Annotated in this window: 56 protein-coding genes and 1 pseudogene (2 of these 57 only partly in view); 42 read left to right on the forward strand and 15 right to left on the reverse strand. The window is 38.9% G+C overall.

Annotation, left to right across the window (positions count from 1 at the left end; all coding sequences use genetic code 11):
- The 6 genes in view from tssH to RMA94_RS11175 are tightly spaced (at most 22 nt apart) and all read left to right on the forward strand, a layout consistent with a single transcriptional unit that may run on beyond the window.
- A protein-coding gene (gene tssH / locus RMA94_RS11150; protein WP_078224492.1) for a type VI secretion system ATPase TssH crosses the window boundary here: on the forward strand, positions 1 to 1613 show its 3' portion. Its footprint begins 1069 nt before the window's first position; only the last 1613 of its 2682 coding nucleotides appear in the window; its start codon lies off the left edge, out of view; its stop codon occupies positions 1611 to 1613.
- 22 nt (positions 1614 to 1635) lie between these two features.
- A complete protein-coding gene (gene tssA / locus RMA94_RS11155; RefSeq protein ID WP_069140256.1) occupies positions 1636 to 2730 on the forward strand; it encodes a type VI secretion system protein TssA in 1095 nt (364 codons plus the stop codon).
- A gap of 16 nt (positions 2731 to 2746) precedes the next feature.
- Complete coding sequence (gene tssK, locus RMA94_RS11160; protein WP_005076735.1) at positions 2747 to 4111, forward strand: type VI secretion system baseplate subunit TssK; 1365 nt, start codon at positions 2747 to 2749, stop codon at positions 4109 to 4111.
- A gap of 17 nt (positions 4112 to 4128) precedes the next feature.
- Positions 4129 to 4935 (forward strand): type IVB secretion system protein IcmH/DotU, encoded by an 807-nt coding sequence (gene icmH, locus RMA94_RS11165; RefSeq protein ID WP_002114531.1) that lies wholly within the window; start codon positions 4129 to 4131, stop codon positions 4933 to 4935.
- 12 nt (positions 4936 to 4947) lie between these two features.
- Positions 4948 to 5568, forward strand: a complete 621-nt coding sequence (locus tag RMA94_RS11170) for a hypothetical protein (protein WP_033850359.1) — start codon at positions 4948 to 4950, stop codon at positions 5566 to 5568.
- Between the two features lie 7 nt (positions 5569 to 5575).
- Positions 5576 to 6529, forward strand: coding sequence for a M15 family metallopeptidase (locus RMA94_RS11175; protein WP_311082916.1), 954 nt, complete (start codon positions 5576 to 5578; stop codon positions 6527 to 6529).
- On the opposite strand, the gene RMA94_RS11180 is transcribed toward RMA94_RS11175, so the two are convergent.
- Positions 6526 to 7383 carry a LysR family transcriptional regulator gene (locus RMA94_RS11180; protein WP_311082918.1) on the reverse strand — a complete coding sequence of 286 codons (858 nt, stop codon included), beginning with the start codon at positions 7381 to 7383 and terminating at the stop codon, positions 6526 to 6528. The two genes, RMA94_RS11175 and RMA94_RS11180, sit on opposite strands and share 4 nt — an antisense overlap.
- A gap of 147 nt (positions 7384 to 7530) precedes the next feature.
- On the opposite strand from RMA94_RS11180, the gene RMA94_RS11185 reads away from it, so the two are divergent.
- From RMA94_RS11185 to RMA94_RS11200, 4 genes are all read left to right on the forward strand, one after another.
- Complete coding sequence (locus tag RMA94_RS11185; RefSeq protein WP_311082920.1) at positions 7531 to 8199, forward strand: ankyrin repeat domain-containing protein; 669 nt, start codon at positions 7531 to 7533, stop codon at positions 8197 to 8199.
- A gap of 16 nt (positions 8200 to 8215) precedes the next feature.
- Positions 8216 to 8698 (forward strand): nucleoside deaminase, encoded by a 483-nt coding sequence (locus RMA94_RS11190; RefSeq protein ID WP_161281987.1) that lies wholly within the window; start codon positions 8216 to 8218, stop codon positions 8696 to 8698.
- The gene (locus RMA94_RS11195) at positions 8698 to 9879 is read left to right on the forward strand and encodes a cyanate transporter (protein WP_311082923.1); all 1182 of its coding nucleotides are present in this window, start codon (positions 8698 to 8700) and stop codon (positions 9877 to 9879) included. Before RMA94_RS11190 ends, RMA94_RS11195 begins: the two co-directional genes overlap by 1 nt.
- A gap of 129 nt (positions 9880 to 10008) precedes the next feature.
- The gene (locus tag RMA94_RS11200; protein ID WP_311082924.1) at positions 10009 to 11166 is read left to right on the forward strand and encodes a DNA glycosylase AlkZ-like family protein; all 1158 of its coding nucleotides are present in this window, start codon (positions 10009 to 10011) and stop codon (positions 11164 to 11166) included.
- 38 nt (positions 11167 to 11204) lie between these two features.
- Here RMA94_RS11200 and RMA94_RS11205 read toward each other — a convergent pair whose 3' ends face one another.
- The gene (locus tag RMA94_RS11205) at positions 11205 to 11660 is read right to left on the reverse strand and encodes a GNAT family N-acetyltransferase (RefSeq protein ID WP_126645993.1); all 456 of its coding nucleotides are present in this window, start codon (positions 11658 to 11660) and stop codon (positions 11205 to 11207) included.
- Positions 11661 to 11772: 112 nt separating this feature from the next.
- Between RMA94_RS11205 and RMA94_RS11210 the strand changes: the two genes are divergently transcribed.
- Positions 11773 to 13251 (forward strand): PLP-dependent aminotransferase family protein, encoded by a 1479-nt coding sequence (locus RMA94_RS11210; protein ID WP_311082927.1) that lies wholly within the window; start codon positions 11773 to 11775, stop codon positions 13249 to 13251.
- A gap of 277 nt (positions 13252 to 13528) precedes the next feature.
- Here RMA94_RS11210 and RMA94_RS11215 read toward each other — a convergent pair whose 3' ends face one another.
- Positions 13529 to 14188: an epoxyqueuosine reductase QueH gene (locus RMA94_RS11215; RefSeq protein WP_198307629.1), complete on the reverse strand. Its 660-nt coding sequence runs from the start codon at positions 14186 to 14188 to the stop codon at positions 13529 to 13531.
- Positions 14189 to 14626: 438 nt separating this feature from the next.
- Here RMA94_RS11215 and RMA94_RS11220 point away from each other — a divergent pair, with 438 nt between their 5' ends.
- From RMA94_RS11220 to RMA94_RS11230, 3 genes are all read left to right on the forward strand, one after another.
- Complete coding sequence (locus tag RMA94_RS11220) at positions 14627 to 14920, forward strand: hypothetical protein (protein ID WP_005304072.1); 294 nt, start codon at positions 14627 to 14629, stop codon at positions 14918 to 14920.
- 198 nt (positions 14921 to 15118) lie between these two features.
- Positions 15119 to 15586 (forward strand): redox-sensitive transcriptional activator SoxR, encoded by a 468-nt coding sequence (gene soxR, locus RMA94_RS11225; protein WP_081399172.1) that lies wholly within the window; start codon positions 15119 to 15121, stop codon positions 15584 to 15586.
- 158 nt (positions 15587 to 15744) lie between these two features.
- On the forward strand, positions 15745 to 16179 hold the full coding sequence (locus RMA94_RS11230; protein WP_013198272.1) for an I78 family peptidase inhibitor: 435 nt from the start codon (positions 15745 to 15747) through the stop codon (positions 16177 to 16179).
- Between the two features lie 75 nt (positions 16180 to 16254).
- On the opposite strand, the gene RMA94_RS11235 is transcribed toward RMA94_RS11230, so the two are convergent.
- Positions 16255 to 16878 carry a hypothetical protein gene (locus tag RMA94_RS11235; protein ID WP_311082938.1) on the reverse strand — a complete coding sequence of 208 codons (624 nt, stop codon included), beginning with the start codon at positions 16876 to 16878 and terminating at the stop codon, positions 16255 to 16257.
- Positions 16879 to 17420: 542 nt separating this feature from the next.
- On the opposite strand from RMA94_RS11235, the gene RMA94_RS11240 reads away from it, so the two are divergent.
- Positions 17421 to 18356, forward strand: coding sequence for a dihydrodipicolinate synthase family protein (locus tag RMA94_RS11240; RefSeq protein ID WP_013198270.1), 936 nt, complete (start codon positions 17421 to 17423; stop codon positions 18354 to 18356).
- Between the two features lie 56 nt (positions 18357 to 18412).
- Here the strand turns inward: RMA94_RS11240 and RMA94_RS11245 are convergent, their stop codons facing one another.
- Entirely contained in the window at positions 18413 to 19318 is a 906-nt protein-coding gene (locus RMA94_RS11245; protein WP_013198269.1) for a DMT family transporter, read from the reverse strand.
- A 421-nt stretch (positions 19319 to 19739) separates the two neighbouring features.
- Here RMA94_RS11245 and RMA94_RS11250 point away from each other — a divergent pair, with 421 nt between their 5' ends.
- The 6 genes from RMA94_RS11250 to RMA94_RS11275 all read left to right on the forward strand — a co-directional run bounded on the left by RMA94_RS11250 (position 19740) and on the right by RMA94_RS11275 (position 24925).
- Entirely contained in the window at positions 19740 to 20423 is a 684-nt protein-coding gene (locus RMA94_RS11250) for a GntR family transcriptional regulator (RefSeq protein ID WP_311082939.1), read from the forward strand.
- 179 nt (positions 20424 to 20602) lie between these two features.
- The gene (locus RMA94_RS11255) at positions 20603 to 21535 is read left to right on the forward strand and encodes a 4-hydroxyproline epimerase (protein WP_192833584.1); all 933 of its coding nucleotides are present in this window, start codon (positions 20603 to 20605) and stop codon (positions 21533 to 21535) included.
- Positions 21532 to 22635 (forward strand): FAD-dependent oxidoreductase, encoded by a 1104-nt coding sequence (locus RMA94_RS11260; RefSeq protein ID WP_311082941.1) that lies wholly within the window; start codon positions 21532 to 21534, stop codon positions 22633 to 22635. The genes RMA94_RS11255 and RMA94_RS11260 overlap by 4 nt, the downstream gene beginning before the upstream one ends.
- Complete coding sequence (locus tag RMA94_RS11265) at positions 22636 to 22866, forward strand: (2Fe-2S)-binding protein (RefSeq protein WP_311082943.1); 231 nt, start codon at positions 22636 to 22638, stop codon at positions 22864 to 22866. It begins immediately after the preceding gene.
- Positions 22866 to 24128: an FAD/NAD(P)-binding oxidoreductase gene (locus RMA94_RS11270; protein ID WP_311082944.1), complete on the forward strand. Its 1263-nt coding sequence runs from the start codon at positions 22866 to 22868 to the stop codon at positions 24126 to 24128. Before RMA94_RS11265 ends, RMA94_RS11270 begins: the two co-directional genes overlap by 1 nt.
- A 44-nt stretch (positions 24129 to 24172) precedes the next feature.
- Complete coding sequence (locus RMA94_RS11275; RefSeq protein ID WP_311082946.1) at positions 24173 to 24925, forward strand: AraC family transcriptional regulator; 753 nt, start codon at positions 24173 to 24175, stop codon at positions 24923 to 24925.
- A 67-nt stretch (positions 24926 to 24992) separates the two neighbouring features.
- Here RMA94_RS11275 and abaF read toward each other — a convergent pair whose 3' ends face one another.
- The 3 genes from abaF to RMA94_RS11290 all read right to left on the reverse strand — a co-directional run bounded on the left by abaF (position 24993) and on the right by RMA94_RS11290 (position 29748).
- Positions 24993 to 26282, reverse strand: coding sequence for a fosfomycin efflux MFS transporter AbaF (gene abaF / locus RMA94_RS11280; RefSeq protein WP_005304099.1), 1290 nt, complete (start codon positions 26280 to 26282; stop codon positions 24993 to 24995).
- A gap of 161 nt (positions 26283 to 26443) precedes the next feature.
- On the reverse strand, positions 26444 to 28024 hold the full coding sequence (locus RMA94_RS11285; protein ID WP_130172857.1) for an aldehyde dehydrogenase (NADP(+)): 1581 nt from the start codon (positions 28022 to 28024) through the stop codon (positions 26444 to 26446).
- Positions 28025 to 28176: 152 nt separating this feature from the next.
- On the reverse strand, positions 28177 to 29748 hold the full coding sequence (locus RMA94_RS11290; RefSeq protein WP_311082949.1) for an APC family permease: 1572 nt from the start codon (positions 29746 to 29748) through the stop codon (positions 28177 to 28179).
- 449 nt (positions 29749 to 30197) lie between these two features.
- Here RMA94_RS11290 and RMA94_RS11295 point away from each other — a divergent pair, with 449 nt between their 5' ends.
- The gene (locus RMA94_RS11295; protein WP_311082951.1) at positions 30198 to 31577 is read left to right on the forward strand and encodes an L-serine ammonia-lyase; all 1380 of its coding nucleotides are present in this window, start codon (positions 30198 to 30200) and stop codon (positions 31575 to 31577) included.
- 43 nt (positions 31578 to 31620) lie between these two features.
- Here RMA94_RS11295 and paaZ read toward each other — a convergent pair whose 3' ends face one another.
- Entirely contained in the window at positions 31621 to 33723 is a 2103-nt protein-coding gene (gene paaZ / locus RMA94_RS11300) for a phenylacetic acid degradation bifunctional protein PaaZ (RefSeq protein WP_311082953.1), read from the reverse strand.
- 265 nt (positions 33724 to 33988) lie between these two features.
- On the opposite strand from paaZ, the gene paaA reads away from it, so the two are divergent.
- The 13 genes from paaA to RMA94_RS11365 all read left to right on the forward strand — a co-directional run bounded on the left by paaA (position 33989) and on the right by RMA94_RS11365 (position 45357).
- Complete coding sequence (gene paaA / locus RMA94_RS11305; RefSeq protein ID WP_000431128.1) at positions 33989 to 34927, forward strand: 1,2-phenylacetyl-CoA epoxidase subunit PaaA; 939 nt, start codon at positions 33989 to 33991, stop codon at positions 34925 to 34927.
- A gap of 32 nt (positions 34928 to 34959) precedes the next feature.
- A complete protein-coding gene (paaB, locus tag RMA94_RS11310; RefSeq protein WP_000389648.1) occupies positions 34960 to 35250 on the forward strand; it encodes a 1,2-phenylacetyl-CoA epoxidase subunit PaaB in 291 nt (96 codons plus the stop codon).
- A 12-nt stretch (positions 35251 to 35262) separates the two neighbouring features.
- A complete protein-coding gene (gene paaC / locus RMA94_RS11315; RefSeq protein ID WP_167563802.1) occupies positions 35263 to 36018 on the forward strand; it encodes a 1,2-phenylacetyl-CoA epoxidase subunit PaaC in 756 nt (251 codons plus the stop codon).
- 16 nt (positions 36019 to 36034) lie between these two features.
- Positions 36035 to 36535 (forward strand): 1,2-phenylacetyl-CoA epoxidase subunit PaaD, encoded by a 501-nt coding sequence (gene paaD, locus RMA94_RS11320; protein ID WP_001177938.1) that lies wholly within the window; start codon positions 36035 to 36037, stop codon positions 36533 to 36535.
- A 23-nt stretch (positions 36536 to 36558) separates the two neighbouring features.
- Entirely contained in the window at positions 36559 to 37620 is a 1062-nt protein-coding gene (paaE, locus tag RMA94_RS11325; protein ID WP_005070007.1) for a 1,2-phenylacetyl-CoA epoxidase subunit PaaE, read from the forward strand.
- Between the two features lie 8 nt (positions 37621 to 37628).
- The gene (locus RMA94_RS11330; protein ID WP_167563801.1) at positions 37629 to 38402 is read left to right on the forward strand and encodes an enoyl-CoA hydratase-related protein; all 774 of its coding nucleotides are present in this window, start codon (positions 37629 to 37631) and stop codon (positions 38400 to 38402) included.
- The gene (paaG, locus tag RMA94_RS11335; RefSeq protein WP_005132368.1) at positions 38402 to 39193 is read left to right on the forward strand and encodes a 2-(1,2-epoxy-1,2-dihydrophenyl)acetyl-CoA isomerase PaaG; all 792 of its coding nucleotides are present in this window, start codon (positions 38402 to 38404) and stop codon (positions 39191 to 39193) included. Before RMA94_RS11330 ends, paaG begins: the two co-directional genes overlap by 1 nt.
- Positions 39194 to 39195: 2 nt before the next feature.
- Entirely contained in the window at positions 39196 to 40734 is a 1539-nt protein-coding gene (locus RMA94_RS11340; protein WP_311082956.1) for a 3-hydroxyacyl-CoA dehydrogenase, read from the forward strand.
- Between the two features lie 12 nt (positions 40735 to 40746).
- On the forward strand, positions 40747 to 41955 hold the full coding sequence (gene pcaF, locus RMA94_RS11345; protein ID WP_161281999.1) for a 3-oxoadipyl-CoA thiolase: 1209 nt from the start codon (positions 40747 to 40749) through the stop codon (positions 41953 to 41955).
- 40 nt (positions 41956 to 41995) lie between these two features.
- Positions 41996 to 43285 carry a phenylacetate--CoA ligase PaaK gene (gene paaK / locus RMA94_RS11350; protein ID WP_119685994.1) on the forward strand — a complete coding sequence of 430 codons (1290 nt, stop codon included), beginning with the start codon at positions 41996 to 41998 and terminating at the stop codon, positions 43283 to 43285.
- A gap of 53 nt (positions 43286 to 43338) precedes the next feature.
- Positions 43339 to 44304, forward strand: coding sequence for a phenylacetic acid degradation operon negative regulatory protein PaaX (paaX, locus tag RMA94_RS11355; RefSeq protein ID WP_000062822.1), 966 nt, complete (start codon positions 43339 to 43341; stop codon positions 44302 to 44304).
- A complete protein-coding gene (locus RMA94_RS11360; RefSeq protein WP_311082958.1) occupies positions 44291 to 44896 on the forward strand; it encodes a DapH/DapD/GlmU-related protein in 606 nt (201 codons plus the stop codon). Before paaX ends, RMA94_RS11360 begins: the two co-directional genes overlap by 14 nt.
- Before the next feature lie 77 nt (positions 44897 to 44973).
- Positions 44974 to 45357 (forward strand): PaaI family thioesterase, encoded by a 384-nt coding sequence (locus RMA94_RS11365; RefSeq protein ID WP_311082959.1) that lies wholly within the window; start codon positions 44974 to 44976, stop codon positions 45355 to 45357.
- A 189-nt stretch (positions 45358 to 45546) separates the two neighbouring features.
- On the opposite strand, the gene RMA94_RS11370 is transcribed toward RMA94_RS11365, so the two are convergent.
- From RMA94_RS11370 to RMA94_RS11385, 4 genes and pseudogenes are all read right to left on the reverse strand, one after another.
- Positions 45547 to 45981, reverse strand: a complete 435-nt coding sequence (locus RMA94_RS11370; protein WP_311082960.1) for a hypothetical protein — start codon at positions 45979 to 45981, stop codon at positions 45547 to 45549.
- A gap of 1151 nt (positions 45982 to 47132) precedes the next feature.
- A pseudogene (locus RMA94_RS11375) lies at positions 47133 to 47429 on the reverse strand (PAAR domain-containing protein); the annotation flags it as partial.
- Positions 47422 to 47874 carry a PAAR domain-containing protein gene (locus RMA94_RS11380; RefSeq protein WP_130172846.1) on the reverse strand — a complete coding sequence of 151 codons (453 nt, stop codon included), beginning with the start codon at positions 47872 to 47874 and terminating at the stop codon, positions 47422 to 47424. The gene RMA94_RS11380 and the pseudogene RMA94_RS11375, both read right to left, overlap by 8 nt.
- A gap of 219 nt (positions 47875 to 48093) precedes the next feature.
- Positions 48094 to 50589, reverse strand: a complete 2496-nt coding sequence (locus RMA94_RS11385) for a hypothetical protein (protein ID WP_311082961.1) — start codon at positions 50587 to 50589, stop codon at positions 48094 to 48096.
- A gap of 732 nt (positions 50590 to 51321) precedes the next feature.
- On the opposite strand from RMA94_RS11385, the gene RMA94_RS11390 reads away from it, so the two are divergent.
- Both RMA94_RS11390 and RMA94_RS11395 read left to right on the forward strand, forming a co-directional pair.
- Positions 51322 to 51876 (forward strand): TetR/AcrR family transcriptional regulator, encoded by a 555-nt coding sequence (locus RMA94_RS11390; protein ID WP_311082962.1) that lies wholly within the window; start codon positions 51322 to 51324, stop codon positions 51874 to 51876.
- Positions 51877 to 51983: 107 nt separating this feature from the next.
- Positions 51984 to 52628, forward strand: coding sequence for a glutathione S-transferase (locus tag RMA94_RS11395; RefSeq protein ID WP_311082963.1), 645 nt, complete (start codon positions 51984 to 51986; stop codon positions 52626 to 52628).
- A gap of 67 nt (positions 52629 to 52695) precedes the next feature.
- Here RMA94_RS11395 and RMA94_RS11400 read toward each other — a convergent pair whose 3' ends face one another.
- A complete protein-coding gene (locus RMA94_RS11400) occupies positions 52696 to 52980 on the reverse strand; it encodes a DUF1330 domain-containing protein (RefSeq protein WP_001277471.1) in 285 nt (94 codons plus the stop codon).
- A gap of 62 nt (positions 52981 to 53042) precedes the next feature.
- Entirely contained in the window at positions 53043 to 53705 is a 663-nt protein-coding gene (locus tag RMA94_RS11405; protein WP_039765564.1) for a GntR family transcriptional regulator, read from the reverse strand.
- Between the two features lie 152 nt (positions 53706 to 53857).
- Between RMA94_RS11405 and RMA94_RS11410 the strand changes: the two genes are divergently transcribed.
- The 5 genes in view from RMA94_RS11410 to tgnC are tightly spaced (at most 30 nt apart) and all read left to right on the forward strand, a layout consistent with a single transcriptional unit that may run on beyond the window.
- Positions 53858 to 54460, forward strand: a complete 603-nt coding sequence (locus RMA94_RS11410; protein WP_311082966.1) for an amino acid synthesis family protein — start codon at positions 53858 to 53860, stop codon at positions 54458 to 54460.
- Positions 54429 to 55220 (forward strand): alpha/beta fold hydrolase, encoded by a 792-nt coding sequence (locus RMA94_RS11415; protein ID WP_017385537.1) that lies wholly within the window; start codon positions 54429 to 54431, stop codon positions 55218 to 55220. Before RMA94_RS11410 ends, RMA94_RS11415 begins: the two co-directional genes overlap by 32 nt.
- 30 nt (positions 55221 to 55250) lie before the next feature.
- Positions 55251 to 56183, forward strand: coding sequence for a flavin-dependent trigonelline monooxygenase reductase component (tgnA, locus tag RMA94_RS11420; RefSeq protein ID WP_017399193.1), 933 nt, complete (start codon positions 55251 to 55253; stop codon positions 56181 to 56183).
- A 2-nt stretch (positions 56184 to 56185) separates the two neighbouring features.
- Complete coding sequence (gene tgnB, locus RMA94_RS11425; RefSeq protein WP_001212559.1) at positions 56186 to 57223, forward strand: flavin-dependent trigonelline monooxygenase oxygenase component; 1038 nt, start codon at positions 56186 to 56188, stop codon at positions 57221 to 57223.
- An 11-nt stretch (positions 57224 to 57234) separates the two neighbouring features.
- Positions 57235 to 57671, forward strand: partial view of a (Z)-2-((N-methylformamido)methylene)-5-hydroxybutyrolactone dehydrogenase gene (gene tgnC, locus RMA94_RS11430; protein ID WP_017399194.1) — the 5' portion only. It continues 1033 nt past the right edge of the window; the window shows 437 of its 1470 coding nt (coding positions 1-437); its start codon is at positions 57235 to 57237; its stop codon lies off the right edge, out of view.

Raw genomic sequence — 57671 nt, forward strand, 5'->3', positions numbered from 1 at the left:
GCCGACGTTTTCAGGTTGTAAAAGTAGAAGAGCCGACCGAAGAAGTTGCGGTAGATATGTTGCGTGCGATGATTCCTGTCATGCAGCAGCATTTTAAATTGCAAATTGATGATGAGGCGATCGTTACAGCAGTTCATTCTTCACATCGATATATTAGTGGACGCCAACTTCCAGATAAAGCAATTAGTGTGCTTGATACGGCTGCAGCACGTGTTGCGTTGACCCAAAATGCTCAACCTGTAAAGCTTGATCAGTTAAAGGCCCAAGAGCATAACTTAAAGCTTGAGCAGCAAATTTTAGAAAATGAGCATCGTCAGATTCCAATTCATCATGAACGATTGGAAACTTTAAAAGCTAATTTAGAATCTTTACAAGAAGAGATCCAAGAAACCGAAGAGCAGTGGCAAAAAGAATTAGAACTTGTCCATAAAATTCAAGAGTTAGAAGCACAGAATCATGCTAATGAGTCTGAAGCTTTCGATCAGATTAATTTACTGCGTAAAGATCTTGCCGATATTCAAGGCCAGCAACCATTAGTATTTGAAAGAGTAAACTCTCAAATTATTAATGAAATTATTTCTGATTGGACAGGTATTCCTGTTGGAAAAATGGTCAATGATGAAATTAAACAGATATTAACGCTTGAGGATAAATTGGGCGAGCGTGTAATGGGGCAAGATTATGCACTCACACAATTAGTTCAAGGGATTAAAACTTCAAAAGCAAAACTTGAAGATCCTAATAAGCCACAAGGTGTATTTCTTCTGGTCGGACCAAGTGGTGTAGGTAAAACTGAAACTGCATTAACTTTGGCAAATGAGTTATATGGTGGTGAACAGCATTTAATCACAATTAACATGTCTGAATATCAAGAAGCTCATACTGTATCTTCGCTAAAAGGTGCACCTCCAGGATATGTCGGATATGGTCAAGGTGGGGTTTTAACAGAAGCGGTTCGCCGTAACCCATATAGTGTTGTGTTGCTTGATGAAATTGAAAAAGCTCATAGCGATGTTCAGGAACTGTTCTATCAAGTATTCGATAAAGGTACTTTAGAAGATGGTGAAGGTCGAGTAATTGACTTTAAAAACACGACTATTTTGTTAACTTCAAATGCTGGTTCAAGTGCCATTATGCAGGCTTGCTTAAATAGACCTGTAGAAGAATGGCCTACAGCTGAAGAGTTGATCGAGCACTTAAAACCAAGTTTATATAAACAATTCAAGCCTGCATTTTTAGGCCGAATGAGAGTTGTTCCTTATTTCCCACTGCATGATGATCTACTTGTACGAATTATTAAACATAAGCTAGGCAAAATCACAGCAAGAATTGAGAAACAATACGGAACACAAGTCCAGTATTCTGATGATTTGGTAGAGCTGCTCTTAAGCCGTTGTACAGAAGTCGATAGTGGTGCGCGTAACGTTGATAATATTTTAAATTCTACAGTGTTACCTGCATTAGCTACAGAAATTTTGGTGGCTTTAGCAGAGCAAAAACTACCAAAAGTTATCATGATTGATGCTAAAGATGACGAAATTCAATATGTACTAGACCCAGTTGTAAAAGCTGCTAAAAAAAGGACTAGTAAAAAATTGAAGTCAGAAGTTTAAAATTGAATAGAGCTAAAATTAGATGAATATTGATATTTCTGAACTACTCGAACCCATTAGTGATAGTTTGCCTTGTGGTGATGACTTTTCGTTTTCTAATGAATTTCATGAAATTAAAAAAGCGAAGACACAAGATGATCTATTACTAGATCAAGGTGATTGGGTTGCTGAGCGCAAACAAGCCGATTGGGACTTTGTAGCAAAGAACACGAGTGTTTTGCTAAAAGATAAAACGAAAGATATTCGTCTATTAACTTGGCTCTTAGAGGCTTGGACTCATCTTTATGGTTTTGAAGGTATGGCTAAAGGTTTAACTTTAAGCCATACCATGCTGAATCAATACTGGCAGGAAATTCACCCTGTTATTGAAGATGATGACTTAGATCAACGCATTGGTTTATTACAGGGTTTAATTAATCAACTTCCGATGTTGTTAAAGAAAGTTTCTTTAACCAATACAGCCCCTTATTATAATTTGCTTGATTACGATAATTTTCTATATCACGAAAATGTTCGCCGTAAACAAACTGAAGAGTATGACAGCCAGTCGGGACCATCTGAACTAGAACAATTCGACCAAGCCATTTTTAATACTTCTAAAACTTTTCAATACTCTAATTATCAAGATTTTAGCTCAGTCTTAACCGAGTGGGATGTTTTAAAACAGACTCTTGATCATTTAATGGGATTAGATTCGCCGAGTTTTGCTGCTATTGATTCGGCATTTGAGACTATTCACAGCACATTACGTAAGATTTATAAAGCAGAAGCTTTTGGTACAGGGCTTGCGCCAATCCAAGAACAAGCTACTGTTATCACGAGTTCATCTATGGAAAATCAAGTGCCTGTACAAGTTGTTTCAGATCAGCCAACTTTTCAGCCTCAAGCACAAACGCACTTGGCTAACCGTGAGCAAGCAATGAAAGTATTGCAAGAAATCGCAGATTACTTCCAAGCAAATGAACCTCATAGCCCTGTGAGCTATATGCTTCAAAAAACGATTAAATGGAGTCAAATGCCATTACATGAATGGTTGGCGCAAGTCATCAAAGATGAGCATCCATTACAAATGGTTCAGGAAATGTTAGGTGTGCAGCCTAAAAATGAATATGAATAAAGATTGGTAAAGACATATGTTTAAAGCTGAAAAAGTCCTGTGGGGCGAAGGTTTATTTTTAAGACCTCAACATTTCCAAATTCAAGATACGTATCATGAACAACGCCTAAATCATACGGTTCGCGCAGTTGTGCCTTTTTCGTATGGCATTCAAAAGTTAAGTTTCGATGAAGCTCAGTTGAGTACGCATATTCTTGCTCTTGAGTCTGTAGAGATGATCTGGCAAGACGGTGAAATTTATCAGGCACCCGCATATGATCTATTGCCTGAACCAATTTTATTAGACGATCTTAATTTACGTGGTGAGATGCTAATCTATTTAGCATTGCCACTTTTACAAGCAAATAAGCAAAATCTAATTGATCAAAACCAAGCGCAAAAGGGTAGATATCAATCTCACCTTGTTGAAACGCATGATCTATTTACTAATGCTACTGAAGCAGATATTAGTTTACTACGCCGCCGTGCTGTTTTTAAATTATTAGATGTACATAGTAATCCAGACCACAATCTAGATGGTTTCTTATATCTGCCGATTGGAAAGATTAAGCGTCAAAGCTCTGGCGCTTTTGAAATTGATCGAAAGTTTATTCCGCCAATTTTGCACGTGGATGCCTCAGAATCACTCATTTCAAACTTAAAAAGAACACTGAATGTGATTAAGGCAAAAATTAAGACGATTCAAACCAATAACCGAGAAAATGAACAGAAGTTAATTGAATTCCGTTCAGGTGATATCGTTTCATTCTGGTTAGTAAATGCTTTAAACACAGCTCATGCTGGCTTGAATCATTTTGTGCAATATCCACAAATCCATCCAGAACGTTTGTTCTTCGAATTGTTACGTTTGGCAGGTTCTTTATTAACCTTCTCGACGGCGTATGATGTTGATCAGTTGCCTGCCTATAAACACCATAATTTACAAGAAAGTTTTTCGCAGTTAGACACGATTCTACGTGATTTACTCGATACGATTATTTCAAGTCGTTACATCAGTATTGCACTTAAAGAAATCCGCCCTTCATATTGGGTGGGAAGTCTTGAGACCGATAAGATTACTCGAGATACTCGACTTTATATTGCAGTATCAAGTAGTGCAATGCAGACACATGAGTTGATCCAGATTGTACCTTTACGATTCAAGATTGGTAGCACTTTAGATGTAGAGCAACGTGTAGTTGCTGCATTACCTGCAATTCCATTGCATCACTTGATTCAGGTTCCAACCGCGATCCCTGTACGTTCTGGTGTGAGCTATTTTGAAGTTGAACCACATCATGAATTATACCAGCGCATGTTAGATTCAGAGACGATTTGTATTTATGTTCCAGCTGGATTCCAAGATATCAGTATTGAACTGATTGCGGTTATGAACGCTTAAGGGTAAAGGAGAGAAAAATGTCACAATCCACAGGTGCTCCTTCTTTATTTGACGATGGGCAAATTGGAACGGGTGGGAATAATAATAGCCAGTCTCAAGCAAAACTACAGGCAATCAATCTTATTGATTTATTGCATGATGGCTTTTATTTGGTTTTTTTGATTCGAAATCAGTATGTGCCGGCAGACGCTCAGCAGTTTCGTGAAAAAATCTTAAATTTACTCAATCAATTTGAGCAGCAAGCTAAAAAGTTGCAATTTTCAGCTGATGATATTCATGATGCTAAATATGCATTTTGTGCTTTGATTGATGAAACTATCGTAACGCAACAAGACCCAAGCTATTTTAATTTACAAAATGCTTGGTTAATTAGCCCATTGCAATTGAGCTTGTTTGGTTCTCAGTTAGCTGGGTATCGTTTCTTTGAAATTTTGGAGCAACTGCGAAGTCGTGGAAAAGAACGTCTAGCTGCGTTAGAAGTATTTCATTACTGCCTTTTGCTCGGTTTTCAGGGTAAGTACCGAATTGAATCTATTGAAAGTCTCAACCACCTAGTATCAAGAGTGGGTGATGAAATTGACTATTTAAAAGGGAAAAAAGTTGCGTTTTCGCCGTTCTCGGCAATTCCCGATCAAATACGAAATATTATTCATCGCGAAGTACCTTTCTTTTGGATTTTGATCTTTTTATTGATTTTTGCATTACTTACCTTTGCGGGGTTAAGATTTATGCTGAACAATCAAAATGATAAAGCATTATCTAATTATCAAAATGTGATTTCTGCTCCTCAAGAGCAAGCACATATTACAATTTATTTACCTTGATGATGGAACGAAATGGCTCAGGAAAAACCAACTTCTATTCGAGTTTTACAATCGAATAAAAAAAAGCCGAAATCACCAGTACTTTATATTGTGATTGGTGTGATTGCAGGGGTGTTTGTCAGCATCTCGCTATTCCTGTTCTTGTCTCAACCGAATTCGCCAGAATCAGCAGCAATTGAGAGTAAATCAACAGAAGAGCAAATTTTAAATCAAGATGCTGTACATTCTTCAGATGAACAAAATCAGGTTGTTGTAAGTCAAGATAATGAGACGGACTCAATGAGCCGTGATGGCTTTGAACAGCCAAAAGATAATGAGTTAAGCAATATTTTTAAACCTGCTCCACATAAAGCTGTTGCTACGAATGAACAACGAGTTTCGCCGTTTGATGAGCAGCTAACAGGTGAAAAGAAAGTTCAGGTTGTGCCTCAGCTACAGACGGGTGCAGCTAAAGCGGCTCAGCCCAAAATACAGCCAACTCAGCAAAAACCTGTGAGTAAGCCGCAGCAACAAGTGGTGCAGGCTAAACCCGTAGTTGAGAGTAAAGCTCCAGCCGAACCAGAACCTGAGGTTGAGCCACCTAAGGCATCGGTAGATATTAAAATTACACGAAGTCCTTTTGCCGTGAATTAATGAACTGATGATGATCTTTCTCATTTTCTTTTGCTTTACATGTTTGGCAATTGGTTTAGCGTTTTTAATGTCTTATGAACTCAGGAGCAGAAGCAAAGATTTTGTATTGTCATTACTGCCCCAAGGGCGTAAACAGCTTAATCAGGTTAAACAATTTGCTCAAACCATGAATCAGGCAGCTGCTCCTGAAAAGCTACAATCCCATTGGCATTTACAACAGTGGTGGATTGTCATTGCAGGCTTTTTCTTGTTTGCTAGTATTCTAGTGTTTGCTTTCACTCGGCCTATTAGCTCAACGCGAATTGAAGCTGAATATCTCAAAAAAACAGATCCTCAAATCTATGCACTTTTGAATGGTGAAATATTATCGCCACCGCCAGAAGTGGATGAAAGCCTAATTGAAGCTGCGATTGTAGAGGCCACACAATTAGAGCAACAATATTCCTCTCAAAATAGTGGCGCTATTAATTCTTCACCTATTGATAATGCGAGTTTCGATGGGCGAGCTATTTTAGATACCAGTCTAGTAGATCGTAAATGGAGCAAAATGAACCCACGTTATAAGCAGCGTTTACTCATGGTGTTTAAAATCATGAAAGAACAATATGGTTATGAGTTGGTTTTATTAGAAGGTTATCGTAGTCCTACTCGTCAGAATATGCTGGCTGGTAATCCGAATACAACAAGAGCAAAAGGTTATCAGAGTTACCACCAATTTGGTTTGGCGGCAGATGTAGCCTTTAAACGAAATGGAAAAGTAGTTATTTCTGAAAGAGACCCGTGGGCTATGCAAGGTTATCGCTTATATGGACAAGTTGCTGAATCGGTTGGTCTCACGTGGGGCGGACGTTGGAAATCTATTCAAGATTATGGACATACTGAATTCCGTATGCCGGGCTTAAGAAAAACACAGGAAATGGCTGAAAAACTGATTGCTGAAAGTTTGAATGATATAAGTTAAACACTTATTGATGATTGAAAACGTTCTTGTAAAACAGTTGTCATCTTGTCTACAAGCTGGGAAATTATCCCAGCTTTTTCCCATGTATAAATTGAAACGACCATAGGGGGAACGGCCCCTAATGCATCATATCGACATACTCGGCGTCCATGGGTGGTAGCCACAGGCAATAAAGATAATCCTAAGCCGGTTTCAACACTGACTAACACGCTTTCTAGGCTACTACCCGTAAAGGCAATATACCAACGTCGCCGTTCACGCTCTAAGGTTGCGAACATCTCATCCCGATAAAGTCCGCCTTGAGGAAAGGTCACTAAACTCATGGGATCAGACCATGTAGTTGTTGAATTCTCACTTTCAAACCATGCCATTTCTTCTGGGAATGTAGCGTGGTGATCAGCACTGGCCGCAGGTTCTTTGACAATAATAATATCGAATTCACCGTTCCGATAACGTTCTGTTAAGTTGCGACTCAAGCCAGAGGTTACGTCTAAACGAACGGAACGATGCTTTTTGGCAAATATACCAAAAACTTCAGCCATTGCTGGACTCATCATATCTTCTGGTAAACCAATACGGATAGAAATACTTCCTGCCGGATCTTTAAGTAGTGCCTCAGCTTCTTGTTGAAGGGTCAAAATCCTTTGCGCATAACCAATCAGATATTCTCCAGACACCGTCAATTTGAAAGGTCTTGCTGTCCGATCTATAAGGGCATGACCGACAGATTCTTCAAGTCGTGCTAACTGCTGACTAACTGTTGATTGAGTCAGGTGTAATCGTTCGGCAGCTGCGGTAAAACCGCCAGTTTCAAAAATAGTGACGAAAGCACGTAAAAGGCGAGGATCAAACATATTAGGTACCGCCACACTAAAAAGCCAATAAGATAAGTATTTATAATCTTAATACTATCGATTAAATAATTTAATTTCCAAATACTTTTGGTGATCTTTATTCTATTTATAAAATGTTTAGCCAAAAATTTCTATTGGGAGGCCACCATGCGTAAGTCACTAATATGGATGAATCTGATTGTCGCATTAGGGGCTTCGGGTTTTACAAATATGACGAATGCAATGGGTGAGTATCCTTTACATCAGGCAGTGATAAATAATGACACACAATCTATCAAACGGATTTTATCTCAAAAAGCTTTAATTGATGAGCGAGATGAAACTGGTTCGACTGCTTTGATGGTCGCTACAAGAGCAAATAATGTACATGCTGCTCATATGCTGATAGAGGCTGGTGCCGATGTAAATGCAAAAGACAATATTCAAGACAGTCCATATTTATATGCTGGTGCACAGGGATATTTAAAAATTCTAAGAATGACACTCATGCATGGTGCCGATTTAAAAAGTATTAACCGTTACGGTGGGACTGCGCTCATTCCTGCAGCGGAACGAGGCCATGTTGAAACAGTTCGTACATTAATTGCGGCCGGTGTAGATGTTAATCATGTGAATAATTTGGGATGGACGGCATTACTTGAGGCTATCATTTTGGGTGATGGAGAACCCAAATATCAACACATTGTAGAGCTTTTATTAAAGGCAGGTGCTGATCCGAACTTGGCTGATAAAAACGGCATAACTCCCTTACACCATGCGCGGTCACGAGGATACCGCGAAATTGAAAAAAGACTTCTTGCAGCTGGTGCAAAATAGAAAGTGAGAGTATGTGATGGAAAAAGGTGAACAGTTTTTACGTAAGGCGATTGAGCTTGCCTATAACAATATTGAAAAAGGTGGCAGGCCATTTGGTGCTGTGGTTGTAAAGGATGGAGAAATTATTGCTTCAGGCGTTAATCAGATTCTGGTAACGAATGATCCAACCGCACATGCTGAATTACTGGCGATTCGTGCAGCCAGTCAAGTTTTAGGATCTGCCAACCTAGAAGGCTGTTCTGTGTATGCAAGTGGACATCCATGCCCAATGTGTATGGCTGCAATGCGTTTAACTGGTATAAAGTCGGTGAGCTATGCTTATTCTAATGAAGATGGAACACCATTTGGTTTGTCTACAGCTGAAATATATATTGAGCTTGCCAAGCCCTTTGCTGAGCAATCAATGAAAATTCAATATATACCGATCAGAGTTGAAAACCGCACTGATCTTTATGTGCATTGGAAGAATTATCAAGCCAATCATTCAGGCTCAAAATAATGAAGCAGTCTGGAGCTTTTTTGACTCAGCCGATGCTCATTGTAACTGTGGCTTTAGTTGGCCTTAATTTAAGACCATTTATAACAAGTATTGGACCATTGATTGCCAATATTCGAACAGCTACTGGTTTAAGCTTACAAGGGATAGCACTACTTACTTTGCTACCGATGATGCTTATGGGGATTGTTGCATTTGTTGGCCCAATATTGCAGAACCTGATCGGTGAACGAAGCGCTATTCTTGGTGCATTGCTGGCCATTTGTGGAGGATGTGCTATCCGATTTTTATTGCCTACATCCGAAGGATTAATTCTTAGTGCAATAGTAATTGGATTCGGAGTTGCGATGATACAAGCGGCTTTTCCCGGCATGATTAAACGAGAATTTAGCCAATTCATTGGGCCGATGATGGGGCTTTATTCGGCTATGCTCATGGGAGGAGGTGCACTAGGTGCATGGTTAGCTCCCATAATTTCAAATATAACGGGTGTCTGGTCGATTGGCCTAGCTTTTTTTACCATTCCAGCTTTATTTGCATTTATATTGGCGCTTGTCTTTTTACCTATAAAAGTTAGTTCATCCATTCATCATGCGCCTGTACGCAAGTTGTTAAATCAACCTCGAACATGGTTATTAATGATGTGCTTTGGACTTGTAAATGGTGGCTACTCGTCAGTGGTAGCGTGGTTGGCACCTTCTTTTCAAGATCAGGGTTGGAGTGCAGCACAAAGTGGAAAATTACTCGCTTTGCTGGCCTTGAGCCAAGCAGCTTCAGCGCTCATTTTGCCTGTTTTAGCTAGGAAATATAAAGATCGACGTCCATGGTTATGGTTTACGTTAGCAATGCAGCTAGTCGGTTTCTCTGGAATGGCTTTTATCCCTGATTTTGCCTCTATGCTTTGGGCAATTTGTTTGGGCGTGGGTTTGGGTGGATGTTTTGCGTTAATGCTTATCGTTGCATTAGACCATTTTGATGATCCGATTCATGCAGGGGCTTTATCTGCATTGATGCAGGGTGGTGGTTTTTTACTGGCAGCAATCCCGCCGTGGATTATTGCGATATTGCATGATCTTACAGGAGCTTACAAAGCAGGCTGGGTTTTTCATTTAGTGAGTGTGATATTAGTCGTTATTTTAGTAATTAGATTGAATCCCAAAAATTATTTTAAAGTAAGTCTGTAAAACGTTGAATTAACCAAGATTCTTTTTTAAGAATTGCTGCTTCTATAATCACAAGCAAATGAGGAAATAGTGATACGATAGAACTGAAATTTTTCCGCTTCTAAATGAATACAACAATATTTGATTTCTATGACTTCTTCTTTGAAACAGCTCACTTTATTTAATCAAGGCTTAGCAAAAACCAGTCGATTTGCAAAAGGCTTGGAAGGCACTTTACAGGCGATTGAGCATTTAGGATATGTGCAGATTGATACCATATCGGTTGTAGAGCGAGCTCATCACCATATATTGTGGAGCCGAGTGCCTGATTATGAGCTAAGTCATCTCAATAGTTTGGTACGTGAGCGGCAGATTTTTGAATATTGGTATCATGCAGCGTCTTATCTTCCTATGAAAGATTATCGCTATGCACTCCCTGCCATGATGTCTGTGAGGAAAGGCGAAAGCCGTTATTTTAATAGAGGTGATCAACACCTTATGAATGAAATTTTGGCACGTGTTCGTGCTGAAGGAAAAATTCGTCTACGTGATATTGATAAAAATAATAAAAAGAGTTTGGGAAACTGGTGGAATACCGGACCAGGCCGCCGTGCTTTTGAGCAGTTATATATGCAGGGTGACCTGATGATCTGTGAGCGTAACGGAATGGAAAAGGTCTTTGATTTGACCGAGCGCTGCTTGCCTGAAAATATTGATTTAAGTATGCCTACGCTTTATGAATATGCGCAGTATTTGTTTAATAATACGCTTCGAGCGCATGGTGCATTTACATGGAAACAATTAGTTCATCTAAAGAAAAATGATTTAAAAGAAACTATGCGCATCGTTCTGAAAGAGCAGATTGACGCAGGTGTAGTATCTGCAATTAAGCTTAAGAATGGTCAAACTTTATATGTTGATGTTGCTGCAATGGAACAAAAGGTTAGTACTGATTTCGGTTTAAAAATACTTTCACCTTTTGATAATTCTCTTATTCATCGTGACCGTTTAGCTTCTTTATTTGAATTTAATTATAGGATTGAATGCTATGTACCAGCAGCCAAACGTGTATATGGTTATTTTTGTTTGCCGATCCTATATCAAGATGAGTTAGTAGGCCGAGTAGATTGTAAAGCACATCGTCCTATCAAAGAGTTAGAAGTGATTAGCCTGCATCTAGAAAAAACAGTAAAAAATAAGGAGCTCTTCTTCTTCGAACTGGAACAAGAGCTCAAGCATTTTGCAGCGTTTAATCAATGCTCAACTATTAATGACGAAGTGATTCAGCGTATTTGTACTAAAATTTAGACACCAAAAGAATTAAAGCTTTTGGTGTTTTCACTTTTTTAGTTCAAAGGCATACGATATTCAATAATTCCTGGTTTTTGTGCAATCCAGTCATAAAGCTTTTGGGCTGTTAGATTAGTTTCTTGAGTATGCCAATATAAACGGTCACAGTTGTGTTCGATAGCTTGCTTCTGCACATATTCAATGAGTTGCTTACCAATATGTTGTCCACGAACTTCAGATGAAACATAGAGGTCTTCTAGATAACAGTAATTATTTTCTGCCCATGTTGAACGGTGAATGACATAGTGCACAATTCCTAAAACCTGCTCACCTTGTTTGGCAACGGCACAGTACATAGGTTCATTTTCATCGAAGAAACGTTCCCATGTTACTTTTGTGACATGAAGGGGTAAATTCACCTGATAAAAATTTTGGTAAGCAAGCCAATATTTTTCCCATTGTGAATAATCTTGCTGCTGAACAGGAACGATTTGAAGACCTTGATTTTGCATAATAATTACACTCTGTTTTAAAGTAATAAAAAATCGATAACTAGAGTGTAGTTTTGATAGTGGTATTTTTATAAGATACACTTTTGATATTTTTCACAGTACCAGTTTTGATATGGCAGCTCCGATTTCTGCATCTTTTCCACATTTAATTTTGCCAAAAGGCCAGATTAAAGATGGACTATATACGGCTTTGCGTGATGTCATTTTAGATGGAAGGCTAACTGCCGGAACAAAATTACCCTCAAGTCGTGCTTTGGCAGAGATGATGTCAATTTCAAGAAATTCTGTATTGGCGGCTCTTGAACGATTACTGGATGAGGGATATTTATTTACCAAACCAAGTTCGGGTACGTATGTTGCTGAGGTTGTGCCAGATCAGTTAATACATGTTCAAAAAAATTCAAAAGAAACGTCTAAAAATACTCATCGTTCCTTAAATATTAATCCGAATATTGAAGCTTTATTGGATTCATGGCGAAAGCAGTCATGGTTAAGTAAAAGGAAAAAAATGTTTCATGTAGGGGTAGGCTGTATTGATTTATTTCCTCATCAACTTTGGGGCAAGTTATTAACACAAGCTTGGCGGCAATCATATTATCAGCTTGGTCAATTTTACGACCCACGTGGCTATCTACCTTTGCGTCAGGCAATTTCTGAATATGTTCGCTCCACTCGAGGGCTGAACTGCAACGAAGAGCAAATTATTATCGTAAACGGAACGCAGCAAGCTATTCATTTAACGGCCTATGCCTTACTTCAAGAAAATGATGAAGTGTGTTTGGATGAGCCAGGATATGATGCAGCTTTTAAGATTTTTCGAAGTTTTGGTGCTCAGATAAATTTGATTGAGAGTGATGAGGAGGGAATGCAAGTCTCTGACATTATTGATCATTACTTCAAAAGCAAACTGGTCTATACAGCACCTTCACATCAGTTTCCTTTAGGGGGAACTTTAAGTTTAGCTCGCCGTTTTGCTTTATTAGATTGGGCATCTCAACAAGAAAAATGGATTTTTGAAGATGATTATAATAGTGAGTTTCGCTATGGCACACATCCCATTCAAGCTCTACAAGGTTTAGATCAGCAGCAAAGAGTCATTTACTCTGGTACTTTTACCAAAATGATGTTTCCAGAGTTTCGTTTAGGGTTCATGGTTGTGCCTGAAGCATTGATCGAAACGTTTAGTGCAGCTAAATACTATACCGATGTTCGAAGTTCTTATTTAGAGCAAGTGGCTTTGTCTCAATTTATACAAAAAGGTCACTATGCTCGGCATGTACGTAAAGTTCGAAAAGCTTGCTATGAGCGCCAACAAGCATTGATTAAAGCTATTGATGAGCATCTTTCAGATGTGCTTAGTGTTCAACCTACAGATTCAGGTATTCATGCAATGTGCTGGTTAAAAGGTGAGTGGACAGAGCAAGAATTCATTGATCAGTGTTCAGCTCTAAACTTGGCTGTTCAGCCATTATCAAGATATTGTCAGATGCCAAACAAAAAGGCCGCGGTACTTTTTGGCTATGCAGCCCACACACCTAATGAAATTATTGAAAACATTCAAAAAATTGCACAGTATTTACAAGAAAAATAATAGCTTAAGTTTTGTTATTTAGATAAATTTAATCATTCTTTAAATGCTTAAATACGAATTTCTATGATGATCAATTGGTTATATGAAAATAGAGATATTATTAAAATTTTTAAAAATTAATTTTAATTAATATTATTTTAAGCTAGCACAATTAATCTAACTACATCAAAGCTTATTTAGTACACCTTTTGGCCACATTCTCCAGATGTGGCCGTTTTTTTATCAAAAATAAATATAGTTCCGAATAACTTAATTAATTCTTAAAGAGACATAAAAATTAATCTTCTTCCATGGCATTACTATAAAACTTAACACCCAGTTTAATACGATCACGCCCATTACCCATGCGCCAGCGATTAGTATCTCTTAAAGAATATACACAGCCACAATATTCTTGTTGATAAAACTCTTCTCGTTTACTGATTTCAATCATACGGCTTGAGCCACCGTTTTTACGCCAGTTGTAATCCCAGTATTGAATTTCAGGATAGTGCGCAGCAGCACGAATTCCGCAGTCATTGATTTGCGCCATATTTTTCCAGCGAGAAATTCCGAGTGAACTACTGATGAGACTAAAGCCGTGTTCATATGCGTAAAGGGCAGTTCGTTCAAATCGCATATCGAAACACATGGTGCAACGAATACCACGTTCGGGTTCATCTTCCATACCTTTTGCTCGAGCAAACCAATTGTCAGTGTCATAGTCTGCATCAATAAACGGAATATTATGCTTTTCTGCAAAACGAATATTTTCTTCCTTACGGATGAGATATTCTTTTACAGGATGAATATTAGGATTATAAAAAAATATTGAAAATTTAATTTCTGATTCGATCAATGCTTCCATAACTTCTCCTGAACAAGGAGCGCAACAAGAGTGAAGTAATAATTGATCATGTCCAGATGGGAGTTCTAATTTTAAACGTTGAGTTGACATAATAAAAAAATTAAATTGTAATGCAATTCATTATATATTTATTTTTCATATAATGTGAAATGAATTATTTTCAATTTTACTGTGAAATTAACTTAATGTTATCTGTTAATATGTTTAATATTAAGTTAAATATAATGAAATAAATATTTTACTAAATATTGAAGTGATTTCTATAATTAACCTTAAAGTTGTTGTTAAATATACTATATGATTAAATAAAATATTAGTGGATTTTATATATTAAGAAATAATAAACCTTAAATATTCTTTATAAGTTATTGATGTATCTGAATATAATTTTAAGTTTTTATTGTGATTTGTGTCACAAATAAACCTTATTTTTTCAATTAAAGTATTTCTTTAGATTTATATCTTTAATAAATTTATACTATAAAATTCAGTGTGTTTTTTTAATTTAAGCGTGTGATAATTTGAGATATGAAAGATTGGCAATGTAAGTATTGTAACGGTTACATTATGGTTAATCATTCAAAGATTAGCGTAGGAGAAAAAGTTTACTTTTTGGTATATAAATTTGATGCAAAGAATGAAAGGAAAAAATTCTATAAAAAGGGAATTGTGATTGCACGTCACGATAATATACTTCACATTGAATCACGTAAAAAAACTTATAAGATCGAGCAAATTAAAGTCTATCCATTAGGCGCCCCAATGCCTTTCGTTTACAACATGTTTTGGATTTGTGGATGTCCTTGTACTCTACAAAACTAATTTCTTAAATTTAAATGATGGCAAGTTATTTTATAGATTGAACTGGATTAATCATCAGATCCATTTTTGTCTTTTGCTTTTACCGATAAGAACTATAGCTTGATAAAAGTGGCTCATAACATATAACAAAACTCCTGTTATTTATTTGACAAAACAAAGACGTGCTCTTATAAACCTCAAGTAAAGTTGAGGTCAATTGTGATGAGTGAAAATAAAAAAGCTGACCCTAGTCGCGTTTTGACTGTGGGTGAAGTTGCAAAAAGGAGCGGGGTTCCTGTTTCAACCCTTCATTTTTATGAAGCAAAAGGCCTTATAAAAAGTATAAGAACGAATGGTAATCAACGTCGTTATCCCTTAATTATTTTAAGATATATTGCGATTATTAAAGTTGCTCAAAGAGTAGGTATTCCTTTAAATGAGATTAAAGAAGCTTTGAGTCAGTATCCGATTGGTAGCAAATTAACAGCTAAGCAATGGAAAGATTTATCGAGTCATTGGCGAGAAAATTTGGATGATCGAATTCAAAAATTAACTCGATTAAGAGATGAAATGGACTGGTGCATTGGCTGTGGTTGTTTATCATTAGAGCAATGTCCATTAAGAAATCCTGAAGATATTTTAGGACAAGACGGATCAGGGGCCCGAATTTTAGAAAGACCTGAATAGAATAGTTCAAAAATGGCTTTTAATTGGGAATATCTTAATTTCCAATAAATTAAATTTATTTTTCTAGAACATTCAAGTGAGTTTTTTATTGTAAACAAGTCATATGAAACATGAATTTTTTTGATATCTTTAGTTTTTTTAGTAAGAAGCAAAAAATTATGAAAAAAACTATCTTTCTTGGCTTAGCGCTTGTTTCGTTAACGGCTTGTTCGTCTGTACAACATAAAGATTCAACTCCACCAAAAATTGGTTCACCAAACCCAGCTAGTCAATATTGTGTTGAACAAGGTGGGAAATTAGAAATTAGAAATGAAGCAAATGGTCAGGTGGGGTATTGTCATTTACCAAATGGCCAAGTTGTTGAAGAATGGAAATTATTCCGTGATAATCAAGCGAACTGTGTAGCAGAAGAAGCTCAAAAATTAGTGGGGCAATCTGGTCTTACTGATGATCAAATTAAACAAAAAACTAAATCAGAAATTGTGCGCACAGTAGCTCCAGGTCAACCAATGACAATGGATTATCGTACAAACCGAGTTACAGTTACTATTGATCCTGCTTCTAAGAAAATTACTCAGGCAACTTGTGGTTAATTTGTTTAATTAAAGTTTGCTAAACCAAATCTTGAAGTAAAAAAGCCTGCTGAAATGCCGGCTTTTTTTATGACTTTAATTTTGGGAATAATGAATGACTGGATACTCTTTTTGTTGAGGCAGTTGTTGCAAAGCCTGATTAATTTTGATGAGAAAAATATCAACTTTATCTTGGCTTGGATTGTTGGTGTTGTATGAAGCTCTTTCTTGATAGTTAATTCCACATCCAATAATTTTCATATTTGCGGGATTAAAGCTCCAGTTATTTTTATTTTTGATCGAGATATCTAAATCACTATCACATTCTTTCCAGAGTTTTAAAAATTGATTGGAATATACAGCGGGAGCTTCTTGTGCTCGGTAGGCTGTAAATCCTTGCATTTCAGAGTTAGCAAATTGAAGGAGATGATTGGTGGGCATTCCTCCCCAAAGCATAGCGCTATCTTTTGGTAACTTTATTCCTGTTATATGTTCTTCTTTAAGGGGGGCAGTTTGCTCATCTTTCTGTTTGGACTTTTGAGATTTATAAACTAGTTTTGTTCCAACAGGAACTGTTACGCCTTTGATTTGAGTGATTTGTGTTGTATAGAAATAAGGCGAAGTATCACGGTTACAGCCTGTCGGGTTATAACAGCCAATACAACCACTTAACAATAAAACCGGAAAACTTAAAATACTTAATTTGAAAATTCGATTCATTTTTCTTGTCTTTAATTATGTCTAGAAATTTAATATATCAGCATTTAAATCAATAATAAAAAAAGCCCCTAGCGGACTAGAGGCAGAAAAACATCAGATGCAAGAACAGGTGAATTATGCATCTGAGTTAAGTAGGTTGTATCAAACCATGTAAAGCACTTTACCAGCAAAAATGAATAAAAATAGGGAGGTGCGACTAATGGCTAATGTTTCGTGGTCGTTTCTTAAGCACCTATAAACTCAGATTTAATTTCTATTCTGAGCACTAATTTTTAAATTCCATAAATTTTTTAGATTCAATTTTTTAAAAAAATATGGGATGAATCTTATCTTTAATTATGTAAATGAAATTAATATTTGATTTATATGAATTTTTATTGAGTTAAAGAATTTAAAGGGAAAGACTATTCTTTTTGTTGTATATCGTATACGATATATGAAGAATGATTAAGCAGCTATTAATCCCATTCCATAACTTTTGAGATGGATTAACTCGAAAGTACGACTACCCAGAGTTTTATTTGTATTACTGAGGAATAATTATGAGTAATATCTTCACAGGATGTATCCCGGCGCTAATGACTCCATGTACTCCTAACCGTGAGCCAGATTTTGACGCGCTTGTGAAAAAAGGGCATGAGCTGATTGAAGCTGGCATGAGTGCGGTAGTGTATTGTGGTTCTATGGGTGATTGGCCTTTACTAACCGAAGCTCAACGCCAAGAAGGTGTAGCACGACTTGTTGCTGCTGGCATTCCAACAATTGTTGGTACTGGTGCAGTTAATTCAAAAGAAGCAGTTTCTCATGCAGCTCATGCAGAAAAGGTAGGTGCACAAGGGCTTATGGTTATTCCACGTGTACTATCACGCGGGGCATCACCAGCTGCACAAAAAGCTCACTTTTCTGCCATTTTAAAAGCAGCTCCAAGCTTACCTTCGGTGATTTACAATAGCCCATATTATGGATTTGCAACTCGTGCAGATTTATTTTTTGAATTACGCCGTGAGTTTCCAAACTTAATTGGTTTTAAAGAGTTTGGTGGCGCTGCCGATATGCGTTACGCAGCTGAGTTCATTACTTCACAAGATGATTCAGTTACCTTAATGGCTGGTGTAGACACTCAAGTTTTCCATGGCTTCGTCAATTGTAATGCAACCGGTGCGATTACAGGGATTGGTAATGCTTTACCTAAAGAAGTTTTACTGTTGGTTGACCTTAGTAAGAAAGCTGCAGCAGGTGATGCAAAAGCCCGTCGCTTAGCACAAGAGTTATCAAGTGCATTAGAAGTTTTATCTTCTTTTGACGAAGGAACGGATCTTGTTCTTTACTATAAATACTTAATGGTACTTAACGGTGATAAAGAATATACCTTACACTTTAATGAGACTGATGCATTGAGCGAATCGCAACGTAAATATGTTGAAACTCAGTATGAGTTATTCCGTACGTGGTACCGTAACTGGTCAGCTGAAATCTAAGTAAGTATTCATAAAAAAGAGGCTAACAATTCAGCCTCTTTTTTTATTTCTATGGATTACTTTTTGGTCAGAACAATAACGCATAGGAAAATGAGAATTAAACCTAAATAACTATGCATTGTTAAACTTTCACCCACTACAACAACTGCTAATAATGCTGCAACTGGAATTTCCACCAAAGCTAGTGTCATAGCTTGACTTGCGGGAATTCGTTTAAGACCAAAGCTAAAAAATAAATAGCCTAAAAACATAGGAACAATCGGAATATAAATCGCAACCCAAATGTTAGTTGGGTAAACAAAAAGGTTTTGTGCCGTAATGAATAATGTAGGTAGTAACAGCACTGCAGAGATACCAAAAATCACTCCCATGGCAGCTCTTGAGTCGACATCTTGGCGAATTAGGTTTCTCATTATCCAAGAATATGTTGCATAGCTCAGGCTAGAGAGTAAGCCAAAAAATACCCCTAAAATACGATCAGATTGTACGATTTGATGCTGCGCATGATCACCGGCATAAGAGAGTAAAATAATTCCTAAAAAACCGAGAATAAAACTGATGAGCCATTTTAAAGAAAGTTTTCGTTTATCTAAAATCCATTCTAAAAGCACTGAAAACAAAGGCGCACAACCAATAGAAATTACTGTGCCAATAGAAACACCAGCCAAAGAGACAGATGAATAAAATGCAAATGGACAAAGAATTGAAACAATGACCGCAATAAAAACTTGGGATTTATAGTTAAATAGTTTTTGGTAATTTTTTTTAATGGCTTTTAAGCTTAAAAATGTATGAATTAATCCACCGAAGCCCACAGAAATGGTAGCAATTACAAGTGGACTAATGCCTTTTGCAAAAGATGCCGCTGTACCTGCTGTACCCCATAGAAAAGCAGCAAATAGTACAGATAAGAAACCCGTATAATAATTCAGAGAAAATTTTGCTTCTGTTGGCGTACTCATATGAAGTGACTCAAACTTTAAAAGTTTTATGCAGCATGATTTTTACAAGATAAAAAATTTATCTTGCAGGCAATAACTCAGCTAAATGGATAGGAATCTTTTTGACAGTTGCCCATCAAGAGAACAGGGTAGTATGCTGCTATTTATTATGATTTGCTTGGTTAGATACAATAAAATGATGACGATTTCAGCATAGTCTAATAATAGTTTTGTGAATTAAATGGTATAAAGTATACTTTAGCTATTAATGCAGTTAAAAATTATTAGCTCTAATAAATAGAGAAAATGAGTTTTAGCAGCATTGAATTAAAGGTAAGCCGTGCCGAAAATAATGCTTGAAAAGCAATGATTTCATTATGGCGGATGAATAAAAATTATCATCCTTTTATTTGTGTCATATTTTGAGGTTAAGAGAATATTCGTGACGCTACCATCTTTTAATGTATCAAATCTTGGTGCAATGCCTTCGGTATCTGAAGTTATTGTCAAATATATTAGAGAAGCAATTATTGCAGGACATATTGCTGAAGGCGAACCGATTCGTCAGGATGAAATTGCCAAACTTTTTAATGTCAGCAAAATTCCTGTACGTGAAGCCTTAAAGCAACTTGAAGCTGAAGGCTTAGTTGAGTTTATAAAAAATCGTGGCGCAATTGTGACCCGCATCTCTGAAGAAGAGTTGGCACAGATTTTTGAAGTCCGAGTGATGTTGGAAACGAAGCTGATTCAGCTTGCCGTGCCGAATATGACGGAAGAAACTTATAAAAAGGCAGATGAAATTTGTAATGCCTTTATCGATAACATGGATATTGGAAGCTGGACCACACTCAATTGGCAGTTACATGCATGCATTTATGAACCGGCACAACGGCCTTATATGCTCGGATTAATTCGTTCTATTTACGATAAAATTGAGCGCTATTTAAGATTGCAGATGAATGTTTCAGAAGGCAAATCACGTGCAAATGATGAACACAAAGAAATCGTGAAAGCCTGCAAAGCCAAAGATGTTGATTTAGCGGTTAAATTAATTGAAGAGCATATTAATGGTGTTTGCCAATCACTTTATGAACATCTACCTCACCATAAAAATGTGAAAAAATAAGCGCTCCATTCTTAATCATTTCAGCGTTATTTGAATTAGGCCACTGGCCTAATTTTTTTGTCTTTAGTTTAGGTGAAGCAAGTTTTCACTATGCTGATTTCGTCATGGATTCATAAGAAAACGATCAAGCTTGCTGTTTTGAGATCAGTCATCCTAGAAAAAAATGTAAGGATACTTCTATGAAAACAGTAAAAATTTTGGACTCTCATACTGGTGGTGAACCAACACGATTAGTGCTTGAAGGTTTTCCTGATTTAGGCACAGGAGATATGGAAAGCCGCCGAAAAATATTATCAGAACAATATGACCATTTCCGTAGAGCAACTATGTTAGAGCCGCGCGGTAATGATGTTCTGGTTGGCGCATTATTGTGTAAGCCAATGAATCCCAAAGCGAGCGCGGGCGTTATCTTCTTTAATAACACGGGCTACCTAGGCATGTGTGGTCATGGCACGATTGGTTTAGTGGCTTCGTTAGCACATTTGGGAAAAATACAAGTAGGTACGCATTTAATTGAAACGCCAGTAGGTGATGTTGAGGCGACATTGCATGAAGATCATTCAGTTAGCGTGAGAAATGTACCAGCATATCGTTATAAAAAAGCGGTCGAAGTTGATGTTGAAAAGTATGGAAAAGTTACTGGTGATATTGCATGGGGCGGAAACTGGTTCTTCTTGATTAATGACCATGGTCAACATGTTGCAAGTGATAATTTAGATCAACTGACTGACTATGCGTGGACAGTCAGACAAGCGCTTACGGCACAAGGAATAACTGGTAAAGATGGACAAGAAATTGATCATATTGAATTATTTGCAAGTGACGCCGAAGCGGACAGTAAAAATTTCGTACTTTGCCCAGGCAAGGCCTATGACCGTTCACCATGTGGAACTGGAACCAGTGCAAAAATTGCTTGCTTAGCTGCGGATGGCAAACTTGAGCCAGGAAAGTTATGGAAACAAGCCAGTATTATCGGTAGCCAGTTTATTGCCTCTTATGAGCAAGCTGGGGAATATGTTATTCCAACCATTCGTGGTGAAGCTTACATGAGTGCCGAAGCAACTTTATTTATGGATGAAAATGACCCATTTGCTTGGGGTATTCAGCTATGAGAACCGATGCCATCGTCATTGGGGCAGGCATTGTAGGTGCGGCATGTGCTTATGAATTAGCTCGGCAAGGGTTAAATGTGCAAGTTTTGGATGCTCGTATCGGTGGTGCAACAGCTGCGGGCATGGGGCATTTGGTCATTATGGATGACTTGGAAGCTGAATTAAAACTTAGCCATTGGTCAGTTCAGTTATGGCATGAATTAGGGCACGAGCTTTCGGAAGAATGTGCCTATCGCCAAACGCCAACTTTATGGCTGGCAAGTAGCCCTGAAGAAATGCAGATTGCCGAAGAAAAATATCAACGTCTGACGGCACAAGGTGTCCGTTGCCAACTTCGAAATGCAGAAGAAATCCGTCAGCTTGAACCTCACTTAAAGCATAGTCTTTACGGTGGGTTAGAAGTTTTTGATGATGGCATTTTATATGCACCCTGTGCTGCTGAATGGTTGTTAAAACAATTCCCGAAAAAGACTCAGGTTCAACAAGCTAAAGTTATTCATATTGAAGAAAATCGGGTTCAGTTAAGTGATGGAACATGGCTCGAAGCAGCACATATTGTTTTGGCTAACGGCATTCATGCGACAGATTTTTTTCCAGAGTTACCGATTGAACCTAAAAAAGGTCATTTGGCTATTACCGATCGTTATCCCGAATTAAATGTAAAACATACGTTAGTGGCTTTGGCTTATGCAGCCAGCACTCAAGCGACAAGTGGAATTTCGGTCGCTTGTAATATCCAACCTAGACCGACAGGTCAGCTATTTATAGGGTCATCTCGTCAGTTCAATACGGTTGATCCGACTGTAGAGCCAGAAGTGTTTACGCGGGTGCTTAAAGAGGCTGCTGATTATTTTCCAGCTTTGGCTGATCTTAATATTATTCGGGCATGGACTGGTTTTCGTGCAGCCACTCCAGATGGTATTCCAGTAATTGGACGACATCCTGCGTTTGAATCGGTTTATTTAGCAGTAGGTCATGAAGGATTAGGTGTAACCACAGCAACAGGGACAGCAAAGCTTATTGCTTCACACGTGTGTGGGTTAACTTTTGATATAGATCCTGAACCTTTTTTACCTCATCGTTTTATAGGAGCTGCATAGATGATTCAGCTTTTTATTAACGGCCAATCGGTTTCTGTGATTGAAGGTACGAGTGTTGCTGCTGCTTTAGCACAAGCGAAGTCTTACAGCCGTTTGTCTGTGTATGGTGAAAAACGTACTCCATTTTGTGGAATGGGAGTTTGTCAGGAATGCCGTGTCAATATTAATGGACTCAGAGTGCTTGCTTGTCAGACGCTGTGCCAGCAAGACATGAAGGTGGAAACACAATAATGGAAAAACAATACGAAGTGGTGGTTGTAGGGGCAGGCCCTGCGGGGTTATCAGCTGCTATTGCAGCCGCCGAGAGTGGTGGGCGAATTTTAATATTGGATAATAACCCACAGGCGGGTGGTCAAATCTGGCGTGTTGGACCGATTTTTCCTGTGCCTGAAATGGCGCAGCAGAAATATCAGCAAATCCAGGCTTATCCTAATATTGAATTTATGTTTGGTGCCAAGATTGTCGCTGCACCTTTTGTAGGCCAATTGCTCGTTGAGCGATCTCATGACAGCCTAAATTTGTCTTATCGTCAGCTTATATTGTGTATGGGTGCAAGAGAACTATTTTTACCTTTTCCCGGGTGGACCTTATCTGGAGTAACGGGTGCAGGTGGTTTACAAGCTTTAATTAAAGCAGGTACACCTGTAAAAAATGAACGTGTTGTGATTGCTGGTTCCGGACCATTACTCCTAGCAAGTGCGGACACAGCAAAAAAAGCAGAAGCTCAAGTTCTCTATGTTGCTGAACAGGCAGCTTCATCTTCCGTTCGTAAATTTGCACTACAACTTTGGCGCTGGCCTGCGAAAATAATACAGGCGTTATCTTTACCTTATCGTCTATATCACCCTGACAGTTATGTGATTGAAGCGATTGGTCAGGAGCGTCTTGAACGAGTAAGACTACAAACGCCGAAAGGAATTGTTGAAATTGAGTGTGATCGACTCGCTTGTGGGTTTGGTTTAGTACCGAATACTCAATTAGGGCAGTTAATGGGGTGTCAAATTAAGGACAATGCGATTGCGGTCGATGACTATCAACGTACATCACAGCCACAGGTGTGGGCAGCAGGTGAGTGTACAGGCTTTGGCGGAAGTGAGCTGGCGATGGTCGAAGGTAGCATCGCAGGTTATGCAGCTATAGGCCAAAATGAAAAAGCCAGTCAATTATTTGCTCACAGACAACGGTATCGTTTATTTGCACATTTACTTGAGAAAAGCTTCAAGTTACGTGCTGAGTTAAAAACGCTTGCACGCCCAGAAACTATTTTTTGTCGATGTGAAGATGTGACTTTTGATAAGGTTGCCGAGCGTAGTAGTTGGATTGATGCAAAACTACATACACGTTGTGGAATGGGAGCATGTCAGGGAAGCACTTGTGCAACAGCCGCCGCCTGCCTATTTGATTGGCAGCTACCTAACTCTCGACCGCCATTACTTCCTACCCGTGTAAAAAGCCTCATGGCGATGTCTACTTCTCCTTTAAATCAAAAATGAAATGTTCTAGAGTAGACAAGTTATTACTTTGCCCGCTCTAGCTCATGACTTTGGTTCAAATTCCGAAACTAACCACAACTTTGGAAGATTTCTTAAAAAATCTGGAAAGTATTGAACCATTATTTGATGCTTTATCTTCGGTGGTATTTTTCATCAAAAATACTGAAGCACGCTATGTATTTGTCAATCAAACATTGGTAAATCGCTGTGGTCTAAAAGATAAAACTGCGTTACTTGGAAAGACCTCGGAAGAAGTCTTTCCTCACTCTCTTGGAAAAATATATACATCTCAAGACTTGCAAGTCATTCGCCGTGGTAAAAAGTTAACAGAGCAATTAGAACTGCATTTATATGCAAAGAACCAGTCGGGCTGGTGTTTGACTTATAAAGAACCTTTATTTGATGCGGATGGAAAGTTAGTAGGAATAGCGGGTATTTCTAATGATTTAAATGTGCCTGAAAATACACATCCTGCTTTTTATAAAATGGTTCAGGTTGAGGAATATATTAAAAAGAATTATGCCGAAACGATTACGTTGGCACACTTGACCACAATTGCTGGTGTGTCGGTTGCTCAGCTCGAACGCTATTGTAAAAAAATATACCATTTAACGCCGCGGCAAATGATTAGCAAAATTCGTCTTCAGGTCGCCACTGAATTATTGGCCACAGATTTACCGATTACTCAAATTGGTTTGCGCTGTGGTTATACCGACCATAGTGCTTTTTGTCGTCAGTTTAAGTTGCATACAGGCATGTCGCCTACTTTGTATCGTGCCTCTACCAAAAATATTTAGATGAAAAAAATGGGTTGTATAGGACAACCCAAAATCATCGTTAAGCAAATAATGTATATTTTAAAGATTAATCTTTAAAAGCAAGTGATCGGCCTTTGGTTTCTTTCACCAGCAAAATCGAGACTATAGAGATCAGACTTGCGGCAACCAAATATAAAGAAATTGGAACCGAACTATTAAATTCTTTGAGTAAGGTTAAGGCAATTAATGGAGCGAGTGAACCTGCCATAATGGGTGCGACTTGATAACAAAATGAAAGCGCCGTATAGCGAATGTGAGTTGGAAATAACTCAGTCATTAAAGCAGAGTAAGGCGAGTAGGTCATCGACTCAATAAATAAACCAAGCACAATCGCTAACATGATGAGCCAGTTATTGCCTGTATCCATTAAAGGAAAGCCGACAAAGCCCCAAAATGCAGTGAGTACAGCTCCAATAAGGTAAATTGGTTTACGGCCAAATATATCGCTTAAATGCCCCATAACAGGAATAATAAAGAAATGGATCAGGTGAGCGCCGAACATAAGCAGTAAGATCTGCGAAGTATCTTTATGGACGACCAACTTTAAATAACTGATCGAAAAAGTAACCACCATATAATACAAAATGTTTTCTGCGAATCGGGCACCGATACCCGCAATAACAGATTTCTTATGATATTTTAAAACTTCAATAATCCCGAGTTGTTGCTTTTCAAGAAGCTGTTGTTTGGCCTGTGCTTCTTTAAACACCTCGGCATCGTCTACATTTTTTCGTATCCATAATCCAATTAGTACCACGACCGCCGAAAACCAGAATGCACAGCGCCATCCCCAATCTAGGAATTGTTCGGGTGAGAGGTTTTTTGAAAGTAATAATAAAACCAGTGTTGCCACTAAATTCCCGAGCGGTACACCAGTTTGTGGCCAGCTTGCCCAATAACCTCTGCGATCATCTGGACTGTGCTCTGAAACCAAAATAACTGCGCCACCCCATTCACCACCAAAAGCAAAGCCTTGAATTAGACGTAGCATGACCAAAAGTGTAGGCGCCCAATAGCCAATTTGATGAAAGGTCGGAATACAGCCCATTAAAAAAGTAGTGATACCGACAATAATCAGGCTAATTTGCAATAATTTCTTACGACCAATTTTATCGCCGTAATGGCCAAACACGAGGCCACCAATCGGTCTTGCTAAAAAGCCAACAGCATAGAGGGCAAATGCTGCCAAAATACCATCTATAGCATTGCCCGTTTGTTGAAAGAAAAGTTCGCCAAAGACAAGGGCAGAAGCGGTGCCATAAAGGAAAAATTCATACCATTCAGCTACGGAGCCGACCATAGAGGCCGCTACAACCTTTTTTAGTGTTGTCGTCATATACCAATATCCTTATTTAAAAATATGTTACGCAATGATTTGTTTGAGCATCTTGCTATTCATTTTTTGCACTTTTTTATTTGAATAATGTGCGGTTACTTTGTGAGGTTTTGATCTAAATAAAAAGGAGTTCATCACTTGGATAAACTCCTTTAAAAATATTAAAGAGTAGCTTTACTCATTTCACCATTGACTAAGCGCGCAATACCAAGCGGATTGGCATTTTGAAGGGCGAGTGGCAATAAGTGATCTGGATAGTTTTGGTAGCATACTGGACGTAAATAACGCTCGATTGCCAAGGTTCCTACCGATGTACCACGTGCATCTGAAGTTGCAGGATATGGCCCGCCGTGAACCATGGCATCACAGACTTCCACGCCTGTTGGATAACCATTTAGAAGTAAACGTCCTGCTTTTTCTTCAAGTAATGGAATAAGGGTAGAGAAGTTCTCAAAATCTTGCAGCTCGGCAATTAATGATGCGGTAAGCTGACCACGAAGTCCGTTTAACGCTAGAGCAAGTTGCTCTGCCGATTCAACCTCAATCACAATCGTCGTTGGGCCGAATACTTCTTCTTGAAGTAATTCATCCTGTTCTAGTAAAAGAGATACATCAGCTTTAAAGAGCTGAGGATAGGCTTGGTGGCCTTGTTGTGGTTGACCCGCTAAATGCTCAATTTTATTATGTGCGAGTAATTCTTTAAGACCATGCTCATAGCTTCTTAAAGTACCTTTGTTAAGCATAGTTTGTGGCGGTTGCTGAGCCATTGCAGCTTTGAACTGATCAAGAAATTGGCTAAATTCAGATGATTTAATTCCAATAATTAAACCCGGATTGGTACAGAACTGACCGCAGCCTAAAACCACTGAACCACTAAGTTCGGTCGCAATTTTATCACCACGCACTTTTAGAGCTTCGGGTAATAAAATCATTGGGTTAATGCTCGACATTTCGGCAAAAACAGGAATAGGTTCAGGACGTGCAGCAGCTAAATCGCATAGAGCTCGACCACCTTTGAGTGAACCTGTAAATCCAACAGCTTTAATTGCTGGATGTTTTACCAGTGGCTCACCGACACCTTGACCATAAATCATGCTAAAGATGCCTTTTGGCATAGCGCATTTCTCAATTGCACTACAAATCGCATTTGCAATGGATTCGGCGGTTGCCATGTGACCGCTATGAGCCTTCACAATAACTGGACATCCAGCCGCAAGTGCTGAAGCGGTATCGCCACCAGCAGTAGAAAAGGCAAGAGGGAAATTACTCGCGCCAAATACAGCAACTGGTCCAACACCGATTTTATATTGACGTAAATCTGGACGTGGAAGTGGCTGGCGCTCAGGCAAAGCCAAATCAATACGGGCACCTAAATAGTCACCACGGCGTAACACTTGAGCAAATAGGCGTAATTGACCTGTGGTCCGCCCACGTTCACCGCGAATACGCGCTTCCGGCAAAGCAGTTTCTTGACAGACTGTTGCAATAAACTGGTCATCAAGCGCATCAATTTCACTGGCAATTGTTTCTAGAAAAACAGCGCGTTGTTCTGGCGTAGTTTGTCTAAAAGCCGGATAAGCCAATGCAGCTGCTTGAGCTGCCTGATCAATTTCTTCAGGAGTTGCTTGAGCAAACTGATAGGGTAATGCTTCATCTGTTGCAGCATCGTAGCTTAATACAAACTTACTGCCTGCACTTGAACGTTGACCTGCAATAAAATTTTGACCAGTAATATTTAACATTATCAACCTCACTTGAGAGTGAACGTCAAAAGTGGTTCTTCTGACGTTGGAGAGTTATCAAAGCGAAGGTTTTACATTTGAGAATATTGTATTTTGTATACGGTATTAATCAAAAGAAAACCTTAACTTATATGTGTTTAAGCAAACGATCACTAAGCTTCATCGTCATTTTTAATCAGTGCTTTTGGTAAACCTGAGCGTATACCCCAGTAGTAGCAACCAAGAGAAATCACCATGACGAATAATGTGTCGAAAGGCGCTGCTAATAGGTGTGTTGCACCGTCACCGAAGCTGCCAAGGTAAGAGGCAAGAATCATTAAAATGTAGTAAACAAGGAGCCACGCTGATGACTTTAACTGTTGGGCAAGGCTGACTTCTTGGGTTGGCACATAGCGTTTGAAAATGACATAGAGTGCAAACAACACGATTTGTGCGCCTAATAACCATGAAATGACATTCCAGCCAGACCAATACACAATAAAAGAAGCAATCACGAAGGCAAGTGGGCCAAGAACAGTAAAGCCTTTTACATAGAATGGACGTTCAAGCTCAGGAGCATTACGACGTAAGGCACCCACCGTGACAGGAGCTAGGGCATAACTTAAAACTAACGCTGCCGAAACGACAGAAATTAATTTATCCCAAGATGGAAACGGCATAGTCCAAAATACTGAAAGTGCAAACGTTAACCATAATGCATAACGTGGAATGCCAGATTTTGGATCTACACGAGTAAAAATACGGAAGAACGTATTACTGTTCGACCATGCGTAAATTACACGTGGAGTTGCAGCCATATAGATATTGCCGCAGCCAGACGGAGAGATAATAGCATCTGAAACAACTAACAGTGCTAACCATCCCCACCCTAATAACATGGCAATGTCGCGGTAAGGTAATGGGAACTTGTCACTGAGTCCTGACCAACCATTTGCTAACATATCGGTAGGTACAGCACCCAAGAAAGCAACTTGCAGCACGACATAAATAATCGTTGCTAAAACGACAGATAAGATGAGTGCAAAAGGAATGGTAAATTGAGGACGCTTTACTTCACTTGCGACTGAAATAATTGGCGTTAAACCTAAGTACGCAAAAATAATACCGCCAGCAGAGACGGCACCTTGTACGCCGTGAGCACCCATTGGGGCAAACTCGGTCATTGAAAAGTTTGCCGGTTTAAAGTGATAGAGAAGTGCAACCATCACTAAAACTGGAACCGCAAACTTCAATGCACTAATGAGGTTGTTGGCAATTGCAAAGGTTTTTACGCTGTAATAATTCAAAGCAAAAAATACGCATAAAAGTGCAAACTGAAACAACCATCCAATGGTAGTTGGAGATCGGACACCATCATTTACGGCGGTAAGAGAAGGGAACCATGCTGCTGCATATTCGCGGGCAGCGACGACTTCAATTGCAATTAAACTTGAAAAGGCAATGACGGTCACAGAACCCAGTAAGTATCCTTGTAATGGGCCATGTGAAAATACGGGATAACGGATAATACCGCCTGCTCGGGGTAAGGCTGCGCCTAACTCACAATAAATAATTCCCAGAATTAAAACGGCAAAGCCCCCAATAATCCATGACAATATACCCGCAGGGCCGGCTTGAGAGGCCACGTGACTTGCTGAAAATAACCATCCTGAACCGAAAATGGCGCCTAAGCCAATGAATGTAAGATCCATTAGAGATAACTGTTTTTTAAACTGACTTGTCATTACGTTTTCCTTAACGACAGAACTATTGTTCTTTCATATATCGTATACGATATATGGTTGTTGGTAAATAGGGGATTTTTTATTCTATTTATTAGCAATGGATGATTTAAATGTTATGTAAATATTTGTTTTTAATTAATTTTAAATGGTTTAAATTTCAAGTAAATAACTTTAAAACCAAATTTTTTTTTATAAAAATTGGCCAAGGTCTGTGATTTTATTTGCTCAAAAGAACAATTCTTCAATATTGGTTGAGTCATTTACCATTTAAATTAATGGAAAATTCCATTTTTTGAAAAGACTGTATTAGTAATTGATTGTGTTGTTTATAGGCGATGAACCATTTATTTTCAGTGCTTTATAGATAGCTTAATGATAATTTTAGAGTTATCCGAAAGGACACAATAATGACGAACATACGAATAATAATGAATCGAAGGTAGGACCACGTGTTTATTAGTGTATTTGATCTTTTTAAAATAGGTATCGGCCCATCTAGCTCCCATACAGTTGGACCAATGCGTGCGGCATACAGTTTTGTGGATGATTTATTGAAGCAAAGCGATTTACAAGCAACAGCTAGAGTTCAGGTGAAGTTATACGGTTCGCTGTCGGCAACCGGTGTCGGTCATGCGACGGACAAGGCTGTTCTGTTAGGTTTAATGGGCTTTGACCCTGAACATATTGATACTCAAGTAAGTACAAGCTTGATTGAAGATGTTCTTGAAAATAAGGCAATCCAGCTTAATCAACAAAAGACTATTTCTTTTGACTATAAGCATGATGTGCTTTTTTTAGATGAATCTTTGCCTTATCACCCCAATGCAATGGAACTGATTGCGTATAACGAGGCTAAAGAAATTTTATATGCAGAAACTTACTATTCGGTGGGTGGCGGTTTTATTGTTAGCCAAAGGCAATTAGCAACAACTCAAACTGAAACTAACGACGTTAAGGTTCCATATCCGTTTCACAGTGCGGCTGAACTTTTAAGCTTATGTAAGACTCATCATTTATCAATAAGTGAGTTAATGCTTGAAAATGAAAAAAGCTGGCGTAGTGAAACTGAGATTCGCAGCAAGATTATGGAAATCTGGAAAGTGATGCAGCAATGTATTCATAACGGATTAATTAATGAAGGCATATTACCGGGCGGTTTAAACGTAAAACGTCGAGCTAAAAAAATTCACGATAAGTTATTAAATAAGAAAAACTCAAACCTGATTGTGACGACTTTTCATGCGATGGAATGGGTCAATTTATTTGCCTTAGCGGTAAATGAAGAAAATGCTGCTGGCGGTCGAGTAGTGACGGCACCTACAAATGGGGCCGCAGGAATTATTCCGGCGGTTTTATATTACTACGTGACTTTTTCTAAAGACTTTTCCGAAGATAAAGTGGTTCGCTTTTTTCTAAGTGCGGCAGCCGTTGGCATTTTATGTAAACTCAATGCTTCTATTTCTGGTGCAGAAGTAGGATGTCAGGGAGAAGTCGGCTCGGCATGTGCGATGGCTTCGGCAGGTTTAGCCGAGATTTTAGGAGCATCGCCTGAACAGGTGGAACATGCAGCTGAAATTGGGCTTGAACATAATTTAGGGTTAACGTGTGACCCGATTGGTGGTTTGGTTCAGGTGCCTTGTATTGAACGAAATGCAATTGCCGCTGTAAAAGCCATTAACGCAGCCCAAATGGCACTTCATGATGACGATGAACACTTTGTCACCCTAGATAAAGTGATTCAGACCATGAAAGAAACAGGCAAAGATATGTCTGAGAAATATAAAGAGACTTCAAAAGGTGGTCTCGCTGTTAACGCCATTGAGTGCTAAAAAAATGAGATGGGGACGAGGTGACCCCATCTCAATTTAAACATTAAGCCTCGCGAGCAACTAAAGTTAAAATGTCGTAAGTTGCGACAAGTTCACCACGTTGGTTTTTGACTTTAATATCCCATACCACAACGCCATGCGCAGGCTGAGATGGGTCTTTTTGTGGTTTAGGTGTTTTTTGCTTACAGGTCAGTTCAACCTGAATGGAGTCACCGATTTTAACCGGTTCAACAAAGCGTAAGTTGTCCATACCATAATTGGCAATCACAGGACCTTGTGCTGCATCTACAAATAGACCTGCTGCGGCAGACACAATAAAGTAACCGTGTGCCACACGCTCTCCAAAGAAAGACTCGGCCGCGGCGATTTTGTCGGTATGCGCATAGAAATAGTCACCGCTTAAACACGCGAAATTGACAATATCTGCTTCGGTGACTGTACGACGCGCCGTTAATAAACGTTCACCAATCACTAACTCATCAAAAGACTTTTTAAATGGATGTACACGGTCTTCATTAACTTTTGAGCCAGCAGTCCATGAGTGGGTAATTTGCGTCAGACTATTTGGAGAGCCTTGAATTGCAGTGCGTTGCATGTAGTGTTTAACCGCGCGAATACCACCTAGCTCTTCACCGCCACCTGCACGACCAGGGCCGCCGTGTACTAAATGTGGAAGTGGTGAACCATGTCCTGTACTTTCTTTTGCTGACTCTGCATCGAGTACATGCACACGACCATGCCAAGGCGCAATTTTTTGAATAATCTGCTCAATATTCTCATCGTTATTTTTAACGACAGAAGCCACTAGGCTACCTTCACCACGTGAAACAAGGTCAGCTAGTTCTTCAATGTTTTGATATGGCATGAGTGTACATACCGGACCGAAAGCTTCCGTGGTATGAACATTCGTCGCTTGTAAAGGCTGTTCGCACACCAATAAAGTTGGAGCGAAAAAAGCACCTTTTTCAGGATGGTCTGCATTAAATGTAAAGCTATCATTGCCACCAAAAACAATTTTTGCGTCTTTGCTGAGTTCGGCAACTTTTTCTGCAACGTCATGTTTTTGTTTAATGCTCGCTAAAGCACCCATGGTGGTTTCTTCTTTTTGAGGATCACCCACCACAACTTTAGCAAGTTTGGCAGTTAGCTTTTCTTGCACAGTTGCTAACAAATTTTCAGGAACGAAAGCACGACGAATTGCAGTACATTTTTGACCTGCTTTGGTGGTCATTTCACGGAAGACTTCACGCACAAATAAATCGACAGTTTCTTCATTTGCCTCAGGGCTTAAAATTGCGCTGTTTACCGAGTCGGCTTCCATGCTAAATGGAATCGAATATTTATTGAGGTGAGGGTGATTACGCAGTTTTTGACCTGTATAAGCAGAACCTGTAAAAGTCACGCAGTCTTGAGGGCCTAAGTGGTCGAACAAGTCATAAGTCTGACCGCAAATGAGTTGTAGCGAGCCTTTTGGTAATACATGTGCCTCTTCAATCGCTTTTACAACCGCTTGAGTTAATTGGGCCCCATCGGTTGCAGGTTTAACAATACATGGCACACCTGCAAGTAAAGTTGGTGCAATCTTTTCAAGCATTCCCCAAATTGGAAAGTTAAAAGCATTAATGTGAACGGCAACACCTGCTTTAGGACTTAAAATGTGCTTAGCACCGAAAGTTCCATTTTTAGATAATTGAATCCAGCTGTCTTCAGTAATAATTTTTTCGTCATTGAGTTCACGACGAACCAGACTTGAATAAGCAAATAATGTCTGGATACCGCCTTCAATATCAATCCACGCATCTTTACGAGTTGCGCCTGTTGCATACGCAAGTTTGTAAAACTCTTCCTTACGTTCAAGTAAATATTGGGCAATTTGTTTTAAAGCATTAGCGCGTTGATGAAACGTCCAGTTAGACAGTTCTGAACCATTTTGTTTGGCATATTGAACAACACGTTTCATATCTATGCCATGACTACTTACGGCATAAATCGATTCACCTGTAATAGCATGATAAACAGGGCGCAGTTCTTCACTCGTCGAATGCCATGTTCCATAGACATAAGAAGCAAGATGAGGCAGTTGATGCTCAGACTGCTGAAAATCTGTGTCAGTTGAGGTTCCTTCTAGGTGTGCTTGTTCAAGCATGACCAAACTCCTTTTTTATTTGATACATCAATTATAAAAATTGCAAAAATATGATTCATAATTTCAGATTAATTTGTCTAAAAGTCAACTTTATTTTGATTTGAAAACGTAAAAAGATTTTTTATTTTTAATTAATATTTATTAATTTCAAATATTTAATTCTTATTTATTTGTTGGATTTAATTTGATACTAAAAAAGTGATTGACTTTGTTTTTAGTGTATCGAAAAATAGATTTAAAGGTGATGCCTACAGGGAATGAAAGAATGGAAAACAATTACCAGAAATTTGAACAAAATATTGCCAATGAAATTACGATCGAGGCTAAGGATCAAATGCCCGATGCCTACCGCAAAACATTGATTCGTCAAATCGGGCAACATGGCCATTCTGAAATTGTAGGTATGTTGCCTGAAGGAAACTGGATTACACGTGCGCCAACTTTAAAACGTAAAGCAGTTTTACTCGCGAAAGTACAAGATGAAGCGGGTCATGGTTTATATCTGTATAGCGCGGCAGAAACCTTAGGTGCTGACCGTGATGACATGATGGAAAAGTTGATTAATGGGAAAATGAAATACTCATCAATCTTTAACTATCCAACTTTGACTTGGGCAGATGTCGCTGCAATTGGTTGGCTTGTCGATGGGGCAGCCATTGTGAACCAAGTTGCGCTTTGCCGTACTTCATATGGGCCATATGCACGTGCGATGGTACGTATTTGTAAAGAAGAAAGTTTCCACCAACGTCAAGGTTTTGAAGCCATGATGGCTTTGGCAAACGGTACACCAGAACAAAAACAGATGGCACAAGATGCAGTGAATCGTTTCTGGTGGCCAGCACTGATGATGTTTGGCCCAAGTGATGAGCATTCTCCAAACAGCGCACAAAGCATGGCATGGAAAATCAAACGTTTTAGTAACGATGAATTACGTCAAAAGTTTGTCGATAACACCGTACCGCAAGTGTTGCAACTTGGCTTGGAAGTACCGGACCCAGATTTAAAGTTCAATGAAGAAACAGGCCACTATGAGTTTGGCGAGATTGACTGGCACGAATTTAATGAAGTGATTGCCGGACGTGGACCATGTAATCACGAGCGTATCGAAGCACGCCGTAAAGCATGGGAAAACGGCAAATGGGTTCGTGATGCAGCAGTAGTCTACGCGAAAAAACAGCAGCTTGAAGCGAACAAAGTGGCTTAACAAGATTTATGGAAAAATTTGAGGAAATCAAAATGGAAGATAAAAACAACTGGTCGCTCTACGAAGTATTTGTACGTAGTAAACAAGGCTTAAGCCACCGTCATGTAGGCAGCTTAAGAGCACCTGATGATGAAATTGCACTGCAACATGCTCGTGATGTTTACACGCGTCGTAATGAAGGAATTAGCATTTGGGTAGTTCGTTCAGAACTGATTAAGTCATCACAGCCAGATGAAAAAGCTGAATTTTTCGATCCTTCTTTAGACAAGGTTTATCGTCATCCGACTTTTTACCATATCCCAGATGGCATTGAGCACATGTAAGGGGAATGGCAAATGAATCATTCAGTTTTATCTAAATTCTTATTACATATTGGCGACAGTCAACTGGTTTTATCTCAGCGTTTGGCTGAATGGTGCGGGCATGCACCTGAGCTAGAAATTGATATTGCCTTAGCAAATATCGGTTTGGACTTGTTAGGTCAAGCAAGAAACTTTCTGACATTGGCTGGTCAATACGATGAAGCTAAGCGTGATGAAGACCAGCTTGCGTATTTCCGTACAGAACGTGAATTTTTAAACCTATTGTTGTGCGAACAACCGAATGGTGACTTTGCACAAACGATCGTACGCCAGTGGTTGATGGACCATTACCATCTTCATTTATTTACTGCTTTAACGCAAAGCTCACTTCCTGAATTAAGTGCGCTTGCTGTCAAATCTTTAAAAGAAGTGAAGTATCACATCCGCTTTTCAACAAGCTGGATGGAACGTTTAAGTTTAAGTACAGATGAAGCGCATCAACGTGTGCAAGACGGTTTAAATAATTTATGGCGCTTTACCGCTGAGTTATTTGAACTGAGTGCAAACGAAAAAGCACTAGTTGCAGAAGGTGTGATTCCAGATTTTTCAAATGAAAAAGAACAATGGAACCAAACCATTGCAGATGAGCTTAAGCGTTTTGAATTAAATGTTGCTGTGAACGGTGCTTATCGCCGTGGTGCAAAACAAGGATTGCATACCGAGCATTTGGGTTATTTGTTGGCTGAAATGCAATGTATTCAAAGAACTTATCCGGGAATGACCTGGTAAGACAAGGAGGTGAGCCATGCAAATGATTCGTCATTGCATCGACCAATGTTGGGATGTTCTACAAACGGTCAGTGATCCTGAAATTCCGGTTTTATCTGTTGTCGATTTGGGGATGATTCGCGGTGTAGAGATTAACGATCAACAAGAAATTATTGTTCGTCTAACTCCGACATATAGCGGATGCCCAGCAACAGATATGCTCAAAGCACAAATTGTTGAGGCATTTACCGCAGAAGCTTTGACACCAGTCAAAGTCATGGTCGATTTATCAGAAGCATGGACCACGGACTGGATGTCTGAAGCAGGGAAAAAGAAACTGCAAGTTTATGGCATTGCACCACCTGAAGGGTTGGCGCATCAGTGTGGAACTCACGTTCATTTAAATGATGGTGTCGAGTGCCCACGTTGTAAAAGCCGACATACCCGACTGTTAACAGAGTTTAGTTCCACCGCCTGTAAAGCACTTTATAAATGTCAGGACTGTCTTGAGCCTTTTGATTACTTCAAATGTATTTAAGTCTTTAGATAAGGAAATCAGCCATGAGCCAATTTGTACCATTAAAAGTAAAAAGTATTACACCGCAAACCGATCAGGCAATTTGTATTGCATTTGACGTTGTACCTGAACAACAAGAACAATTTCAATTTCAACCGGGTCAACACTTAACCATTCGCCATTTAACCGAAGCTGGTGAAATCCGCCGTTGTTATTCAATTTGTAGTTATGCAGGCAAAGAAGACATCAGCATTGCGGTTAAAAAAATTGATCAGGGTCAATTTTCAAACTGGGCAAATGACCATTTAAAAGTGGGCGATGTGCTTGAAGTGATGCCACCACAAGGGGTGTTTTTTCAAAAAGCAGCCAAGATGGGCGGACAAAACTATTTAGGTGTTGCTGCGGGCAGTGGTATCACGCCGATTTTATCGATAGTTAAGCAGGTGTTGTTTGAACAACCTGAAGCTAAATTTACCTTGCTCTATGGCAATCGCTCTTGGAAACAAACCATGTTTGCCGAGCAAATTATGGATTTGAAAGATCAGTTTAAAGAACGATTTCAACTCATCAATATCTTTTCTCGTGAATTCAACGATAGCGAACTCATGAACGGTCGTATTGATGCAGAAAAGCTTAAGCAACTTTTTGATTTTGAAGTGCTTGAAACAAACTTTGACCATGTTTTTGCCTGCGGCCCAGACGAAATGATGAATGCCGTAGAGAGCACTTTGCCGAACTTTGGTATTGCCAAAGAGCGCATTCACACTGAACGTTTCCATACAGGACAAGCGCGTAAACGTAGTGTTGAAGCGGATGCAAACCGTAAAGAAGAAAAAGTAAACATCATTTTAGATGGCCGTGAACTGATTGTTTCTGTGGCTCAAGATGATGAAAGTATTCTTGATGCGGCTTTGCGTGCGGGTGCCGACTTACCGTATGCATGTAAAGGTGGGGTGTGTGCGACCTGTCGTTGTAAGGTACTTTCTGGCGAAGTCGACATGTTCCTTAACTATAGTCTTGAAGAAGATGAAGTTGAAAAGGGCTATGTGCTGAGCTGCCAGACCTTACCAAAAGGCTCAAATGTTCGTTTGAGTTTTGATGAATAGAGGCCGCCATGCAAGAGTTGATCAAAGCCAGTACAGCTGCTGACGGTGTTTTGTTATTAACCCTAAACCGTCCAGAAAAAAGAAATGCTTTAAACAATGCGACATTGCAGTGTTTATGCGAGTTGCTCGAAGAAGCTGAACATAATGCTCAAGTCAAAGCGGTGGTTTTAACGGGTAATGCTCAATGTTTTGCGGCTGGGGCTGATCTTAGCGAGTTGGCAGCAATGGACGCCGTGTCTTTGCAACTCGATATTCGCCCGAAGCTTTGGCAAAAAATTGATGCGTTTAGTAAGCCACTGATTAGCGCAGTCAATGGCTATGCCTTAGGCGCTGGGTTTGAGTTGGTTTTGCATGCAGATATGGTGATTTGCGGTGAAAATGCCCGTTTTGCTTTACCTGAAATTGGCCTTGGGATGTTGCCGGGTGCAGGCGGAACACAGCGTTTAGCGCGCTTGGTTGGACAGCAACTCACCATGCGTTGGGCGATGACAGGTGAGATGATTTCGGCAAAACAGGCAGAACAACATGGCATTTGCAGTCAAGTGGTTCCGACCGAATTAACCGTTGAATATGCGGTTCAACTTGCAGCTAAAATTGCCAAACAAGCGCCTTTAGCGATTCGCGTGATTAAACAATCAATTAAAAGTATTCATGAAACGACTTTAAGTCAGGGACTCAAGTTTGAACGTCAAAACTTTGTCTGGCTGGCGGCTACAAAAGATCGAAACGAAGGGATTAATGCTTTCTTTGAGAAAAGAAAGCCAGTGTTTAGAGGTGAGTGATGGACTATCAAAATATTATTGCTGAAGAAAAAAATGGTGTTGGCTACCTGACATTTAACCGCCCAAAAGCACTGAATAGCTTTAACGTTGATATGCACCGTGAAGTGGCTGAGGTTTTAAACCTGTGGACCAAAAATCCCGATGTTCGCTGTGTTGTGATTAGTGGTGAAGGCCGCGGCTTCTGTGCAGGGCAAGATTTAGGTGATCGTGTAGTAGACCCAAATGCTGAAGCTCCAGATTTAGGATATTCCATTGAAACTTACTATAACCCACTCATTAAAACGATTGTAAATATGCCAAAGCCTGTCATTTGCGCCGTAAATGGTGTAGCAGCAGGTGCAGGGGCAAATATTGCACTGGCTTGTGACTTGGTGATTGCAGCTAAATCGGCAAACTTCGTACAAGCATTTTGCCGCTTAGGTTTGGTTCCAGACTCTGCGGGTACATGGTTTTTACCACGTGCTGTAGGTCATGCGCGTGCGATGGGATTGGCTTTGTTAGGTGACAAGCTCCCAGCAGAAACCGCAAAAGAATGGGGCATGATTTGGGATGTTGTTGAAGACACCGAGCTTAAAACAAAAGTGACTGAACTCGCTGAACGTTTAGCGAAACAACCTACTTTTGGCTTATCTCTCATTAAAAAAGCCATTCATCAATCAAGCAATAACACCTTTGATGAGCAAATGCTGTTAGAGCGAGATTTACAACGTATTGCGGGTCGTTCCGAAGATTATCGTGAAGGGGTACAAGCCTTTATGAATAAACGTGAACCAAATTTTAAAGGGCGCTAAGCATGACAGATTTAGATTTATCTTGTGCCCGAATTGCCGTCATTGGTTCTGGCACCATGGGCATCGGCATTGCCCAGTTAGCCATCGTCAATGGCCACTCGACCGTTTTATATGATCTGGACGCTCAAAAAGCGCAACAAGCCGCTCAAGGCTTAGGGCAGACGTTTAAAAAGCTGGTTGAAAAGAGCAAGCTCACTCAGCAGCAAGCTGATGAAGCTTTAGCACGTTTAACGGTGGTCAATCAAATTGAAGCGCTGCGTGATGCTGACTTGGTGATTGAAGCAGTTGTTGAGAAAAAAGAAGTTAAACAGTCTTTATTTAAACAGCTTGCTGAAATTTGTAGTGCGCAAACTATTTTTGCAAGTAACACATCTTCAATTTCAGTGACTGCAATTTCGGCTGGCATTGCTCACCCTGAGCGCGTAGTGGGTTTACACTTTTTTAACCCTGCGCCAGTCATGAAATTGGTTGAAATTGTACAAGGCTTAAAAACACCAAACAGCCTATGTTTGGCCTTAAAAAACTTGATGCTCGGCTGGAAAAAAATTCCGGTACTCACCAAGTCGACTCCTGGTTTTATTGTTAACCGAATTGCACGTCCGTTTTATGCAGAAGGCTTTAGAGCACTGCAAGAACAAGTCACTAGCTACGACCAGCTAGACTATGCCTTAAAGCAATGCGGCGGTTTTGCGATGGGGCCGTGTGAACTCACCGACCTCATTGGGCAAGATGTTAACTTTTCGGTAACCCAAAGTGTTTACCAAGAGTTCTTTTACGAACCACGCTACCGCCCAAGCCTCATTCAAAAAGAATTGGTCGATGCGGGTGCTTGGGGCCGTAAGTCAAAACAGGGATTTTATAGTTATAACGAAAAAAATCAGTACGAGACATTTCAGCCTCAAGCTGTAGTTGCCAAACCAGTTGATGCTCATATTCAGCTAAAAGGGACTTGGTCTCAGCTACCAGCTTTTTTAACGCGTTTAGGTTTAAAAAGCGGATCTGCGAGTGACGACAATATTCTTCAAATTGATGATATCGACTTGCGTTTAAGCCAAGGTGAGTCGGCCAATATTCATTACTTAAGCCGTAAAGTGGTTTTAATGGATTGGCATCATGATTTTGAGCAGGCAGAGGCTTTAGTACTCAGTCATAACGAACTTTGTGAAGCAAGTGATCTAGCTAAAGTTGAAGCTTACTTTGCACAGTTTGGTATCAGCGTGATGTGGATTAAAGACCATCCGGCACTATTAACCTTACGCACCATCGCTTTACTCATTAATGAAGCCTGCGAAGCAAGTTTACATGGAGTTGCGAGTCTGGAAGATATTGATAATGCCATGAAATATGGAGTGAATTATCCTAAGGGTCCTTACCAGTGGTTGACACAAATGGGTGGTGCTTATGTGCTCCAAACCTTAAATAACTTATATGCACTATATGGAGAGGAAAAATATCGCGCGAGTATCTACCTCAAGCAATATGTAGCAAAAACTCAAAACATTGCTACTCAATATTCACGTGATATGACCGAATTTGCATAATCAGGAGTCAACATGGAAGACGTTTTAATTTGCGATTTTATTCGTACCCCAATTGGACGATATGCAGGTGCCTTAAGTGCTGTACGTGCAGATGATTTAGCTGCATTGCCCATCAAATATTTAAAAGATAAGCACCCGAACTTGCCGTGGAATACGGTAGACGAAGTGTTTTTAGGATGTGCTAACCAAGCAGGTGAAGACAACCGTAACGTTGCACGTATGGCAACACTCTTGGCAGGCTTACCTGACACAGTACCAGCCATGACGATCAATCGCTTATGTGCATCAGGTTTAGATGCGGTAGGACTTGCAGCACGCTCAATTAAAGCAGGTGAAGCACAGTTTGTGTTGGCAGGTGGTGTTGAGTCGATGAGTCGTGCGCCATTTGTACAAGCTAAACCGACCGAAGCGTTTAGCCGTACACCTGAAATTTATGACACCACCATTGGCTGGCGCTTTGTAAATAAGCAACTTAAAGCACAATACGGCACCGACAGCATGCCGGAAACTGCCGAAAATGTAGCTGAAAAATATCAGATTAGTCGTGAAGATCAAGATGCGTTTGCATTGCGTAGCCAACAAAAAACAGCTGCTGCCCAACAAAACGGTTTTTTTAACGAAGAGATTTTGCCTGTCGAGATTGTAGACCGTAAGAAAAACGTGAACGTTGTGAACCGCGATGAACATCCGCGTGAAACAACACTTGAAGCACTCGCTAAGCTAAAAGCGCCTTTTAGAAAAGAAGGTGGTTCGGTGACTGCCGGAAATGCCTCTGGTGTAAATGATGGCGCCGCATGTGTATTAATTACCAACCGTGAATTTGCAGATACACATGATTTAAAACCTTTAGCACGCGTGATTGGTATTGCAAGTTCAGGGGTTGAACCCAAATATATGGGTATAGGTCCTGTTCCAGCTGTGCAGAAAATTTTAAAGCAAACAGGTTTAACGCTAGATCAGATGGATGTGATTGAGCTAAATGAAGCATTCGCAGCCCAATCTTTGGCTTGTATGCGTGAACTCGGTCTAAAAGATGACGATGAACGCGTTAACCCAAATGGCGGTGCGATTGCGTTAGGCCATCCGCTCGGTATGAGTGGTACACGTTTAGTGATTACCGCAACACGTGAGCTAAAAAAACGAGGTGGACGCTATGCACTTTGCACGATGTGTGTAGGTGTTGGACAAGGCGTCGCACTGATTTTGGAAAACTTAAATTAATTCAGACGGTTTTTAAAATTACATAATGAGGAGAGAGGCGATGGACAGCCTTACAATGGATAATGTTGAGCAATTAACACTTGCAGAGCTTAGAGAGCTGCAAACGAAACGGTTAAAACAAACCCTGACTTTTGTATATGAAAATAGTCCGGTCTATAAGAAAAAGTTCGATGAAGCAGGTGTACATCCTAATGACTTCGTGACTTTAGATGATCTGGCAAAGTTTCCATTTACCACCAAACAGGATTTAAGAGACAACTATCCGTTTGGGATGTTTGCTGTGCCACAAGAGCAAATTGTGCGTTTACATGCATCATCAGGCACAACGGGTAAACCGACAGTGGTGGGTTATACCCAAAAAGATATTAATACTTGGTCGGACATTGTTGCGCGTTGCTTACGCATGGCAGGTTTAACTGCGAAAGACATGGTTCAGGTGGCTTATGGCTATGGACTGTTTACAGGTGGTTTAGGTGCACATTATGGTGCTGAGCGCTTAGGTGCAACGGTTATTCCTATGTCTGGCGGGCAAACTGAAAAGCAAGTTCAGCTTATTCAAGACTTTAAACCGACTGCAATTATGGTTACGCCATCGTATTGCGTGAGCATTATTGAAAAGCTCGAACAACAATTTGGTACTGCACGTAATACGTCTTTAAAAGTGGGTATTTTTGGTGCCGAGCCTTGGACCAATGAACTTCGCCGTGAAATTGAAGAACGCCTCAATATTAAAGCACTCGATATTTATGGTTTGTCTGAGGTGATGGGTCCGGGTGTTGCCATGCAATGTCTAGGTGAGGGCGAGGGATTAACCATTTGGGAAGATCATTTCTATCCAGAAATTATTAACCCTGAAACAGGTGAAGTCTGTAAAGATGGCGAACTTGGCGAGCTAGTCTTTACCACCATTACCAAAGAAGGCTTACCGATTATTCGTTACCGTACCCGTGATTTGACCCGTTTACTGGCGGGAGAAAATCTGGCAATGCGCAAAATGGATAAAATTGTGGGCCGCAGTGACGACATGCTAATTATTCGCGGCGTAAACGTTTTCCCGACTCAAATTGAAGAGCAAATTTTGCAAGTTCCGCATTTAGTTCCAAATTATGAAATTTTGGTGACCAAAAAAGGTCATATGGATACTTTGCATATTCGTACAGAGATGTGTCATAACTGTACTATACAGGCCAATCAACTTGCTCAGGAGTTGATGAAACGCATTAAAACTATGATTGGAATTAGCGTTACTGTAGAAGTTGTGACAGAAGCGACCTTACCTCGTTCGGAAGGCAAGGCAAAGCGGGTAATCGATATGCGTCAGATTGCTTAACATCAAGATCATTCAGGGTATAGAATCTATACCCTGAAACTAAACGCCAAGACATGAGTATGAGTGCAAAAATACAGCAAATAATTGATTCTGTTGTAAAGAATGAAACCTTAAGTGGAACTTCGCTTATTTCGACAATTTTTGGAGATTCAGTACTTCATCGGGGTGGAAACATTAGTCTTGCAAGCCTGATTCAGTTATTAGAGCTATTTGGTTTTAATGACCGCGCTGTAAGAACCTCTGTTTTTCGTTTAGTTAAAAATGATTGGTTATGTTCAGACAAAATCGGCAGAACCAGTTTTTATCGAATTACCGATTCAAGCCGTTCGACTTATTTGCAGGCCGAGCAACGCATTTATAACGACCAGATGAAAGAGTGGGACCATTATTGGGATCTTATTCTGATGTCTAGCCTCGATACTGAAAATAAAGCGTTGTTAAAGAAAGAACTCGAATGGTTAGGATTTGCCAATATTTCGACAAACTTAATGGCTTATCCGGGTTGTAACCGTATTGAACTGCAACGCTTGTTGGTTGACTTAAATATGAGTGAGCAGGTGGTGGTATTTAAAGCCGAAACCTTGCAGCTTTTTAATAATTCGGTCGATACCATTGGTCGTATGCTCAGAACTAACTGGCCCATCGATGAATTGCGCCAAAGATATCTACAGTTTCTCGATATTTTTAGAGAAATTGGCGTGTTGCTGATGCAGGAAAACGAACAACTCGAACCTGTTCAGGCCTTTCAAATTCGAACTTTGCTGATTCATTATTATCGACGGATTTTGTTGAAAGACCCTGCATTACCGCTTGAATTGTTGCCAACTGACTGGCCCGCGATTAGTGCACGAACGTTATCAATGAATATTTATAAAAAAGTATTTGAACCTGCGGATGAATACTTCTTGTCTGTTGCTGCAACAGCAGAAGGACCAATGCCAAATGCCACAGCACACTATTGGCGCCGTTTCGGAGGTTTGGTGGCGACAAATGAGAGGTTAAATCATGCCTTGTTATAGTATTGACGGTGTTATTCCAGTCGTTAGCCCAGACGCTTTTGTACACCCAACTGCTGTTTTAATTGGTGATGTGATTATTGAAGCGGGCGTATATGTAGGACCATTTGCTTCATTGCGTGCCGATTTTGGTCGTATTCATATTAAGCAAAATGCCAATATACAAGATAGCTGCACCGTACATGGCTTTCCGCAAAGTGTGACTTTAGTTGAGGAAATGGGGCACATTGGGCATGGGGCAATTTTGCATGGTTGCCACATTGGTAAAAATGTTTTGGTCGGCATGAACAGCGTAATTTTGGACTATGCCGAAATTGGTGAAAATACCATTATTGGTGCAAATAGTCTGGTCAAAACTAAAGATGTTATTCCGGCAAATGTATTGGCAATGGGAAGTCCTGCCAAGGTTGCGCGTGATTTATCAGAACAAGAAAAAAAGTGGAAAACTCGCGGCACGCAAGAATACATTGAGCTTGCACAGCGCTGCTTAAACTCAATGCAAGAAGTTCAGCCTTTAAGCTCAGAGTTGGATGACCGCCTGACCTATAAGGACTTTAGTTCTTCAAACTATCAGATTAAACAAGATAGTGTTTAACGGCTTTTAATCAGTCGATTTCAATACACATAAGTTTATAACACTTAAGGAATACTCGCACGAGTAGGGAGACGTTTGTGCAAAAAATGGAAAATACTGCGATTGATCAATTCGCAGAGCTATTGGGTGTTCAAGTGCTGCATCGCAGTTTTGATGAAGCGCGTTGTCAGCTTAATGTGAAAGACGAGCACATGAATGCCTTGGGCGGCGTGCATGGTGGGGTCATATTTTCTTTAGCCGATATTGCTTTTGCGATGGCTTGTAATGCAGGGGATGCGCCATATACTGGCCTACAGGCTGATATTCGCTATATGAGCGGTGCGAAAGATAGGGTGTTATTTGCAACGGCAACGAAAGTTGGAAGTAGTAAAAAATTTGCGCATTATGAAGTTGTGATAACAGACGGTTTAAATAATAGAGTCGCTTTGTTTACATCTACGTGTTACAGACTTGCACCGTGATATGTATTTATGGGGCGAGGAGACTCAGAGCAGAAATTATTTAAATTAATAAAAGCGTTGAATAGGCTGGTTATGTTCCAAAGCTAAGTCATAGTTATCGTACTTAGCTTTGGTTTATTGAAAAGGGTGTGCTTTAGTTAGACTACATTAGCTACTCATCTTTTATAAATAATGAGTCGTGAAGGGGCTTTATTTTTCAGGGTCTAGATAAACAACACCTAAATTAACCTTTTTATAAGGTCTGAATTCACCTTCATCAGCTTTTATTCTTTTATATGTCTCCTCAGAATAATCTATATCCTTTACCTTAAACCCATCAAAACTAATATAAATTAAAGCAGCCATGTTAGAGTACTCATGCATGTCTGGTTTAAAAAGGTAATATTTTTTTGCAATAGGTTTTAATGTGAAACTACCATCTTTATTTAAAACAAGCTCGGGAGCATCATTTGGAGTTAAGCCATTAAATCCAATAAAGCCTTTTTGTTGTCTTAGAGGTTCTTTCGTAGCATTATTATAAATATAGCCTGTCACTTCTGGAGTAAGATAAATTTCTTTCTGCGAGCAAGCTGAAAGAGTTACTGTCATACAAAAAAAGAGTAGCAGTGTTATTATTTTTTTCATTGTTTTGAGATTCCTGAAATAAATAAAAGCCCAGTTACATCTTTTTTATTTGCAACCATATTTTTATCCCAATTTGGAATTGCTGTTAAATTACCTTTGGCATATTTCATCAAATCTATTTCTCCTGATGTAGGATAGCTTGTCCCAGATTTTGGAACTTGCCAAATCTCTGATGAACCATGATGCGTTATAGAATCCATGACTCCTCCATAAGCTTCTACAATAGCATGGCCTGTTTCATGAGCTATTGTTTCTTTAAATGATTTGTCCGATACCGTTTCTGGATAGAATCCCCACGTTGTTCTATCAAAATATAAATATCCAGTTATATATGCTGTTTTTCTTGATAGGGCTGAATTTGAACTTCTAAACATTGGGTCATTTGGATCAACATTGGTGACATATGTTAATTTCATTTCTGGCATAGCATTTACTTTAGAGATTTTTGCTTTTACAAAAACTTCATAGTTTTTGCCATCTAAAGAAATATTTTTACCCGTTGCATGGAATTGATTTCTACTCCAATAATAATTAATTCCATCAATTGATAATTGTAGAAGTTGTGAAAAATCCTTAGTTTGTGTTGAATAAGGTTGCACTCGACGTATTTTTATTTGACTTGCTGGGACCAAGTGTCCGTTATAAAGACCTTTAGCACCACCATCAACAAAATTAACTCTAAGGGTAATATCTACTTTTAATTTTTTTCTATTAATTACAACATCCATCCAGTCTTTATTAAAATATTTAAAATTAAAAGTTTTTTCATCTAAGGCTATAGCACTACCACCATTAATACCTTTAACTCTAAACATGACACCATTTGAGCCTGTCATGAATTTACTGTCATATATGTCCTGAATGAATCCATCCCATTGGATTTTAAATTCTTTAGTGCCTTGAAATGCCCCCTCGATTCTTTTTACTTCTATAAATTTTCCATCTTTTTTAACTTCTAAGACGATAGCCTCAAATATTGCATTAATAGTTGAACCAGAGAAAATTAAATTGCTATTACTTGGAGAACCATCTGGCTTAGGTGCTCCTAAAGGTATAAATGGTTTAACCATTACATCTTTTAAAACAATTTTATTTTTCTTTATTGCATCATCCATAAAATTGTTTTTCTGTTGAGTATTGGTGGGCTGAAAACTAGAATTTGTGGTACTTGAGCTTCCACTACCACTTTCCCCAACAACATGACTTTGTTGAGGTAGAATCATTGCACCGCATGTTACCTTATCTCCAGCATAAGCTACTGGTTTGCCATCCATAATCACATGATCATGACTTTTAACCACCGTAGACCAACACTTACATTTAGGGCACATATGCCCATCGCCAGCTCTAACGAATAAATTACCTAGCTGTGAACTTCTAGATTGAGTTGATGGAATAATTCCGCCATGATCAGTAATAGCATTGTGAATAGCAAAACCTTTAGCCATGTTTGAATCCTTGAGAGTTATCATGGTTTAAAAAGTTTTTAGGAGTTGGTTGATCTTGAAAAATTCGGATAGCAACTGAAGTATTGGGACTATCAATAATTTCATCGCCATTTTCCAAGCGGCTTCCTACTAAAGCTACTGACTTTCCATTAACAATGCAGGAAACACCTGCACCTGAAATAATTTTAGAAGTGGTTCCATCGGTATATATAGCTTCATCGCCTATAGAGGCAATAGTAATACCACCAATTTTATAGTTAGCATTTAAAGCTCTAACTAAGCCACCATTTCGCGTTTTTGAACCATTCATAGCAAGATAATATACAGTGTGTGGTTTGTTATGATAGTAAAGCTGTTCTGCCTCTATAGCTTGAGTAACCTCTTCTTCAGATAATTTGAATAATTGCTCTACAGGTAATTCATTTAAAAACTTTGGTGTAGCCAAACTATAAGCCCTTTTTATTTTCATAAGTAGATCGAATAATAACAAATAAAAATATACAGATCTGTCTGTTTTTGTGTAAATTTAAAGAATTCATATGATTGAAGAGTCCCTAACCTATAGGTTTAGGGGGGGGCTTGAATGGTTGTATTAATTATTTACTTTTCTAAGAAACATATTTAGGTTCGAATCGAAATATTCTTTTTTTGCTTGATTAGATTTTCATTGAGAATCTAGTTTTTCAAAAAATGCATATACATTATTTCCGCGTATACCGAAATCAATAGCAGGTGATGAAAATTTTATGAAGTCTTCAAATGTAAGAATAGTAAGCTTAATATTCTTAAATTGAGCTGCAAATCTTTTTCTAAAATCTTCTAAATTAGATTTTATTTCTTCTACTTTTGTTTCATCTTCAGAATATTTACCAAAAGCTAGAAAAGCCTCATCGGGAGACATATATTCTATTAAATCTATAAATTTATCTGCTTCTCTATCAGTTAAAAAATATTCTGCTGTACGTTTAGCTTCTCCAGCAAAAAAAATTCCATCATATATACCTAATAAGTCAATCTCATTAATATGACTTGATTTTTTATCTTTATAGTAAATATTAACTTCAGGTAAATATAGAAAAGAATTTTTATAACCTATATTTTGAATAAAATTTAAAGCCCATAATACATTAAAACCATTGTGTTCTAATATAGTCTTATGAATGAATTTATTAAGCAAGTACTCCCATTCGAACTCTTTACCTGTAGGAGTCATATGCTGCTCTTCACAGACTTCACAATTGTTATATAGTTTAATAGAGTCAACAGTTTTTAAATTTTTATAACCACAATATCTACAGTTCCAAGTGTATACAGGATGAAAAAATTTATACTTTATTAATTCATTGAGTGCATCATTAAAACATGCTGTGAGGTATTGTGAAGCATGAATAGGTTTCTTAAAATTCATTTTTTTATTAATATAAGTAAGAAATGAATTATTCCTGTGTTTTGTTAAAAAACCATTTAAATCATTACGAGTGTATAGATAATCTTCTTTTTTATTTCTATGTGAAGCATGTTGAAATAAATCTTTCCATAGCATGTTAGTTAAAAAGTTCGAAGCAATATGAAGTTTTTTAAATAAAGAAATTACCCCATTAAAGTTTTTCCCTTTGTCAGAATTAGCTATATATTCAATTTTTGATTTAGGCAGATTATTACGTATATCTGCATGATGATATTTATTTTTTTGAGTTAAAAGGTAGTTAAGCAGATCTAAGTCTTCGGGTAAATTTATTGCAATTTGAAACTCCTCATTTTCAACACTTCTTTTAAAATAATTAACTGTTTTACCATTAAGTGAAATAGGTAAACCGTTCTTACTTATCCTTTCAAATTTTCTTCCAAAGACTTTAGATAAATATGCTCTCTTAGGTAAAATCCATTTATCTATAACATTTGAGTATCTAGATAAGTTATTGTGTCGATCTATATCACATTCTATCGCAAAGTCTCCAAAACCATGATTTTGAAATTTTAAAGGTATATATCTTAAGTGTTTAGGTCCATTAATAAAAATTGTGGAAGGATTTTCTGAAATAGAAAGTGTGGAATTATCTTTTGTATGAAGTGAATATTTGAGTTCAGAGTATTCAATGGGGAGTATTCTTTTTGAGTAGTAGGAAGGAACAATTATTGAATTATAAGTGAATTCTTGCAGAATATCTTTTTTTTGTTCTAAGCTTTCTAATGATAAACTTTGAGAAAACAATGAAACTTGATATGGCCCTGATCCAGGATGCAAAAAATTTAGATTACTTAAATATTTTCCGAGAGTTTTTAAAAAACAATTATCATTAAATTGCTCTTCACTAATAATAAGTGAGTAAATAGAATCACTTAGATCACTATTGTGAAAATGTCTTATGTTCCAGAGTGATATTCGATCTTTAACGCTAGAACCTATAACTATTGAAAAAGCATTTTTAAGAGAATGATTAATTACCGTTTCAATTGATTCAGTATGAATTCTTGCTAAATGAGCAACTGTAGTGGCTTCTCGGTTTGCCAATAAATCTAAAATTTCTGTTCTAGATTTAACTAATGTAGTTCCTACATGATTATTAGGAGGAATATCTTCTATAGAAAGACAATATGTATTAAAAACTTCTCTAAGTTCGTTTAGATACATATTTGTGTCTAATTGGTTGCCAAAATTATCAGTTATGAATCGATCTCCGGCTTCAGGAGAAAACTGTGTAATTAGACTTATTGGAGTATTGGTTGCTTTATTTCTTAAATAACTAAATATATAAGGACTATAAACTGTAGATATGGACTTTATTGGGTTATAGAACGATATATTTACAGGAAAATATTTTTGCGCATTTCCAAAATCATGTTCTATCAAAAGAGCAGGAGAGTTGATATTTTCAACTTTCTGGATTTGCTCATCAGTTAGTTTTATATAGCTGTAAACAATATCTGCATCATAAAAGCTTAACCATTCTAAATAGCTTTCTTCATCAGAATTAAGAGGGAGAATTAAAAACCTCGCTCCACCCCAACAGGTATAAGAATATTTAAAAATTTCATCAAGAATTAAATGGTTATTTTCATTTTCTTCATCCGAAATAAAGAAAGCAATCTTAATTGGCCGTTTATGGATATCAATTTGTACATCTTTTTCTAATCTTTTTGAGTCTGTTAGTCTTTCCATGGAAGCCTTTCTTTTAAAAATGATGATTGTTATGAATCTTTTGTACAAGGTATGAATAAGTATTTTTATAGCATTTTATTAATTTTATCAAAATGTTCGACTGAGTTTTCAACTTAACACATCCATTTTTAATTACATTTCCATAACCCTCCACAACCCCCACTTAACAATAACCCACCCATTATTTAGCCTTACTTTTCTAATGATTTAATTTAAAACAAATGGCATTTTGCATGCTTGACTGCAAAAGGGTTGGGCACTATTCTTTGCCTGCTGGCCACATTGCCAGTCGGTCGTCGCGGACCGTCCCTTAGGAGCATTAAAGGTTTTATACTTTTAGTGTGTACACCCTCGTGCCCCCTCTATGGTGGAACGGAGGGGGACACCCTTGGGTGTGCTGGAGTCTTAAGGCCAGTCCGCGAACCCCCTTCGTTCTGCCACCATAATTTTAATGTCGGCAGAACTCCCAATAAAAAGGAGTTGGCTTTGCACATCCATTATTTCTTGGCTCTCAATGCCAAAAGCTATAACGACACAGCTTAAAATTTAAAGCAGCTTGAACGCCCTAAGGTTTTCAGGCTTAAAGTCTTTTTTACTTAAAACTTAGCAACAACAAAACTTGAGATGTGCCAAGCACAGTCTTTACGGCTTTGCTGTGCCTTTTTTTCTCCCAAAAAGGGCACAGGCTTTTTATCTCATTTAGAAACAACAAGAATTTATAACGGTAAAACTATGCCAAAGTTAGTGCTTTCTTCCCGTGCCATACAAGTCATCAACAAGTCGATTGATTTATTTCACCATCGTGGCTTTCATACCGTTGGGGTAGATCGAATCGTCAAAGAATGTGAAATCACCAAAGCGACTTTTTATAACTTTTTTCATTCAAAAGAACGATTTATTGAAATCTGTTTGATCGTGCAGAAAGAACGATTAAAAGAAAAAGTGGTCTCCATTGTAGAGTACGGCCAAGACACAAGCGCGGCCGATAAACTCAAACAGCTTTATTTCTTACATACCGATGTAGAGGGGATGTACTACCTATTATTTAAAGCCATGTTTGAAGCGAAACTGAGTTATCCAAAAGCCTATATCACCGCAGTGAGATATCGCACATGGCTGCTGAATGAAATCTATAGCCAGCTTATAAAACTAAAAACCGATGCAACTTTTCAAGACGCCAAACTATTCTTATATATGATTGAAGGCGCAATTATTCAGCTTTTAAGTTCAGATGGGGCAATTGATCAGGAAAAGATGTTGGATTGTTTTTTTATGCAGTTTAGGTAGGTGATGTAAAATGCTGGGCTGATAACAAAAAATATTAGACCGGTCGTCTACTAATCTATATAGTGAGGTCTTACTTTGTTGACCTTCTAGTTTAAAAGAGAAAATTAATGTCAATTATTCTTCATCATTTAAATGCTTCACGCTCATTTCGCATTCTGTGGTTACTTGAAGAAATTAATCAACCTTATGAATTAAAAAGTTATTTTCGTGATAAAACTACAAATCTTGCACCTCAAGAATTAAAAAATATTCATCCCTTAGGAAAATCGCCTGTGATTGAACTTAATGGAAAAGTAATTGCTGAATCAGGTGCCATTGTAGAAATTTTGATTGAAAAGTTTGCTCCTCAACTTATGCCCGCAAAAGATTCAGACAGTTATCTTGATTATTTACAATGGGTTCATTTTTCAGAAAGTTCAGCTATGGTTCCATATTTATTAAATATTTTTAATTCGATTGAGTTAAAAAATGGCACTCAATTAAAGTTCTTGGATCAATATGCGCGTACTGAGTTGGATAAAGTATTTTCATATTTAGATCAACAATTAGTAGGCAAAAAATTCTTAGTAGGCGATTGCTTAACGGGTGCAGATTTTATGATTGGTTTCGTAGTCTATGGTCTAATTAATTCTTTAAATATTCGATCAAAATATCTCAATATTGAGCAATATGTAAAAAGCCTCGAAAACCTAGAAAGCTGGCAAAAAGCCATGTCTATAGAACAAAATCTTCATCACCAAAACAATGCCTAAAAACGAAATACCCTTAAGCACTTAAAAATAGAATTGATTTCCCAAGTTGAGAAATCAATTCAGCAATTTAGATCCCTTCAACAAAACTCACCATGACATCACAGCAGCCTTGGCGTTTACTTTTGGCAAGTTGATATTCAGGTGAAAAATAACATTCACGTGCAGTTTCCATATCTGGAAACTCAATGACCACATGACGTTCAAACTCTTGTCCCTCTAAAACTTCTGAGGCACCACCACGCGCAAGAAACTTGGCACCATACTTTTGGAAAGCTTGCGGAGCAGTGGCCATATATTGTTTATATTGTTCCATATCATGAATGGTGACATGAGCAATCCAGTAAGCAGACATATCGTATTTCCCTATAATTCATTCAATAAAGGTTTATTTACCTTTTCGTAAAATTTGTGATTTCACGCATCTAAAATATTTTTTGCGACAGCAGCAGCTTCGGCAATATGTTCAGCAACCGCTTGTTTTGCCTTTTCAGGGTCTTTGTGAAGGTAGATAGCTTCACACATATTTTTAATACGTTGATAACCTGAAATTTCACGCTTTGTCGATTTCATAGTCATGGCACGAAGACGGCTAATTCGGCCATTTAAGCGTTGCACCACTTCCCACGCAATATGGTGTTTTGCTGTAGTAAAGATGGTTTGATAAAGCTGGGTTGAGGTCGCAATAATCAGATTGATGTCATCGGCAGCAAAAGCAGCTTTAAGATCTTCTAATAGAAGCTTTAATTTTTCAGCAGTTTTTTCATCGAGGTTTTTAGTGCAGTCAACCACAGCACTTTGCTCTAATAAAAGACGAATTTCATAAATCTGTGAAGCGATGTCCCAGTTAAGTAGCGAAACGATAGGGCCTTTATTTGGCAAAATCTCGACCAAACCTTCTGCTTCTAAATAACGAATCACTTCGCGAACCACAGAACGGCTCACGCCGAGTTCTTCACATAACGTTCTTTCAACCAGTCTTTTTCCTGAAGGGAAATAGCCTGTAATAATGGCATTACGCACTTTATCTAAACACAGCTCTCGTAAAGTTACGGGCGGGTTTTCAATTTTAAGATTCATAAATAATTAAATTTTCCTGTTTTTTAACATGTTGAGTTTCATCACATGTTTTTCAATGAAAATTAGCATAGCAAACTCTTGCTTTTTTTTCAGTATGTATTATGGTATACCATAATACGAATGACAAGATAATTTACTTGCAAGGAAGAGCAATGGAACTTATACGTAAAACAGTGCTTCATGTAGAAACCACTTATGTAGATGGCGGTAAAGAAGCAGCAAAGCCTTTAAAAATGGTGGCAGCCGCAGCGGTCATTAAAAACCCGTGGGCAGGGCAAGGTTATGTAGAAAACCTAACACCGGAAATTCGTCATATCGCGCCAATCTTAAGCGAACATTTAACCAAGCTTATTCTTGATGAAGTGGGTTCTGGTGAAGCCGTTGAAGCTTTTGGCAAAAGTGCAGTGGTGGGCTTAAATGGTGAACTTGAGCATGCATCAGCTTTAATCCACACCTTACATTTTGGTAATACTTACCGTAGTGCTGTCGGGGCGAAATCTTATTTGGCATTTAACAATACCCGTGGCCCAGCAAATGCGCCGATTTTAATTCCAATGATGGATAAAAATGACGAAGGCCGTCGTTCTCATTACTTAACATTGCAATTTGCAATTCCAGATGCACCTGCTGCCGATGAGCTGGTTGTTGTGATTGGTGCAGCAACAGGTGGTCGACCACATCACCGTATTGGTGATCGTTATAAAGATTTGGAAGAGTTAGGTCATGATGTCAAAAACCCTGCAGCTGTCAAATAACCGTATTGCTCACTATTTTGAGCAAGGCGAAGGAGAGCCTCTGGTTCTGATCCATGGAGTGGGAATGCAAGCTGCGGCATGGTATCCACAAATTGAATATTTTTCTAAACACTATCATGTAATTTCAGTGGATATGCCGGGACATGGTCAAAGTACCAAATTACCGGCAGACGCAAAATTACAAGATTTTGTTGAATGGACCATCGAATTTATTACAGCCTTAAATTTAGGCCCGGTAAATTTAGCAGGGCATTCAATGGGATCACTGATTACGACAGGTGTCAGCGTTACTCGACCTGATTTGGTTAAACGGATGGCGGTGCTCAATGGTGTATATAAACGTACAACACAGGCACGTAATGCAGTCATCCAAAGAGCTGAAGAGTTAAAAACAGGCCGTATTGATGTCGAGACTCCATTACAGCGCTGGTTTGGCGAAAGTGAAGTTGAGCGTATAGCAGCAGCCAAAGTAAAAACTTGGCTCGAAAATGTCGACTTGTCTGGCTATACCACTGCATATTCTGCTTTTGCGCAAGGCGATGAAACCTATGCAGATGACTGGTCAAAGATCACTTGTCCTGCTTTGGTGTTGACCGGAACGGATGATCCGAATTCAACTGCAGAAATGGCTTTGCAAATGGCGAATCAGGCAAAGCATGGCACTGCAATAGTCATTGAAAATGAACGTCATATGGTGAACTTAACTGCACCTGACAAAGTGAATAATGCAATGCAAGCGTGGTTGGAAACCAGCGTTTAATTTGCCACACATTGCTGAAGGAATATAACAATGAGTGAAATGGATACTATCAATAAAATGCGTGAACTACGTGATGCTTTCGGGTCATTTATGACAGGCGTTACCGTGGTCACAACCTGTAAAGAAGATGGAACGCCACTTGGCTTTACAGCGAACTCTTTTGCTTCGGTGTCTTTGGACCCAGCTTTACTTCTAGTGAGTATTGCCAAGACATCAAGCAATTATCATAACTTTGCAAATACCACTCATTTTGCAATCAATATTTTGGCAGAAGAGCAAAAGGATATTTCGAATACCTTTGCTCGTCCAAGCGAAGACCGTTTTGCAAATCTTTCATGGTCAAAAAGTGCTTGCCAAAACCCGCTGATCAATCATGTCAGTGCCTGGTTTGACTGTACAACCTACCAAGTTGTCGATGCAGGTGACCATGCGATTTTAATTGGTAAAGTTGAAGATTTTGCTTCGACAGGTTTTGCAGGGCTTGGTTATTATCGTGGTGGATATTTCACACCAGCCAAACTTTCTGCCGAGGTGATCTCTGGCCCTAAAGTGGTGATGAGTGCAATTATTGGACATGAAAATACCATTTTGCTTGAAGAAACTGCCGAACATAAATGGACTATTCCACATGTCATGGTAGATAAAGACGGTGCCGATAAAGCGCTTGAGAAAATCTTTGCACAATATCAGCCAGATGCTTCTGCCAACTTCATTTATTCTGTATATGAAAACGTTGAAAACCAGCAGCAATATATTTCATTTTTATGCAACACACCCGTAGCTCAAGCCACCAAAGGTCAGTTTGTCGATTTAAATGATCTTGAAAAGCTAGAGTTTGTAGACAGCGCTTTAGAAAGTATGTTGATGCGCTATCGCAAAGAAAACCATTTGAAAACTTATGGTGTTTATTACGGAAATCAGACAACAGGTACAGTTCGTCAAATCGTTAAAGAGGAAGTTTAATCATGCGTTTTTCATTATTTGTGCATATGGAACGTGTTTCTGATCAGCAAACCCAGAAGCAGCTTTATGATGAAATGATTGAGCTTTGTCAGATTGCAGACCGCGGCGGTATGCATGCGGTTTGGACAGGCGAACACCATGCCATGAACTTTACCATTGCACCCAACCCATTTTTAAATCTGGTCGATTTAGCCAATAAAACCAAAAATGTTCGTTTAGGTACAGGCACGGTGGTAGCGCCATTCTGGCATCCGATTAAACTTGCAGGTGAAGCTGCAATGACCGACATTATTACCAATGGCCGTTTAGATATTGGTATTGCTCGCGGTGCTTATTCGTTTGAATATGAACGTATGGTTCCGGGCATGGATGCATGGAGTGCAGGTCAGCGTTTACGTGAAATGATTCCCGCAATTAAAAACCTTTGGAAAGGCGATTATGAGCATAACGGTGAATTTTGGCAGTTTCCAAAAACCACCTCGGCACCTCAACCGCTTCAACAGCCACATCCACCAATTTGGGTTGCTGCACGTGATCCAAATAGCCATGAATTTGCTGTGCAAAATGGCTGTAATGTACAGGTAACGCCTTTGCATTTAGGTGACGAAGAAGTTGAAAAGCTCATGGGGCATTTCAATGCAGCTTGTGAAAAGTTCAATGAAATTCAACGTCCTGAAATTATGTTGCTCCGCCATACCTATGTGGCAGATAGTGAGGAAGATGCTCAACTGGCAGCAGATGAAATCAATACTTTCTATAACTACTTCGGCGCTTGGTTTAAAAATGAGCGTGAAATTAACCAAGGTTTAATTGCACCTTTAAGTGTTGAAGAAATTGCTGCACATCCTTTTTATACACCAGAAGCGATGCGTAAAAATAACGTGATTGGACAAGCCCAAGAAGTGATTGACCGCTTAAAAGCTTATGAAGCAATGGGCTATAACGAATATTCTTTCTGGATTGATACGGGCATGAGCTTTGAACGTAAAAAAGCCTCATTAGAACGTATGATCAATGAAGTTATGCCGGCATTTGCATAGAGGCGAATATCATGACAGCAGATTTTCAGCTTTATATTAATGGTCAGTTTGAATCTGGTGCAGCAACGTTTGAAAGTATTAATCCTGCAACAGGTGAAGTCTGGGCACAGATGCCAGAAGCTCGAACCGATGAAGTCAATCGAGCAGTTCAGGCGGCATCTAGTGCGTTAAAAGCACCAGAGTGGGCAGGTTTAACGGCCTCTCAGCGCGGTAAATTGCTCTATAAACTGGCTGATTTAATTGAAAAAGCTGCACCGCAACTGGCTCAAATTGAAACCAGTGATACGGGCAAGATTATTCGCGAAACATCGAGCCAGATTGCCTATGTCGCTGAGTATTATCGCTACTATGCAGGTATTGCCGACAAATTAGAGGGTAGTTTTCTACCGATTGATAAGGCAGACATGCAAGCATGGATTGTTCGTGAACCTGTGGGTGTGGTTGCTGC

Source organism: Acinetobacter sp. V115_6, assembly GCF_031799025.1.
GTDB lineage: Bacteria > Pseudomonadota > Gammaproteobacteria > Pseudomonadales > Moraxellaceae > Acinetobacter > Acinetobacter pittii.

Coding starts and splice junctions, on each gene's coding strand:
- RMA94_RS11175 (WP_311082916.1), top strand. CDS start 5,576: ATGATGATCTTTCTCATTTTCTTTTGCTTTACATGTTTGGCAATTGGT.
- RMA94_RS11245 (WP_013198269.1), bottom strand. CDS start 19,318: ATGAGTACGCCAACAGAAGCAAAATTTTCTCTGAATTATTATACGGGT.
- RMA94_RS11215 (WP_198307629.1), bottom strand. CDS start 14,188: ATGTCAACTCAACGTTTAAAATTAGAACTCCCATCTGGACATGATCAA.
- paaZ (WP_311082953.1), bottom strand. CDS start 33,723: ATGCTTGAACAAGCACACCTAGAAGGAACCTCAACTGACACAGATTTT.
- paaD (WP_001177938.1), top strand. CDS start 36,035: ATGCAAATGATTCGTCATTGCATCGACCAATGTTGGGATGTTCTACAA.
- RMA94_RS11400 (WP_001277471.1), bottom strand. CDS start 52,980: ATGTCTGCTTACTGGATTGCTCATGTCACCATTCATGATATGGAACAA.
- pcaF (WP_161281999.1), top strand. CDS start 40,747: ATGGAAGACGTTTTAATTTGCGATTTTATTCGTACCCCAATTGGACGA.
- RMA94_RS11405 (WP_039765564.1), bottom strand. CDS start 53,705: ATGAATCTTAAAATTGAAAACCCGCCCGTAACTTTACGAGAGCTGTGT.
- RMA94_RS11290 (WP_311082949.1), bottom strand. CDS start 29,748: ATGACAAGTCAGTTTAAAAAACAGTTATCTCTAATGGATCTTACATTC.
- RMA94_RS11170 (WP_033850359.1), top strand. CDS start 4,948: ATGGCTCAGGAAAAACCAACTTCTATTCGAGTTTTACAATCGAATAAA.
- RMA94_RS11330 (WP_167563801.1), top strand. CDS start 37,629: ATGCAAGAGTTGATCAAAGCCAGTACAGCTGCTGACGGTGTTTTGTTA.
- RMA94_RS11235 (WP_311082938.1), bottom strand. CDS start 16,878: ATGAATCGAATTTTCAAATTAAGTATTTTAAGTTTTCCGGTTTTATTG.
- RMA94_RS11220 (WP_005304072.1), top strand. CDS start 14,627: ATGAAAGATTGGCAATGTAAGTATTGTAACGGTTACATTATGGTTAAT.
- paaG (WP_005132368.1), top strand. CDS start 38,402: ATGGACTATCAAAATATTATTGCTGAAGAAAAAAATGGTGTTGGCTAC.
- RMA94_RS11415 (WP_017385537.1), top strand. CDS start 54,429: ATGATGTCAAAAACCCTGCAGCTGTCAAATAACCGTATTGCTCACTAT.
- RMA94_RS11270 (WP_311082944.1), top strand. CDS start 22,866: ATGGAAAAACAATACGAAGTGGTGGTTGTAGGGGCAGGCCCTGCGGGG.
- paaK (WP_119685994.1), top strand. CDS start 41,996: ATGGACAGCCTTACAATGGATAATGTTGAGCAATTAACACTTGCAGAG.
- paaB (WP_000389648.1), top strand. CDS start 34,960: ATGGAAGATAAAAACAACTGGTCGCTCTACGAAGTATTTGTACGTAGT.
- RMA94_RS11190 (WP_161281987.1), top strand. CDS start 8,216: ATGGAAAAAGGTGAACAGTTTTTACGTAAGGCGATTGAGCTTGCCTAT.
- RMA94_RS11180 (WP_311082918.1), bottom strand. CDS start 7,383: ATGTTTGATCCTCGCCTTTTACGTGCTTTCGTCACTATTTTTGAAACT.
- RMA94_RS11395 (WP_311082963.1), top strand. CDS start 51,984: ATGTCAATTATTCTTCATCATTTAAATGCTTCACGCTCATTTCGCATT.
- RMA94_RS11275 (WP_311082946.1), top strand. CDS start 24,173: ATGACTTTGGTTCAAATTCCGAAACTAACCACAACTTTGGAAGATTTC.
- RMA94_RS11385 (WP_311082961.1), bottom strand. CDS start 50,589: ATGGAAAGACTAACAGACTCAAAAAGATTAGAAAAAGATGTACAAATT.
- paaC (WP_167563802.1), top strand. CDS start 35,263: ATGAATCATTCAGTTTTATCTAAATTCTTATTACATATTGGCGACAGT.
- RMA94_RS11410 (WP_311082966.1), top strand. CDS start 53,858: ATGGAACTTATACGTAAAACAGTGCTTCATGTAGAAACCACTTATGTA.
- tssK (WP_005076735.1), top strand. CDS start 2,747: ATGTTTAAAGCTGAAAAAGTCCTGTGGGGCGAAGGTTTATTTTTAAGA.
- RMA94_RS11340 (WP_311082956.1), top strand. CDS start 39,196: ATGACAGATTTAGATTTATCTTGTGCCCGAATTGCCGTCATTGGTTCT.
- paaA (WP_000431128.1), top strand. CDS start 33,989: ATGGAAAACAATTACCAGAAATTTGAACAAAATATTGCCAATGAAATT.
- RMA94_RS11360 (WP_311082958.1), top strand. CDS start 44,291: ATGCCTTGTTATAGTATTGACGGTGTTATTCCAGTCGTTAGCCCAGAC.
- RMA94_RS11260 (WP_311082941.1), top strand. CDS start 21,532: ATGAGAACCGATGCCATCGTCATTGGGGCAGGCATTGTAGGTGCGGCA.
- RMA94_RS11265 (WP_311082943.1), top strand. CDS start 22,636: ATGATTCAGCTTTTTATTAACGGCCAATCGGTTTCTGTGATTGAAGGT.
- RMA94_RS11185 (WP_311082920.1), top strand. CDS start 7,531: ATGCGTAAGTCACTAATATGGATGAATCTGATTGTCGCATTAGGGGCT.
- RMA94_RS11210 (WP_311082927.1), top strand. CDS start 11,773: ATGGCAGCTCCGATTTCTGCATCTTTTCCACATTTAATTTTGCCAAAA.
- RMA94_RS11390 (WP_311082962.1), top strand. CDS start 51,322: ATGCCAAAGTTAGTGCTTTCTTCCCGTGCCATACAAGTCATCAACAAG.
- icmH (WP_002114531.1), top strand. CDS start 4,129: ATGTCACAATCCACAGGTGCTCCTTCTTTATTTGACGATGGGCAAATT.
- RMA94_RS11255 (WP_192833584.1), top strand. CDS start 20,603: ATGAAAACAGTAAAAATTTTGGACTCTCATACTGGTGGTGAACCAACA.
- abaF (WP_005304099.1), bottom strand. CDS start 26,282: ATGACGACAACACTAAAAAAGGTTGTAGCGGCCTCTATGGTCGGCTCC.
- tgnB (WP_001212559.1), top strand. CDS start 56,186: ATGCGTTTTTCATTATTTGTGCATATGGAACGTGTTTCTGATCAGCAA.
- tgnA (WP_017399193.1), top strand. CDS start 55,251: ATGAGTGAAATGGATACTATCAATAAAATGCGTGAACTACGTGATGCT.
- RMA94_RS11230 (WP_013198272.1), top strand. CDS start 15,745: ATGAAAAAAACTATCTTTCTTGGCTTAGCGCTTGTTTCGTTAACGGCT.
- paaE (WP_005070007.1), top strand. CDS start 36,559: ATGAGCCAATTTGTACCATTAAAAGTAAAAAGTATTACACCGCAAACC.
- paaX (WP_000062822.1), top strand. CDS start 43,339: ATGAGTATGAGTGCAAAAATACAGCAAATAATTGATTCTGTTGTAAAG.
- RMA94_RS11195 (WP_311082923.1), top strand. CDS start 8,698: ATGAAGCAGTCTGGAGCTTTTTTGACTCAGCCGATGCTCATTGTAACT.
- RMA94_RS11285 (WP_130172857.1), bottom strand. CDS start 28,024: ATGTTAAATATTACTGGTCAAAATTTTATTGCAGGTCAACGTTCAAGT.
- RMA94_RS11200 (WP_311082924.1), top strand. CDS start 10,009: ATGACTTCTTCTTTGAAACAGCTCACTTTATTTAATCAAGGCTTAGCA.
- RMA94_RS11370 (WP_311082960.1), bottom strand. CDS start 45,981: ATGAAAAAAATAATAACACTGCTACTCTTTTTTTGTATGACAGTAACT.
- RMA94_RS11205 (WP_126645993.1), bottom strand. CDS start 11,660: ATGCAAAATCAAGGTCTTCAAATCGTTCCTGTTCAGCAGCAAGATTAT.
- tssA (WP_069140256.1), top strand. CDS start 1,636: ATGAATATTGATATTTCTGAACTACTCGAACCCATTAGTGATAGTTTG.
- RMA94_RS11240 (WP_013198270.1), top strand. CDS start 17,421: ATGAGTAATATCTTCACAGGATGTATCCCGGCGCTAATGACTCCATGT.